Consider the following 57,671-nt stretch of genomic DNA (forward strand, 5'->3'; position numbering starts at 1 on the left):
ATCCTTACCTTCTGTGCTGCGCTAGGCGAACAAAATCGGCTACATCGAGTTTCTCTCCCCGCAGCGTCGGGTCAATACCGGCGCCTAGGAGAGCTGACTCTGCCGCTGCTCCGGATCCGTAGTATCCACTGAGTGCGGCACGAAGAGTCTTACGACGCTGAGCAAAGGCGGCGTCGATAAGCGGAAAAACCTGCGAGCGTAGTTCATCGCCTACTTCCCAGGGTTGGTTATCTTGAGTGAAAACGTCAATGCGAACCAGACCAGACTCGATTTTGGGAGCCGGCCAAAAAACATTTTTGCCAATCGAACCGGCCCGCCGCACAGATCCGTAGAACGATGCTTTCACGCTGGGAACCCCATATACTTTCGTGCCAGGTTGGGCTGCCAGACGATCAGCCACTTCAGCCTGAACCATCACCAGCACACGCTGAATCGAAGGAAAAATCTGCAAGAAATGCAGCAGGACGGGTACAGATACGTTATAGGGAAGGTTTGCTACCAAAGCTGTGGGTTGGCCAATCTCCTCTGCAGTTACCTGCAAAGCATCTTTGTGCACCAGGGTAAGACGGTCTGAGAACATCGGAGCGCGTTCAGCCACAGTCATCGGGAGTTGTTCAGCCAAGCGCGGGTCTATCTCCACCGCCGTGACAGAACGTGCCGTATCAAGCAACGCCAGGGTCAAAGAGCCCAGGCCAGGACCGATCTCCACAACGTGGTCATCAGCGGTAAGATCCGCCGCAGAAACGATCATCCGAACCGTATTAGGATCATGAACAAAGTTCTGCCCCAATTTTTTTGTCGGTGTGACATCAAGCTTCTCTGCCAAGTGCCTAATTTCAGCGGGGCCGAGAAGGCGCGCGCGATCGTGTTCTCCCATGGTCTTACAATTTACCTTCCAATGTTTGGTAGCAGGAAAAATTCCCTTGTATACAAGGCGTACGCTTGCTGCTAAAACGCACCAGTGAAAACACACCAACGCCGCCGGTTCGTGCTTCTTATAGTGAGAAGACTAAACCGACGACGTTGAGTCGCACAGTGGCGTGCATGTTTTGAAAATCTATTCTCCTACTTTAGCGCAGACCCAGCTTAGAAGTGCAGGCAGGCCATGCTCCCCAGCCCTGAGAGGCCTGTACTTTCTGAGCGATAGCAATCTGCTGTTCACGGGTAGCAAGGTGGGCCCGCGGTGCATAAGCCGTGCCACCAAAACCGGCCCATGTGGAGTCAGTGAACTGAAGCCCACCAGAAAATCCATTGCCGGTGTTGATAGCCCAATTGCCGGTGGATTCGCATTGCGCAAGTTGATCCCACACTGAGCCATCGGCTACCGCAGGAGCAGAGGCTGCCTTCTTAGTACCGCGCTTAACGGTTGCTGCAACAGCTGGAGTAATGACCTTTTCATCTATGACCTCGTTGGCAGTCTCTTCACCATTAACTTTGGTCACCTTACGGGTCACGGTGCGCTCACCTGGCGTTCCCGCAGAAACTTCAGCTTCCTCCCCTTCCGGAAGCTCCGCGTCTTCAACGTAATGTGCAGGCTCTCCAAAAGGTTCGTTGGCTACAACTTCTTGGACATCTACACGGTCGATTTTGACGTCCATATTCTTAGTCACGGGAGCATCCAGTGCCGGAGTCACGATGTCATCCTGATCAACCTTGATGCCGCGCTCTGCGAGAACGTCTTTTACAGTTGCAGCTGCGATCTGGGTAAAGACTGTCTTCCCCGCCTCTGTCACAGAGATGATCTTTGGTGTTACCACATCAAGAGACAAGCCCTCGCGCGGGATCTTGGAATCTTTATCCAGGTTCAAGGCTGCAGAAGAAAGCGTGGCGTTAAGCCCGTCCAACTGAGTAAAAAGCTCTTCAACGGTAGTTGCATTTGTGGTGAGATTTTTTTCTACACCATCAATAGCCACAGAGACTTGCTTGGACGTCCTAACCTTAATGGTGTCCTGATTGCTGATCTTCTCAGTTAATCCTGGGTAGACAATGTCTTTGTCCCCAACAGTTACGCCGGCTTTAGCTAGCGCCTCCTCTACCGTGCCAGACATGGTGGCAAGAGTAAGTTGTTCGCCATTGACGTCAACAGTGATGTCCTTCTTCACCTGAGTAACGGCAACGCCCCCCACGGCCAGGGAAGCCAGGACACCTCCCGTTGCTAGACGCAACGGAATGGACTTCGAAGAATTGACTCGATTAATTCTCGACTTTTGGCGGGTTCCCACGTGTTCACTTCTCTTTGCTTTTCGACGACATTTCGCACCAGCCAGAGCCGGCTCTACTTAGCGCTCCACACATATTTTGAAAGTATGGAAATTTTCCATCGGGGGCGGAGCGCCATCGATCGGGCGACGTTTCAGTCAGCATCGATCCAACACACAAAAAGTAACAATACGGTAACAAGCGCAGCTTGTCGAACTAAAGCAATAAAAAGGTGCAAACTAGTTGATTCAATTCACAGAAATCAAACCACATAGTTCACACCTCCCCCATTGTTCCCCCAGTCTCACCACGATAGGAGGGCTAGATCTTTTTCAACGCCCTCTATGATCTACATCCCACTAGGAAGAAATTCCATAGACACGGTGAAAGGTCTCCCGCACCCCGGCAGCAAAATCTTCCACGCTCATTTCTTTAGCCTGAGCGGCACACAACGCCGTATGCCCAATAAGCGAGGACTCATTCCGAGCACCCCGGAAGGGCTCAGGGGTCATATAAGGCGCGTCCGTCTCAATGAGCACCTGCGATATCGGCGCAAGCCTCACGGCTTCTCGTAGTTCTTCATTTCTCTTAAAGGTCAGGTTCCCCGCAAAACTTAAAACATAACCCCTATCCAATGCTTCCCGCGCCACGGAGATCGGTGAAGAAAAACAATGCAGAATTGTCTCTTTGGGAGTAGGAGCATCCGCAAGAATGCGTAATAGTTCTTCATCCCCCTCCCGATTATGAATCATCAATGCCTTGCCGCTAGACACCGCAAGGTCAATGTGCCAGCGCAAGGCTTCTTCCTGAACCTCCAAGTTCGCTGTGGTCTCAGGCGCATGAGCTATCCAATACGTATCAATCCCTGTTTCCCCGATGGCCACACACCGCGAATCCTGAGCCATCTGGGCAAGACGGTCACGCGCCACAGCATCCAGCTCGTTAGCACGGGTTGGATGAATCGCGCAGGCAGCAAACACTCGCTCATGCGAACGAGCAGCGCTCAGCGCCAGCTCTGCTTCAGCGAGTCCATCCCCCACAGTGCATAGCTTGTCGACGCCACCGGCAACCGCCCGAGCCACAATCGCATCGACTTCCTCAGGCGTGCGGGCTCCGCAAGAAGCAAGGTGCGTGTGGGCGTCGATAAGCCCCTGAAGGCCTGGCACCGGCACTGGTATTGGACGAGGTTTCTTTTTACCCATGCGCACCAGTCTACGACGAAGGCGCCCGCCTCCCGCCGTTCACAGCGAGGAGCGTGGCGCCTTTATTCAACTAGCGAGTAATCGGTGCCCATTCTGGACCTGTCTCCCCCAGCTCCGGATCCAACTTAGCAATCAGCGGCTTTGGCTTGGACAAAGAGGTCCCCGGGATGGCGTCTATACGTGCCCACCGTGCTTGTTGCGACGCATAATCGCCCATAATCACGGGGTATGTTTGCCCGCTAGCAGGAACTCCCACGCCGACAGGCTCCACATGCATATCATCGGCAACCTCTATGATCTGTGGTTTTGCCGCCCACACGCCGTCACGGCCCAACGTCTCATGTACCTGCTGGGAAATATGCGGCAGATAGGGAGTCAACAGCACATTGCAGTCTGAGACTACTTGCAGCGCCGTCCACAAAACCGTAGCTAGGCGCTCACGCTGAGTCTCGTCTTTAGCGAGCTTCCATGGTTCTTGTTCCGCAATATAAGCGTTCGCTTCACCCACCACATGCATTGCATGCGTAATCCCCTGTTTAAAACGTGAGTGTGCAAGAGCGTCCCCAACAACCTCAAAGGCTTCAGCAGAAAGCTTGAGAATCCGTTGGTCCGACTCGGTCAGCTCACCTGGAGTTGGCACCTCACCGAAATTCTTGTAAGCCATGGAAACAGTGCGGTTTACAAGGTTGCCCCAACCATTGGCCAGCTCGTTGTTTACGCGGCGGACGAACTCATCCCACGTAAAATCGGTGTCATTATTCTCTGGCCCCGCAACGGCAATGAAATATCGCAATGGGTCTGGACCAAATTCCCTAAGGAAGTCCTTGACATAAATAACAATGCCTTTAGAGGAAGAGAACTTAGAGCCGGACATAGTAAGGAACTCAGAAGACACCACTTCCGTAGGAAGGTTAAGCTCCCCAAAAGTATGCAGTTTGCCGGCCCTAGCGCCCTTTCCTTGATACCCCAAAAGCTCAGCCGGCCAGATCTGAGAATGGAAAGTGATGTTATCTTTACCCATGAAGTAATAACTTGAGGCAGCGGGATCAGTCCACCATTCTTTCCACGCATCCGGCTTTCCAATGCGATATGCCCACTCAATCGACGCAGATAAGTAACCGACGACCGCGTCGAACCAAACATAGAGTTTCTTAGCGCCGTTGTCTTCCCACCCTTCAACTGGGATAGGGATTCCCCAGTCAATATCACGGCTCATAGCCCGAGGGCGCAGGTCTTCCAAAAGATTCAAGGAGAATTTGAGAACGTTCGGGCGCCAGTCCTGACGCTCCTTGAGCCAATCAGCCAGAGCATCTGCCAGTGCAGAAAGATCAAGGAGGAAATGCTCAGTCTCAATGAACTGTGGCGTCTCGCCGTTGATCTTTGAAACCGGGTTAATCAAATCCGCTGGATCCAATTGATTTCCACAATTATCGCACTGATCTCCGCGTGCCCCGTCCGCGCCACAGATAGGGCACGTGCCCTCAATATAGCGATCAGGAAGCGTGCGCCCTGTGGAGGGAGAAACAGCGCCCATGGTGGTCTCTTTTATCATGTAGCCGTTTTCATAGAGCCCTTTAAAGAGCTCTTGAACAACCGAATAATGATTCCTTGTAGTTGTACGGGTAAAGAGATCATAGGACAGTCCCAAGCCTGCGAGATCTTCAACGATCTGTCGGTTATACCGATCAGCGAGTTCTTTGACAGACACTCCTTCTTTGTCTGCTTGAACCAAAAGCGGAGTACCGTGCTCATCCGTACCGGAGACCATAAGCACGTCTGCACCGGCCATTCGCTGATAGCGAGCGAAAACATCCGAGGGGACACCAAACCCTGCCACATGTCCAATGTGGCGAGGTCCATTGGCATAAGGCCAAGCAACAGAAACGAGCACACGGTTAGTCATGGTTACTTACCTTAATTTATCTATGCCCGTCCGCGTGATTCGAGGACCGCATCATAGAGTTCTTTCTTGCTCACACCATGCTCCTGCGCCACAACCGCGCTTGCTTCTTTTAGTCGTCTACCTGCACAAACAAGGTTTTCCACGGGATCTACAAGCTCACGAACATCCCTTACTTCTATATGGCGAGCTCCCTCAATAACAACGCTGATTTCCCCTTTCACGCCAGCGCTAGCCCACTGAGCCAGTTCTCTTAGCCCGCCTCTTTTTACTTCTTCATATGTTTTAGTCAATTCCCGTGTCACCGCTGCGCGACGATGATCGCCAAGAATTTCTGCCGCAGCAGCGAGGGTATCTGCAATCCGATGCGGGGACTCGAAGAAACATACAGAGCGTTTCTCATTTTTCAGTGATTCTAACCAGGCTCTTCTTTGACCTTGCTTACGCGGGGCAAAACCATCGAAGGCAAAGTGCCCCACGTGCAGACCAGATAGCGCGAGTGCTGTAGGAACAGCCGAAGGCCCAGGAAAGCATGTAACTGGAACTCCCGCCTCATGCGCAGCTTCCACGAGGGGAAACCCTGGGTCTGAAACGATGGGCATCCCTGCATCAGTGATCACTACTACTGATTGTGTCCGAGCTAGGTCTACTAGGTAGTGAGCTCGTTCCGACTCATTATGGTCAAAATTACTCACAACTTTGCCGCTGATCTCCACTCCAAGTGCCGCTGCTAAGGCACGGGTTCGTCGAGTATCTTCTGCTGCAATAACATCCCCCTGGGCTAACGCCTGAATAAGCCGAAATGAAGCGTCCCCGATGTTTCCCAGCGGAGTAGCCACTACGATAATCCCACGCGGTAACGGCGCTAGGGCGTCCCATATAGCTGATGCGCTCGACACGATCTGAGAGGTTGGTTCCTCAATACTCATGATTCTTAGTCTCCCATAAACCACAGGTTTCCTGCTTCTTCCTACTCAAGAAGACTCCTATACGCACAACACAGGCCCCATCCGATCCCGTATATAAGATCAGATGGGGCCCACACTTACCTTTTTGGTTTTCTACAGCGCTCTATGCGCTTTCTACACAGTAGGCAATTTTTTCGGGGTAGTAACTATGGGATCAACTTGTGGCACTTCTGCAACAGCAGATTCCATGGGCGCCTCTGCGACCTCTTCTTCTATACCTTTAACGGGTTCTGTTTGGGGCTCTTCATCTTTTTCTGACTCTGGATCATGGAAGGTACTTAGGTCTTCCAATTCACTCATGGGGCGAGCATGCGATGGTAATCCCAATGTGCTTTCTTCAACGCTAATGGTGGAATCCGTAAATTCCACGGGCTGATAAGAAAACTCGTTATTCTCTTCGAATAATTTTTCTGCAGAAATCTCCGCATCCGGTATGGATTCATCTACAAATTCATCGCGAAGGCTCTCTGTGAGTTCTTCTCGCTCCAGATTAGATTCAGTGGTGTAGCGATCAAGCAAACGAGCTTGTTTGGAGCTAAAACGCTGAGTCGGATCCAGCTTCCTACGGAACAGGTCATGAATTTTCTCGCGCCGCTCGCGCTCCTCACGAATCTTGGCAAAACCACGTATCCAAGCACCGGCGACAACAACCACAAGAAGAATTCCTAGGTATCCAAGCGTGGGATATACCAAACCAACCAATTTTTTAAAGCCTAGGAAGGACATCCCGAAGCCCACTAGGCAGGACAACACATAGAACAGATAGAAGCGCTTTTGATTGTTAGAGGTTAGTCGTTTGGCAAAAGCGTAGAACAAGCCCAGGGTGGTGTTAAAGATCATTCCGATGATGATTAAGGACATAATCGTGCCTAGTATCGGATGAATCTCATTAACGATAGTGAGCATAGGAACATCGTCGCCTGCAACTTTATCGGCAGAGCGGAACAACGCCAGCGCAGCAAACGTCAGCATAACTCCAAAGACCAGGCCTCCGAGCAAACCTCCCAGGCCTGCTGCATGAGTGTCAAAGCTGTTGCCACCAATGATTATGGCCATGGAGACACCCATCATAAGAGCCAGGCCAACGTAGTTCAGAGCGGACAAAGTCCAATGCGGTGTAGCTCCATTAATAGTGGAAGCAGCCGCATTGAGCGACTCTGTATCAGCATCGCTAGTAGCCAGCGCGTAAACGATGGCTATGCCCGCAAAAATAATAATCAGCGGGGTGATTGCACCAATAACGTTGGTGATCTTATCGACGTCGAGAAGCCCAGCTAGCAGCACTAGCACCAGCATCAATACTGTTCCTACCCAGAGGGGAAGGCCAAACTGCTGGTTGAGGTTTGAGCCCGAACCCGCAAACATCACCACGCCTGTAGCAAACAGCGTAATAAGCACCGAAATATCGAGGATACGGGCAATAATAGGGTGAGAAATACTGGTGAGGACCGAACCGTGGTCATTAGCAAGGAAGTAACTCCCTAGCTGGATAGAGGCCATGCCGGTCAACGCCATAATCAGGCCAGCGAGCGCCGCACCTATAATGCCCATCGTTCCAAAGGCCACAAAGTACTGGAGTACTTCCTGACCTGTGGCAAATCCAGCACCGATAACGATGCCAACAAAAGCCATAGCGATGGTGATTGATTTTTTGAGCATGGTGAAGTGCTCATTCCTTTCAACAATGATAAAAATTCCGCTCACATGCTATACGAGCATCGGAAATACATTCTTTGCGGGCACTTTGTGCGCGCAGCTATAGGAGGTGGCGAATCTTTGAGCCCTCGCCACCTCTTAACAATAGTTCTATGACGTTTTGGTGGCTTTGGCTGCTGGTGCGCGCTTTTTATCATGACGCACCTTGCGCTTTACCTGTGCGCGTCGCTTCTTCTCATGTTCGAGATGGATACGACGCTCGCGAGCAAGACGCGAAGCAAACCGCTGCTGTTCACGATAATCAAGATAGATTTCATCGTTTCGTAAATCCTTGAGGATCGCAAACATCAGAAGCACAATAACAATCAGGAATGGGCTAGCAGCGATGATCGTAATGTTTTGAAGATTACGCAAAACATCGTCGCCGCCGGTAACCAACATGGTCATTCCGATCAAGGCCACCAAGATGCCCCAGCACGCGGAAACATACTTATTGGCATCAGTCTGTCCGCTCTGGCTCATAGAGCCCATGACAGTAGAGGCAGAATCCGCAGAAGTAATAAAGAAAGTTGCTAGCAAGACCACTGCGATTATCCCAGCTATCTGCCCACCTGGAAGAGAATGCAACAAATCAAAAAGTTGGTATTCTGCGGAGCCATCCCCGTAGATAGATTTTCCCTGTTGTTCCAGATGGATGGCTGTACCACCAAAAATGGCAAACCATACGATGGACACTGCAGACGGGATGAGGGTAACGCCAAAAATAAACTCCCGGATTGTACGTCCTCGCGAAATACGAGCTAAGAACATTCCTACAAAGGGACTCCAGGAAATCCACCATGACCAGTAGAAGATGGTCCATGAGCCTAACCACTCGCCCGCTGTGCCGTCAGCCGATTCTGCGGTGCGCCCAATCATCTCAAAGAAGTTAGACAAATAAGCACCGATTGATCCAGGAATCAGATTGAGGATCGTTACAGTCGGACCAAGTACAAATACAAAGAGGGCTACTAAAGCGGCCAACACCATGTTTGCGTTGGAGATATATTGAATTCCCTTGCCCACACCAGACATAGCAGAAAGCAAATATGCCAAGGTGAGTACGGAAACAATAGCGATAATAGTGCTCATACCGGGATTGGTAATGATTCCCGCGGCATCTAATCCAGCGCTAATTTGTGTCGCACCAATTCCTAGGGAACAAGCAGTACCAAAGATAGTAGCGATAATCGCCAAGATATCTACGATTCTTCCAACCCAGCCCTTTGCGCCCTTTTCCCCAATCAACGGGGTGAAAGCAGAGCTCAGCAGTTGCCTACGCCCGAGTCGGAATGTGCTGTAAGCAATTGCCAGGCCAAAAATGCCATAGATAGCCCAGGGGTGCAAAGTCCAGTGCAACAGCGTGGTGCTCATGGCATGGCCTACATGGCGTGGCTCATGATTTGGAACACCGTTGAGATAATTCCCCAAAGGCTCCGAAGCCCCGTAGAACATCAGACCGATCCCCATGCCCGCAGCAAACATCATGGCTATCCATGAAACGGTTGAGAATTCTGGGGCTTCATCATTACGACCGAGCTTGATCGTGCCAAAGTTGCTAACTGCGATCACTATGGCAAAAACAAGGAAAACCGTAGTAAAGAAGATAAACGCCCAGCCAAAGTCGCTCACAACAAAGCTCAGTGCGTCGCTGGCAAAGGTGGAAAAGCTTGAGGTACCAAAGATTCCCCACAGCACCACGGCAAGAACGCCGACGAAGGCCGGGATTGTGACCTTCCAATCAATGCGAGCCTCGGAGTCCTCCCCCTCAAATGTAATTTTTTCTTCCGGCAAGTTTGAGACTGCACGGATTTTGTCTTCACCCGAGATCATTGCCGCCAATTGTGCGGTTGCGCTGGTTGCCCCTACGGAGCTGGGCGCGTTCTCTTTTCCGTTGCCACTTCCAACTATTTCTGTTGTTGAATCCGCGGCGTTGTGGTTCTTATCGGAAGAGTCAGCAGTGATGGATGAATCTGAAGGATCCACCGAAGCACCTGATGTCTCCTCTGGATCAGTGCCCTGCGCCAAAATACTCGCAGAACCCTGTGCGCTGCCAAGATCAGCCGCGCTATCCTTTGGATCAAAATGTTCGGAATCGGTCATATATCCATCATGTCTGTTAAATTTTTCGAATCAAATGCACAGCGCCGTAATACCCAGTCTTATCCGAACGATAGGCCTCAAAGGGCATCTCTTCATGGCACCGTAAATTCCCAGCAAGGCACCCAAAAATCAGCGGTTATGACATTTTCCCAAATTACAAAATGGTAACAATTCCTAGGAGTGCCAAGAAAAACCAGTTTTTGAGCAAATTCGGTCGTTTTTTGGGTGCCACCCAACACTTCTTTTTTATAGGTGCGCTGCACAACTTCAAAAAATATGCACCAATCTCTTCTTTATTTTCCCAAGAGAAATGTGACATGTCCCCAGAGCGGATTGAGCAGGCGACCTTTAGTTCTGTTACGCATACGCAATAGAATGTCCCCCGTGACCTCTCCTAAAAATTATGCAGACGATCGTAGCTCCACAGCACCGCATCTTCCGTTAGGAAAATCCTCCGACGATGCGGGCTACAGTCACGACGCTACTGCCACAGGAGTGCTGTGCGATGATCCAGCTATAACGCCTGGCTCGGCGCCCCCTAGGCGGCGTCGAAAAGCTACATTCTCCGGCAGGTTTACGCATCTGCCCACTCCTTCCCAGCCACGTAGTTATCGTTGGGGAAGGGTCGATACGATTTCGACTCTCATCATCGCCGCTTTAGCTTTATTAACGCGTTTTCTCGGGATCACTACCGCCACGGCTTCCAATACCCCGGTGTTCGATGAGAAGCACTACGTGCCACAAGCCTGGGACATAGTGGAATCATGGATTAATCCCGTTACGGGTGGCATCGAATCCAACCCTGGTTATGGACTAGTAGTGCACCCCCCTTTAGCAAAACAATTGATTGCTATAGGTGAATGGCTCTTTGGTTACTCTCCCTTGGGCTGGCGCCTTGTCCCGGCGCTCTGCGGCACCGCTGTGGTACTTCTCACTATGGCGATTGCGCGGCGACTGAGCGGCTCACCTTTTGTCGCTTTCTGCGCAGGTCTCCTTGCAGTTGTGGACGGCGTACTCGTTGTTACCTCTCGGTTTGGGATGCTTGACATCATCCAGGTCTTATTTATTGTGGCTGCCGCCTGGGCACTGATCCGCGATCATCAACAAATGGAGGATCGCATGTATCAAGCCTGGTCTGCAGGGTTGCTCACTGAACCCGGCATCCGGGCGGGGTTTCGCTGGTGGCGCTTCACCGCAGGCGTCTTCCTAGGCTGTGCGTTATCAGTAAAATGGTCCGGCCTGTACTACATGGCCTTTTTTGGAGTCATGATAGTCGTCCTCGATGCTTTGCGACGCCGCCGCTACGGCATCCGCCGCCCTTGGAGCGAAGCTACGCTTTTCGACGCCCTCCACTCTTTCCTATCGCTGGTCGTAGTGCCCATTGCACTCTATGTGTGGAGCTGGAGAGCATGGTTTGCCTCCGAAACTTCTGTGTACAGGCACGCCGCTACCGACGGAACCATAGAGACGTCTAGCTGGTTGCACCATCTCCCTGAAGCCATCGCCGGATGGTTGTATTACCATCAGAGTGTCCTGGCGTTCCATTCCTCGCTCACCACATCCAACGGGCACAGCCACCCTTGGGATTCCAAACCGTGGTCCTGGCTCGCGGCAACACGCCCAATTTTGTATTACTCCTCCACCAATATTCCGTGTGAAGAAGATACCTGCCGCCGCATGATCTATCTCTTTGGCACCCCTGCAATTTGGTGGCTGACAGTGCCAGTTTTATGTTGGGCGCTCTGGCGCATGGTGATCCACAAAGATCTGCGCTTCCTCATTCCTTTTGTGGCATTCCAAGCGGGGTTCCTCCCATGGGTGGCAAGCTACGACCGGCAAATGTATTTTTTCTATGCCACAGCGCTCGTGCCTTTTACCATCGTTATCATTTCTCTCATCCTGGGTACGCTCTATGGTCGTGGCGCCGTACTTCAGTGGAGAAAACTACAACGCATTGGCATTCCCCATCTGACGGTTGGGTCGCTCACAGTAATTCTTTACTTAGCGCTCGCCGTGGCTATGTTCGGCTATTTCTCTCCCATTATCTATGGAATCCGCATCACCGATAACTACTTTAACCAGCTCATGTGGCTAAACAGCTGGCAATAAGGCAATAAAAGGCCACCCGTACTCCGTAGCTTGTTCGGCGGTTGTGATTTTGTTCGAGGCTAAGGCCAGCACGTATATTGTTCGACCGGACTGCGTGACGGACAACGTGTTGGCATGGACAAGACAGCATTGAATACGACTGGTTGGCCAGCAATAATCTTTAAAAATGGACGCACTTTGATACTCAGCCCCCTACACAAGTACGGGTGGTCTTGTTTAGGAATGCGGCGAAGCCGTGAGCGATCGTATCCCCTGCGAGACTATCGCCCAACCTTTATGGGATAGCCATGACCACAACAAACACAGCACGGACAAGAAAAGAAGCCCCAGCTGCAATGCGGAAGAGCCAGAAAGCTCGCCAAATATTAGTTCTTTAGCTCCCAGGCCAAAACTGAAAGTCCACAAGGCACCGAATAACGGCAGCAGCCCTCCCGTAATGCGGGGTTGCCATGCGGCAAAGAAAAGACCGAAGGCTAAGGCACAACGTGTAGCGGCGGCCTCCGACAAGAGCCTTTCATGCATAGTGTCTACGTTTCCTAGCGCGTCGGCAGCCTGTGAGCCCGACTGGATGAGCAGAACTATGGCCCATGCTGCCCAACCTATGCCCAAGAGCACCATGATCACTCGCGCTAAAGCGAGGTTCCAGGCTCTTGTCGCGGCTTGTTGCCGCCACATAGGCTCTACGCCGGCCAGAATGGCCTCAGATAAGTCAGGAGCGTTTTCCCGTTCCGTGGCATCGCCAAAGGCAAGTGAACGGTTAAACCGGGCGGCTTCCTCATAAAACGCACGACATTCCAAGCATGTAGAGAGATGCGCATCAAGCACATCGTCATCGATTCCAGTGGGTTCGCCGTCGAGCCTAGCGGACAACGCCGCTTGCACGTGATCACAGGTCAGCACGGGTCAAAACCCCATCAAGACTTGCGCGTCCAGCGCCAAAAACAACGATCATGAGCAGCGCTACGATCATGACAAGTGGATACTCTATCCCGTTATTTGTCACGAAAAGCCCCTCAGTGAGATGCACAAAATAAATAGCGGCGCACACCAACAAAGCCAGAGCACCCGCCACAAAAGTGGTCAAGATGCCTACGACCAATAATGAGCCGCCCACCAACTCGCTAACCGCAGTGAGATAAGCGGACAGCTTAGGTTGCGGCACTCCCGCCGCGCTAAAACGGCCTGTGGTCTCCACAACTCCTGTACGGAAAAATTTGTCAAAGCCATGGGCTACAAAAACGAGTCCTAGCACAAGCCTTAACAATAAAAGAGCTATATCTCTAACTATCGGTTGATCCATTACCAGAGTGCCTTTAAGTGAAATTAGCCTGCACGGCGTGGTTGCTCATAATGATCAAATCCAGAAGGATCGGAATCATTGAGGGGTGAGCGGATGCTCTCAAGGAATTCAAAGTCTGGGCTATCGTCATCGATCTCTAGCACAACAGCTCCTGGTCGACGCAGACGGTTCGGTATGCCCAGTTCCTCGTCCGCCACGTTCCGAACCCCCAAACGAGCCCTGCGTAGCTGGCGGATACGTCGCTGCCGCAAGCGTTGCTCAGCCCTGACCTGCTGCCGCAATGCCCAAAGATAGAAGGAAGTTAAAACGATAACTACAGCGGTAGCGACCCAGGCCCATCCTCCTATTGAAACGGAAAGAATCAAAGCCAACATCAGGGCGATACCTAAGGCGCCTACGGTACGGCGACGCCTCCGGTAGAGATCAGCATGCTTAAGGGCATCAGCTTGTGGGTCCCATCCACCGCGGGCGCTCCTGCGTGCGGCAAACTGTATGTCTTCCTCAGTCAGCTCAGAGTCGCCGGTTCCTATGTACCCCTCGGGATCTGTAAAAGCATCCGCCGTGTTGTGTTCGGCAGGAACAGAGACAGACTCCGTTATCTCCGTCGGATACATAAGATCGTCAGGAGAGTAATAAGAATCATCGATCTCATAACGCTCGCTCTGGGATTCTAAAGCCTCAGCGTCCACCTCAGAGTTTTCTGGGTCTTTGTTATCTAAAGCATCGGCTGTATCAGCATCTTCTAGGACGTCTTCGCCCTCATCTGCCGACGCTACAACAGAGGAATCGCCTGCGGCTGGAATCTCTTTTACCAACTCGCCGTCCACGATCGCTGCATGAGTCTTGTTCTGCTTGGAAGAAAATTTTCCGGCGGCGTTAGTAAAGATAGAACCCAGCGTTTTATCGGAGGGTTCGTCGATCAAGACATCTTCAAACTCATCCGCTTGCACAAGTTCATACTTTTCTTCCTCCTCGTGGAAGTCAAAGTGATGCGCTCGCACGTCGCTGGACTTTACGCGGGGACGACGCTTCCCCTGCAGCTCTTTGCTTCCGCCCTCGTAAACAACTCGAGTGTCGTCGAAGGCCTCGCCGGCCTTTCTAATGGGCTTCTGGCTACGAAGCAGCCAGGGTGCCAGCACAAACAACCACACCAAGACGATGAGGACGATGACCACGGTTCCGGACACGGGGTTTGCCTTTCGATGAGTTGGACGATGTGCAGCGATAGGCCATGTTCTACCCTGCGCACAATGCTCAAAGGTAGAGTGAGCGACCAGTGGGATGATCGCAGATCAAAGTAAGCCCACGTTCAACTTGTAGTCCTCCAGAGTATCGCTTTATCTGGCGGCTAGGAGGAGGCACGCCGGTAACCGCGCGCGTGAATCAAGCGAGTAACCGCATCCTGGCTGAACTCATCATTGGTGAGCGCCACAAGGAAGTGATCACGCCACTCACCAAAAATATGCAAGTTACGCTGTAGATACCCTTCTTCCCTAAAACCGTTAGCCTCAAGAATTTTGCGGGAAGCCACGTTTTCCGGCAAAAAAGTGGCCGTTACTCTATGCACGCCTACTCGCTTAAAAGCGTGATCCACCCCCAAGCCACATGCAGCAGTGGCAATTCCTTGCCCTGCATAGGAGCTATGCACCCAGTACCCTATCCAGCATTCAGAAATAGCACCATGCTGAATCCCGCCTAGCGTAAGCTGCCCTACAAATTTTCCTTCGACCTCGATCACAAAAGGTACCGCACTGCCCATATCTGCAAGCTGCTTTATAGAGAAGAAGAAACTCCGCCACATGCGCGACGAATGCGCGGTTTCCCACGAGTCCACAACTGTGGGTTCCACCGACTCAAGGATCTCTCGGTCGGAAAGCCGCATCATACGCCAGGCGGCACCGTCGCTAAGCTGCAACGGTCGAAGCCGCACCGACTTTTCTTGAGTCGCAGAATCTCCAGGAAGCACAAGAGTCTCTGTGTATTCGCCCCAGCCGGGGTGTACGGGGTCGACGGGGCCGCGCGCAGGACGATGCGGGCGCCCAAAACGATTAAGCAAAAAGGACATGGGCGGGTTCTGCTATTTCCTAGCGGTTCTGAGACAGAAAGATAACTTCAACGATATCGCCAGGTCTAACATCCGCTGCGTTCTCTGGAATCTTGATCATGGCATTAGCCTCAGACAATCCCGCCAACAGATGCGCAGGAGTACCATCGGCTCCCCCTAGTGCCTCCACCAGATAGTCCTGTGTTTCCGCGTCACGCATAAGACGCGCTCTGATAAAGCCTCTGCGTCCGAGCTTTGAGCCTACATAGTTAAGAGCGCGTGCTTTCACCGTCCGGCGTTGCGCATTCCGTTTGCCCAGGCTCAATCGCACCACAGGGCGAATAAACATCTCAAAAATCACGAGTGCAGAGACGGTATTGCTGGGCAAGAGAAATACTGGAATTTGATGATCACCAAGCAATCCAAAGCCCTGAACAGAGCCAGGATGCATAGCAACTCGCGTTGTATCTATATCGCCTAAGTCGCTGAGGACACGGCGTATTTCCTCCGCCCCAGATCCTCCGACCGCGCCCGAAATCACAATAATCTCACTGCGCATCATGTGAGATTCCACGATCTCGCGCAGCCTTCGAGGCTCCCCCGCAGCAATGCCAACACGGTGCACATCTGCCCCTGCGTCGCGGCCTGCCGCAGCAAGTGCATAAGAGTTGACATCAAAAACCTGGCCGAGGCTGGGTTCCCTATCAATGTCCACGAGCTCATGCCCCACCGAAATAACCGACATACGAGGACGCGGATAGACCAGGACCTTAGAGCGTCCGACAGCGGCAAGAAGACCAATATGAGCCGGTCCTAGAATTGCGCCAGAGCTTACAGCCACATCTCCAGGACGGATATCGTCACCCACTTTGCGTACAAATTCTCCTGAGCGTACAGGCCTATTGGCAGTCACCCGCTTCCGCCCGCAATCAGTCCACTCTAAGGGGATCACGGCGTCTGAAAGGGTGGGAAGGGGTGCACCTGTATGCACTCGCACCGCCTGTTTGGGTTGTAGGCGTAGCGGGCGCTGCGATCCTGCGGCCACTTCTCCGACCACGGGCAGAGAAGTTTCCGTAGGTACCGGTCTGGGTTCAGGAGCCTTGCCAAGTCCGCGTTCGCCCCCGACGTCTACGGCTCGCACCGCGTAGCCGTCGATAGCTGCTTGGTTAAAGTTGGGTAGCGCTCGAGTCGCCTGCACTTCCTCGGCGCACATGAGCCCTAGGGCCTCAGCGATTGCAATTCGCACCGGCTCAGGCGCAACTGCTGCCTCCGTAACGAGGGCTAGCTGCTGCTCAACTGTGCGCACTTCTACTCCTTAGCACCGTGACTTGCAAATATTCCCCATACCTTTTTTGGCCGTCAAACTGCCTTTTGCGTTCTCTATCGCAGACGTAGCGTTTTACCACCATATCTGAGCGCGGAAGCCCAAAGCGAGCCGGAATATTCTTTTACATCCTTACAACTTTAGTTGACGTTGGTTTAAGAAGTCGCACCGATTGTCTCAATTTTCTGATTAGCTGAGGCAATCGGTTTTCATCAACACCGCAGATTTACCTGATAGGTTATGCGCCGTGTTCTTCCAAAATCTTTCGGAGGACCTTCTTTAAGTGCGGCCCATACGCTGGATCGCGCAACCCAAAATCAACAACAGCCGGTATGTATCCCCCGGGGTTGCCAAGATCATGACGCTTCCCGTCATGCACAAGAATATGCACAGGATGGCCTTCGTCGATAAGCAAATCAATGGCATCCGTGAGTTGCAGCTCACCGCCAGCACCCGGGGTAATTCTACGGAGTGCATCAAAAATAGCCCGATCGAGCAAATAGCGGCCGGTAGCCACAAAATTTGAAGGAGCCTCTTCTACAGAGGGTTTTTCTACCATTCCTTTGACTTTTTTGACGTGATGAGGGCCATCATATGCACTCTCATCGATCTCAAAGACACCGTAGTTATAGACTTCTTCCTCCGGCACTTCAAAGGCGCACAACACGGATCCGCCTAGTTGCTCGCGTACCTCGACCATCTTCTCCACAACGCCCCGCGGAAGCACTAGATCATCGGGAAGCATGACTGCTACGGCATCCTCATCAGGATCAAGGACTGATTCCGCCATGCCAACAGCATGCCCAAGGCCGAGCGGCTTTTCCTGCACTACGGAAACTGGCGCAATAAGCTCAGAGGCATGAACAACTTTTTCATATTGTTCGGTTTTGCCCCGGCTTTGTAGGGTCTCTTCCAACACTGGGAATCGCTTAAAGTGCTCCATGACTTCCTGCTTATTAGGAGCCGTAATTACTGCGAGTCGAGTTGCCCCCAACTGAGCTGCTTCTTCTGCAATCAGTTCAATGCCTGGGGTATCTACCACTGGTAACAGTTCTTTAGGAACCGTTTTTGTGGCAGGAAGGAATCTCGTTCCCATGCCAGCAGCAGGAACGATGACAGTCTTCACCGCGACGCGCGTACTGTCTTGAGCTTCTTGAGGCTGCTTCATGCAGATAAGAGTACATCCGGTATCCACCTCTCCCTAGTTCCGCCACCTGAGATAAAGAAGTTTCTTTGCACTTTCACTGTTTTATGGAAAACGGATAGCTTTTCCACGTCCCTGCGCTAGCATGTACTCCATGCCAGCTGGACAGTTCGATGCCGATAAAGCACAGGATCTTGCCTCCCAGAAGCAACAGAAACGCCGGGAACTCTCTCTCGCGCGCCAGCAACTTCGCCTCTCACAACGGGAAAGCTTTAACAACGCAATTAAGGAACACCTAGCTGTTTTGGTAAAGAATCTAGGCGCCACAAAGCTTGCAGCCTACTGCGCGGACCAGCAAGAACCAGGTGGGGAGGGACTAGTGACGGCACTTTTCAATCTCGGTATAACTCTATGGTTACCGGTCTCCCGCCCCCATGGAATCTTAGAATGGGGCCAATACACACATCCAGGTTCACTTAGACCTGGAGCTTTAGGAATTCTCGAACCTCAGGGGCCATATAAACATAGCCACGATATCTTGCCTACCTTGGACCTTATCGTCGTTCCAGCCCTCGGGGCTACGCCCGAAGGAATACGTATTGGCAAAGGCGCTGGATATTACGACCGAGCCTTGGAAGACTCCCGTACCCCTACCGTCGCGCTGCTCTTCGATTCCGAGATAGACCCCGCTATCCCCCACGAGTCCCACGACGCGCGCACTGACTTCATCATCACCCCCTCAGGAACCAGCACCCGCCAATAAACAGTCAAATAGGGCATGACTTCCTTTTTGGCGATATTGCGAACCCCAAGTTTTCGGCGAAGCATACTTTTACGCCGACTTTTCGCCTGCTTGCTCTGCGTGCTTGCCGCTGTAATAACCATGCGCCAACATCATGAACCCCATACAACGGTATTCCAATACCGTCGAGATATTCACCTCGGCGAGGTTATTACAGAGAAAGACCTACAGGCTTTTTCTATCCCCACCCATTTACTCCCTAACCACGCAATAACTCAGGAAGAGGACATACGGTTTTCCTATCAACGCGATAATGCCCATCCCCACGCCGCACCCAGCCCATCACAGAAGATTTTTCCCCTAGGAACTGACAAGACCACTCGCAGAATTGCCATTTCCGCACGTCCACGTGGTTCCATTGCAGTAAAAACCGACTTTTTACCCCCTCCCCAAGACATCACTAGTGTGATCAAAAACATATCAATGGATCGCGGGGAAGAACTTAACTTGGTCCCCGTCCGACTCGCTCAGCCGAATCTCAGTCAGCTACTACACCCTGGGGACCGCGTAGATTTAGTCGCTTCTGAATCCACTCCAGATTCCAGTTCCGTTGTCGCTGCAGGTGGACTAGTAATATTCGTTCCCGATCCGAGCTCGAATAAGCAAAACAACATTGATTACAGCGCCCTCATTGCTTTTCCTAAGCCTGAGGCCCAGCTAGTCGCCGCAGTAACATTAATAAAACCTATGTCAGTTATTATCACCGGAACACGGACTCAAAACCGCTAAAAGGATCGCCATCAAGCGCATACGGTAGAAGACTATCGGCATTTCCATTAGCCTGAGCAGAGTCGATTTTTGAAAAGAGGAATCATGCTCAAAGGTTTTAAAGACTTTATTCTCCGTGGAAACGTAGTCGAGTTGGCAGTCGCTGTTGTCATCGGCACTGCGTTCACCGCAATCGTTACTGCATTTACCAATCACTTGATCAACCCCTTGATCGCCTCCCTCGGTGGTGCAGATGTTTCGGGTCTCGGCTTCCACATCCGCTCCGGCAATGAGGCCACTTTCCTAGACTTCGGCGCTGTTATCACCGCAGCAATTAACTTCCTCATCATTGCAGCAGTTGTGTACTTCATACTTGTTGCTCCTATGAACAAGCTCAATGAGATGGCAGCTAGGCGCAAAGGCATCCAAGAAGAAAAAGAGGCTCCAGCTTCTATCGAGGCAGAGCTGCTTGAAGAGATCCGTGATCTATTGAAAACCCAAAGAAACGGTAATTTTCTAAGCGAGTAGACAAACTACAGAGAAGTGGGAGCCGACTTACTAGCCGGCTCCCACTTCTCTGTAGTTATTGTGTCCCGTAATGCGGCGGCTCTTGTTCTTTCCAAAAACTCATATCAGCATGGCTAAGCGGTAAGGGTTCTCCGTCTAATGACACAAACCGCTCATCATCAGTACTATCAATTGCCCCAAGATTGTGCGACGCCGAATCTGCGTGCCGATCATAATCTTTAGCCGGCGACGCTTTAAAAACCCGCCGACGTTTCCGCTCCAGCATTTTAGTTCTTCCGCTTAATCAACAGAGTAGCTGCGTAGTTGGTTAATCAGGTGGTGGACAAGAGGAGCCAGGGTGGCCATGCCGTCCCTAATCGCTGCCCGGGAAGGCGCGAGGTTCACAATTACCGTCGAGCCTGATACCCCGGAAATTCCACGAGATACGCAAGCATCTACCGCGCCGCAGGCTAAGCCAGAGGATCTCAAAGCCTGCGCGATACCCGGCACGTTTTGATCCAGCACATCCCGTGTAGCTTCAGGAGTTCTGTCACGAGGGCCGACACCCGTACCACCTACTGTGAGTACCAGATCTACTCCCCCGACCACGCCGGTCTCAATAGCTTTGCGGATTTGTGTCTCCTTTGATTTTACGGACACTATCCCGTCAACGCTAAAGCTAGCCTCAGTCAGCAACTCTGTAAGAAGTCGGCCAGTATCTTCACCTGAGCTAATAGTATGGTCGCTGACCAGTACTACTAAAGCGCGACGGGGTGCATCAAAAAATACTGTGTCTTCAGCCTCATGTGCACGAAAAAACTCCTCATCAGGCTCGCCGATATCTAAAATATCGCGATTAATGAGCTCTGGTGTGGGGATTCCATCAATAGTTGTGCTCATTATGGCCTTTCTTACAGAGAAAACGTTCAACGCAATCATGTAGCGATTGAGGGAAAGAGGCTAGGAGCCTGCTCATAACTCCTTGGTTTAAAACTACTCACTAGTCAGCGTCACGTCTACAGATCGTGAATTCTCGCCGTTTTCATCAACTACTGTCAGTTTAACCGTGGAACCAAAATCACTGCTACGCACTGCGGCAATAAGCGCGTCTGCGCTATCCACAACACGGCCGTTGATCTTGGTGATGATTTCACCAGGCTTTAAGCCTGCTTTACTTCCTGGAGCGCCTTCCGTTACGTCTGCGATAACGGCGCCCTTGACCCGTGCATTAGAGACTAACTGAATGCCAATCATCGGCTGTGTAGCCTTGCCTGTCTCAATCAACTGCGCAGCGACACGTCGTGCAAAATTAGAGGGGATAGCAAAGCCAAGCCCAATAGATCCTGCCTGAGCACCTGACTGCGACTGTCGCTGACTTAAAGACGCAATAACAGAATTTATGCCGATCTGCTTGCCCTCGGAATCTACAAGGGGGCCTCCGGAGTTACCTGGGTTAATTGCGGCATCGGTTTGGACTGCGTCGATAAGCGAAGACTGCCCAGTCTCAGATCCGCCAGCGCGCACAGGACGGTTAAGAGCCGAAACGATGCCGGAAGTCACCGTTGCGGATAATCCAAGAGGAGAACCAATTGCAACAACTTGTTGTCCCACTTGCAGTTTGCTCGAATCACCAAAATTCATCACCGGTAGCCCCGATGCGCCCTTAATCTTTATCACTGCCACATCAGTATTGGGATCGCCCGCGACAAATTCAGCGTCGTGAGTAGAGCCATCATTCATGGTCACAGAAACTTTAGCTCGGTTTGAGTTGGCCTGCGCCACCACATGGTTATTGGTCATAACATAACCGTCTTCCGAGATAATAGAGCCAGAGCCTTCGGAAACTCCTGCCTCCGAGGTCACCATGATAGACACCACAGAAGGCAGAACCTGAGAAGCTACCGACTGCACTGAGCCTGCAGGAGCAGTTTTATTTGTGGTATCGGCGACAGGCTGTTTTAGGGATTCCACAACGGTAGATTTAGTACTGCCAGTATTTACTTTTGAAGCATAAACGCCAGTAATAGACCCAGCTGCTACCGCTGCGACTAACGCAAGTGCCGTTGCAGCGCCCAATCCGATTGCCTTTTTCTCCTTAACAGGTTGTTCCATCACTGGCGGCTCATCGCCCAACATGTGTTGCGGTACTCCCTGTGAGAAGCCCTGAGAGTGGGCGGCTCCTCCGCCTGTGGCCCCCTCGGGTGCCGTGTTCGATACGGCAGGACCACCAGTAGTTGAAGAAGCATTGACAGCATAGGGGTTGTGAACTCGATCAAATTCCCGAGTCTCATGCGTAGGCATTGGCTTCTCTGAGTTGCCCCCAATATAAGGATTGGGTTGATAGCTATTATTTTGTCCAGTTTGTGGATTCTGCTCGCTGTTGTTCATTGCAGTGCGAGGGTCGCGGTCAGAGTTATTAGTGTTATCGGTGCCAAATTGATTAGTCATGATGACAACTATGCAACCACAAACTGCGCTGTATCTGGTACCCGTCTGGTGAATGAATCTAGAAAGACTGCAAGTTTCCTGTGAGAGAATATGCTGCCCATTCCTCAGAATAGTCGCGACAAAATACGCCAACAGGGCTTGACGTTCTCGGCCAAGCCCTGTGTGAGCAGATTCTATTTACGGGGAAATCTATCCGGTTTAGTTAACTCTTTCCTCGACGTTCTGGATGTTTTGCATGCCGTAACCGGCGCATTTCTTCCAGCGTCGAAGGCATTTTTCCCGAGCGTTGAATCAACTGTTTCCGGTATTCGGAAAGCTCATCATCGTCAGGGAATCCAGGGAGAAGAACAGTCATCAATGCTCCACCGTCTTCAGATTCCCCAGCAACGATAGACCCACCGTGGCGTTCAATCGTCGATTGAACAATTGCTAGACCAAGCCCCGAGCCCGGAGTTGATCGAGCCTGCACTGAACGATAAAAACGATCAAAGACCTTCTCACGGTCTTCAACGGGAATTCCCGGACCGGAATCGGCAACCATGATGCACACAGTATGAGCGTCATGCTGTTCCATATTCAGGCGAACGGTGCCGCCTTTAGGAGACCATTTAGCAGCGTTATCCAAGAGATTAAGAATAGCTCGCCCTAAAGCAAAGCTATCGCCATCGAGGTACCAAGGAATCGTAGACATCTCAAACTCAACATCCGAGCGACGACGACGGACTCGCGCCAATGAGGCATCGATAACATCAACCAAATCCACTTCTTCCAGGGCTTTTTCTGGTGTGTCCTGGCGTGCCAGATCTACCAGATCCCCGATGAGAGTAGAGAGCTCTTCCATCTGAGCAATCACATCTCCCTGAAGTGCCCGCTTATCTTCTAAGGAAACCCGGTGGCTATCCGAATTCTGCATCATCATCAGCAATTCAATGTTGGTGCGCATAGAAGTAAGAGGGGTCTTTAGTTCATGTCCGGCATCTGCAACCAATTCAGTTTGCCGTTGCCTCGACTTGCGCAAGGCCTCCAACATCTCGTTGAAATTATTAGCCAACTGCGCGATCTCATCGTTACCCGAGACCTCAATAGGACGTAGATCATCCGTTTCCGTAATGTATCGGACTGCATTGCGTAAACGAGAAATCGGACGAAACACAGTCGAAGACACCACTACTCCTGTACCAAAGGCAAGAAGCACACCAAGACCTGCCACTACGAGAAGAGCAATACCTAAAGTAGTAATCATCCGGTTAGTCTGCGTCATATCTCGCGCCAGCATTACCGTTGCACCGATATTAGAGCGCTTTACTAACACGCGCTCCCCGCTCACTGTGCTCACCCGATAGCCTTCAGTCTGAGCCTTTTCAGAAAGGACTGGAAGCTTATCGCCTACTGCATGAGTCCATCCTGGAGCGGAGATAGAAATGCGAGTATCCGGATTGTAATTCTTAAAACGCTCGACTTCAGATTCCAGGGAATTGAAGAAGGCAGGATCAGTAGAACGCTCCAACATCGCAGATGCTTTAGCGTCCAAGGAGTTATCTACTGATCCACGCAATGCCGCAGACACGCTCCAGTAGGCAGCGATCATCATCATTCCAACGGCAATCGCCACCATTGAAGCTGTGAGCAAAGTAATCCGCCACTTTAGCGGAGTATCACTTCCGGTGACAGTCTTAGGACGGTCATCTACGCCCAGAATGCTTGAGGAATCTGACCCCAAGCTAAATTCGGGGCGTCGAAGGATCACGGTGCAGTGTCCCTCAAAACATAACCAACGCCGCGTACAGTGTGAATCAGGCGGGGCTCGCCCTCAGATTCAGTCTTGCGACGCAGGTAACCGATATACACCTCAAGAGCATTACCTGAAGTTGGGAAATCGTAACCCCAGACTTCCTCAAGAATTGTTGAGCGGCTGAGAACTCGACGTGCATTAGCCATCAGCAGCTGTAGCAGCGCAAACTCTGTACGGGTTAAGCTAATATGCCGTCCCCCACGGGTTACATCGCGGGTGTCTGGGTTCAGCTTAAGATCATCAAAGGTGAGCTCTCCCTGGCTGGGTCCACCGACTGCGTCAGCAGCTGCACGGCGTAGCAAAGACCGAACCCGAGCAAGCAATTCCTCCAAAGCGAAAGGCTTAGGAAGATAATCATCTGCTCCGGCATCCAGACCAGCTACACGATCAGAGACCCCGTCACGGGCAGTGAGGACTAAGATAGGACGGTCGTCTCCAGCACTGCGCAGAGTGCGGCAGACCTCAAGGCCGTCCATCCGAGGCATCATGACATCAAGAATGACAAGTTCCGGTTGCTCTTTCTCGATTACTTCAAGAGCTTGAACACCATCTTCAGCGAGGAATACGTCGTATCCGTTGAAGGACAACGACCGACGCAGGGATTCACGAACCGCTTGTTCGTCATCCACCACAACAATTTTCATATGTCCTATTGTGCCTTTCCGTCTTAGGATGATGCTTAAGCCTCACCCAGAACCACCTGTGAATCTTTATATATACAAAAAGAGCCGACTTCCGGAACTTGGAGTCGGCCCTAAGCGGTCAAAGAGTGACCAACAGCTCTACTAGAACTGCTCAACCTCAACGAGACCAAGCTGAGCTGCTTTTACCAGACGGCGCGGGATACGCACGGTCTGGCCGTCGATCTTCACTTCCTGAAGAGCAACGTTATCAGCTTTCCACTGGGAACGACGAGAGTGCGTATTTGCGCGGGACATACGACGCTTTGGTACTGCCATTTTTCTCTAACCCTCCTCTTAAGCCTTCTTCTTACGGCGGGCCATGCCACCGAAACGACGCTGGAACTTCTCGACGCGGCCAGCCGTATCCATAACGCGCTGTGCACCGGTCCAGAATGGGTGAGACTCGCTGGTGACGTCCACGACGATCAGCGGGTACTCGTTGCCGTCTTCCCATGCAACCGTACGGTCGCTAGAAGCGGTCGAACGAGTCAGGAACTGGTGACCAGTACCTGCATCTTGAAAAACTACCGGGTGGTAGTCAGGATGAATGTCTTTCTTCATAGCTCTCGATTCCCTCAGGATTGAAACTTCAGGTCGGTTCTCCGCATCTTCACAGGCCAAAAGCGTCATTATCACTTAATAACAACGACAACTTACCTTGGCAGAGATCGTGCCTGAGTTGGGTTCGCGATATCGACCATCTCCACAAGGGAGTAGGACAACTTGAAACACTCTACTATGCACCCCCAAAAATAGGAAATTTTCCAATATTGGCCATTCCGTAGACCATTCCGGCAGGGTTTCCAGCACAACCCAGATCTAATGCCATTAAATAGGCGCATAGCAACAATGGCCATATAAAGAATAGCTATATAGCAGTATCTATAAACACACACCGACAATGAGAGTTATAGAGAAAATGTGACCCACATTGCTTACACCACAGAGAATTAGGTAATTCAGCCCCGGACCGGTATGGTTGTCTCTTGCTGTTGTCGAAATTGTTCGTTTATCGCCCCGTCAGCACTGGCAGCGCCCCATATCTTTATGGAGCGGCGCAGCTGCAGGTTGAACGTGGGCGGCTAGGAGAAAGAAACCTATGTCGGCTATTTGCCAGGTTACGGGACGCAAGCCGGGTTACGGCAAGTCGGTCTCGCACTCGCACCGACGCACGTCTCGCCGTTGGAACCCCAACGTGCAGCGTCGTAAGTTCTACCTGCCCTCTGAGGGCCGTACCATCACCCTGAATGTTTCCACCAAGGGCCTTAAGGTCATCGACCGCGATGGCATTGAGTCCGTGGTTGCAAAGATTCGCGCACGTGGGGAGAAGATCTAAAAGATGGCACGTAACGATATCCGTCCGATCATCAAGCTGAAGTCTACGGCTGGCACCGGTTACACCTATGTCACCCGTAAGAACAAGCGAAACAACCCCGATCGCATCTCTTTGATGAAGTACGATCCGGTGGTCCGCAAGCACGTCGAATTCCGCGAGGAGCGATAATCTATGGCTAAGAAGTCCAAGATCGCCAAGAACGAGCAGCGCAAGGAAATCGTCGCCCGCTACGCGGAGCGCCGTAACGAGCTCAAGGCAATCATCAAGAACCCGAATACCTCTGATGAGGACCGTATGGACGCACAGTTCGAGCTGAACCGTCAGCCTCGCGATGCTTCTCCAGCACGTGTCCGCAACCGCGACTCACGCGATGGACGCCCCCGCGGCTTTCTGCGTAAGTTCGGTGTATCCCGTGTCCGTATGCGCGAGATGGCTCACCGTGGTGAGCTTCCGGGCGTCCGTAAGTCCAGCTGGTAATCAGGGAGTTTTCAATGAAGCACAATAACATGAAGAAGGCGCGGATGGAGCAGTCCCGCCGCCCCAAGAAGAACCCTCTCAAGGCCGCAGGCATCGAGAAGGTGGACTACAAGGATATCAACACCCTTCGCCAGTTCATCTCCGATCGCCACAAGATCCGCTCACGTCGTGTGACCGGACTTACTCCGCAGCAGCAGCGTCAGGTTGCAACTGCGGTTAAGAACGCTCGCGAGATGGCTCTCCTGCCGTTCACCAGCCGCTAAATCGACTGGGAGAACAAACAACACGCTCTGGGGTTTTCTCCCCTAGTGCGATGACAGCCTAAGCGCCCATCCGTTTATTCGGGTGGGCGCTTTGCCGTATATCAGATATCGGCGTTGAGCACGGAAAAGGCCGTTTGTGTTGCAAGAAAGCCTTGCCCTAGAACGTTGAAAAGTTTGCGACTGGTATTTTAGTTGTGTAGTCCTTACACGTTGGGAGGCCCCTTAATGCACGAGTCCTTAACCGAGCTTTCCGAGCTAGCGCCACAATGCGCTGACGCACCTACAGCACGAGGCCTCTTAACTGAAGGCCAAGATCTGGTGCGTAATGCAATCGCGCACGGTGAACGCCCCCAAGCGCTTATCGAGTGGTTCTCTCGACTCGTCTCTGATGTACTGCACAGCGAAGGGATAGCAGAGATCACCGGGGGCGCCCAGATTGTTCTCACTGGCGCTATCGGCCGTGGCGATGCGTTACCCGCTTCCCCCATCAAGTGGCTCACTGTTGGCTCTGATGAAGTGACTACGGCAGAACTTGATTCCCTACTCACCAATGTCGGCCTGATCACCGAGCAAACCCGCTTTGGGCACCAACCTCGTTCCAAGAGCGAATGGTGCGGAATGATTGCCAACGCAGACGGACCGGAACTTGCTATCTTTGCAGACGCGGGTTCTTGGTGCTTACAGGAAGTCATTACTCACGCAGATCACAGGCTTTTGCTTATCGACGCCATCAATCAGCGTCCACCAGCGTTACGCCTTCATGAGGGGCTTCCCGACAAGGACGTTCCTGTTGATGTACGTCAAGACCTCTTATACCCGATCATTGCCATCGCGCGTTGGGCTAGTGTTGCAGCTGGTTCCACGGAGGTCTCCACGCGCCGTCGAATTAACGCTGGCGTAGAAGCCGGCCTCCTGTCACAAACTCAGGCGGATTTCCTCCGCCAAGCGTGGGAGAGCGGTCTTGATCTCCAGTTCAAGCGGTGGACGGACCGCGTTCATTCCCACAAAACAACTGTAGATACCCTCCCTGCGATTCAGCGCAGTATTTTTGGGGCTTCGTCTCGAATGGTGTCAGATGTAGCCCGCGTGCTCGCTGCCGAATATGATGTGCAACTAGTTTAGTTTTTCCTGCTAGAAAGGCATTAACGCTCTGCGAGCATCCCCTGCCAAAAATAAACTAGCCATAATTAGTTATCCCGCTAGGTTTCTTTTCGGCTTAGTGTATAAACTAACCTGTTGGTCCTGTGCCACAGAGACACAGCACCCAGGGAAAAGGAAGGAGAGTGCGCAATCACATGGCAGGAGCTGTTGGACGCCCTCGGAAAAATAGCCCGCGTCGCCGTGGCAGCACGGCACGCGAAGAGATTTTGGATGCCTCGTCGGAGCTTTTTACTGTCCAAGGATTTGCTACGACCTCCACTCACCAAATTGCAGACGCAGTCGGTATCCGACAAGCCTCTTTGTACTACCACTTTCCTTCTAAAACTGAAATATTTCTCACTCTGCTTAACTCCACAGTTGAGCCTTCCACTGTATTAGCTGCCGATTTAGGTGAGGCCGAGGTCCCCGCACCACTACGTTTGTGGGCCCTTACTGCCGCCGAATGCCGCCTGCTGTTATCCACTCGGTGGAATGTGGGCAGGCTTTACCAGCTCCCTGTTGCGGCATCACCCGAATTCTCTGAATACCACGCGCAGCGTACCCAACTGCGGCAAATATTCCACGATATCGCCGCAGAAATCGCTGGCTCCGATGACCCTCGGGTTGATCTCCCCTTCCATATCGCAGTGTCTGTCATTGAGATGCGGCCAAACAATGGCATTGTCCCAGAACCGCTTAAGAACGATAGCCTGCCGTCTTTGGCTATTATGCTTGCCGACGCCGCCCTCGCCGTCGTAGGCGCCGAGCTCCCCGTAGACCGGGTAGAACGTACGATGGAGCTCCTAGCCGCCGTAGACAAGAAGCATTCTGAAGCTTAATTTTCTTTCCCAGGCGCCAGTGGTTAATCCCTCTAGCGCCTTTTATTCTTTTATGCGATTAAGCAGGTTAAAAGCCAAGGTGATGAGAGGCGTATCCACCATTTCTCCATCAAGCTTAAATGCTCCAGAATGTCGCTGGGATTCCTCAGCGATCCGCCGCGCCCATGTAATTTGTTCTTCCCCCGGATAAAAGGCTCGTCTTACCACTTCCACTTGTCGAGGGTGAATGCAAGGGTAAAGCGCGAACCCCATCCGCGCCGAGTCTAAAGCCTCTAGGTAAAGCCCGTCTTGATCAGAGAAATCCTGATAGACGGCGTCCATCGCCCATTTTCCTGCTGCTGCAGCATGAATCAATGTCTGTGAACGCGCATACGCCATGGTCTCTCTGTAACGCCCGGGAGTGGGTTCGTCATTACGCTGCCGCGAGTACGCGCCCCCAAGCCCTATTGTTAAGTCGTCGGCACCCCAATATAGCCCGACTACAAGCGGATGCTCAGCAAAGTGCTGAATATTGATTAATGCCGCGGGAGTCTCAATGATAGGGACCACGTTAAAGCCATCTAGGTTCTTAGGCAACCGGGTCCCGACCTTAGGAACGATAACGTTACGGTATTCCGTTTCCCTTACAAAAGCGATGTCCTGATGATAATGCTCATCGGAAGGACCCACCACCCGAACAAAGGTGGTTGCTGGATCAAGATGTGCATTTTTAATATTTTGGTATGCAGATTCCCGGTTAACGTCTCCAGCACCGTCTTCTAGGTCCAGGATCACTAAATCAGCACGTTCTGCGGCCTTTGGGATGATTTCGGCACGATCAGCTGGAGCAAAGAGAATCGCAGGACCAGCAAGTTCGAGAGAATCAGTATGCATAATAACTGAGGCTACCGCTTTGAATACATGTTTGCCGAGCAAATGCTCATTGACATGCAGCACAATCTTTTAAATCTTATTCAGCTGGATTTTTGATCTCCTGATGCCCTGGGTCATGCCAATCGGCATAAGCATTGTCTTTAGTAGTGAGCCCCTGGTGCGGATGTTCCGGAACTTTGGCCAATATATTGCGGCGGGCTCTGCCTGCGCGGAGCTGGCGCTCAACGCGTTCCGCTAGCACTGTCAGGGAATAATTAATAAGAATCATGAGAATCGCGACAACTATCAACGACGGCAAATAATTCCTATTGGTCGCCGATGACTGGATTCCTTGGCGAACAATCTCCACATAACCAATCTGATAACCCAACGCGGAGTCTTTAAGCGCAATAACAGCCTGAGCGATAAGCGCTGGAAGCATCGCAGCTACCGCCTGAGGCAAAAGGATCTTCTGCATCGTTTGCCAGTGCCCCAGCCCTAGCGCTTGCGCAGCCTCTGTTTGACCCCTAGGAAGGGCGCGGATTCCGGCACGCAGAATTTCGGCAATAACGGCCCCGTTATACATGGTCAAACTAAACACCACTGCGGTGAATGCCAGCTCCCGCGGCGGCACTACTTTGTACATTGCAAGTGCTTGATAGCTAAAAATAATCAGCAGTAGCACCGGAACTGCCCGGAAAAATTCTGTTATCGCCGCGCATATCCAGCGGAGCGATCGGCGTCTGGAGAGCCTCCCCAGTCCGAGTAGCACCCCTAAAATGATTGCAAGAATCACAGAGGAAAACGCCGATTTAAGCGTCCCAACAAGGCCAGGAAGCAAATAAGTATTCCATGTCCTTGGGTCTATAAAAGGAGCCCACTTCACAGCATCGAGCTGTCCTTTAGAGTGCAGGGCAACCAACACCCAGCCGATAAGAGCAATAGCTACTATGACAGTAAGAACCGTATATAGTGCGTTTCTACGTAAAGCGTTGGGCCCGGGGGCGTCATAAAGCACTGTCGCACGCACACTCATTTTTTCACCGCCATACGGGTAGATAATGCACCAAGGAAGTACCTCATGGGCAAGGTAAGGGCCATAAAACCTAAAGCAAAACAACCAAAGATCACAAAGAGCTGACTTGCGTGGTTTTCAATGACCTCCTTCATCAGCAGTGACGCCTCCCCTACACCGATGACCGAAGCAATCGTGGTGTTTTTGGTTAACGCGATCAAGGTGTTTCCCAACGGAACAATGGCCGCTCGAATGGCCTGAGGGAAAATAATCTTATTAAAGGTCTGGGAAAAACTTAGTCCTAGGGACCGAGCGGCTTCTGCTTGTCCAAAATCAACAGTGTTTATTCCTGAACGCAAGCACTCAGAGACAAACGCAGAGGTGTAAAGAATGAAGCCCAAAGTGGCCAAACGGAAGTTATTATCAGCCAAAAAGGTTGCGCTTTCTCTACTGGCTAACGATAATCCGAGCGTTTGGTAGAGTCCGAAAGAGTAAAAGAGAACTACCAACGTCAGAGGAATATTGCGCACTGTATTTACGTACAGTGCTGCTAGCGTGCGAAGAATGCGCACAGGTGACACCCGCATGGCGGTGAGCAGAGTCCCACACGCCATCGCGCCCATAGCTGCCAACGCTGTGAGCTTAATGGTTGCCCAAAATGCGGGAAGGATAGCAGGCCCTAGTTGAGACCACATGGCGTCCATGAGATTATGCCTTCCTGGTTAAGGAAAAGAAATCATTATTTGATAAACGTGAGGTCACCAGGCTTAGCGGTTGCCACGCCAGCTGCGGCATCTCCAAGGTTCTTCTTGACTAGCTTTTCAAATTCACCAGACGAATTAAGTTGGTTCAGAGCCTCATTTACGGCTTTGGTAGCTTCTGCATCGTCTTTTTTCAGCCCAATACCATAGTATTCATCCGTATAGGGGGTTTGATCCTCCTTAAACATCTCTACGACCTTGAAGGAGCCTTCGTTTTGCTGGGCATATCCGTTAAGGATGGTTGCGTCAGTGGTCAACGCATCCACATTTCCTTGGCGTAAGGCCTCAACGCAGGAAGAGTAGGTGTCATATTCTTGAAGCTGCACACCAGGTAGAGATTCCTTCACTTTTTGAGCAGGTGTGGAGCCAGAGACCGAACATAGAATCTTGCCATGTTCTAGGTCTTTTACTTCTTTAATCCCAGCATCATCTTTTCGTGTCAATAGCGCCTGATGCGTGAGCAGATAGGGACCGCCAAAGTTCACTGTTTCAGCGCGGCTCTTATTGATAGAGTATGTGGCTGCAATAAGGTCAACTTCTCCGTTTTGAATGAGACTTTCACGTTGCGCAGAGGGAGTCTCGCGCCATTCCACGTCTGGGTGCTTCCATCCTTTGGTATCCGCGATGTGATTGACCACGTACTGTGCGATATCAACGTCAAGACCAGACATTCCCCCACTTGCTTCTTTCATCCCCAGGCCGGGCTGGTCAAACTTAGTTCCCAGAGTGACTTGGCCAGATTCAATATGGCCGAGGAGCCCGGCACCATCGTTATTGTTACCGCCGCATGCGGCGAGAGTGGTAGCTGACAGCAGGGCTATAGCTGAGGCTCCAAGAAAGCGGGTACTCGTGCGTATCATTGTTTCTTTCCTTAAAAATAGAAGAGGGAATAAGGCCTCAAGAGGCTTAATGGGAAAGGATCTTTCCTAGGAAATCTTTTGCTCGATCCGATTGCGGAGAAGTAAAGAAGGACTCCGGAACCGAATCCTCCACGATGAGACCATCTGCCATAAAAAGCACTCGATCTGCAGCTTTCCGGGCAAACCCCATCTCGTGGGTAACACAGATCATCGTCATGCCTTCGCGAGCTAGATCCGCCATAACATCAAGAACCTCATTAACCATTTCTGGATCTAACGCTGAGGTGGGTTCGTCGAAAAGCATTACTTTTGGTTTCATAGCAAGCGCTCTCGCTATGGCGACGCGTTGCTGTTGTCCGCCAGAAAGCTGAGCTGGAAATTTATCGGCTTGGCTGGCAATCCCCACGCGCTCCAGCAGCTGCATTGCCAGCAAACTTGCCTCTTTTTTGCCCAGTTTTTTCACGTTGACGGGACCGAGCGTGATATTCTCGCGGATCGTCTTATGCGGGAAAAGGTTGAATTGCTGAAACACCATTCCGACTTCGGAGCGCAACCTTGCGAGTTCTTTTCCTTCTTCCGGCAGTTTATGCCCATCGATAAAAATTTCTCCGCTATCGATAGTTTCGAGCCGGTTAATGGTGCGACAAAGCGTTGATTTTCCAGAGCCTGAGGGGCCTAGAACCACCACGACTTGCCCCCTGGGCACATTAAGATTGATGTCTCGCAAAGCATGAAAGTGATCAAAGTACTTATTCACTTTCTGCATGGATACCATCAACCCACACTCATCTGTGTTCTGGATCATAGCGAGAAGACTAAATGACCTAGATCAACTTTCCTAGAGGGAATTTTCTCAGGTTTCACAATTGCATGAACAAAACCCCCACGTGCTGCGACTGTGCGCGCGGAATCAAACTTTCTCACACCCTAAAAAGGGTGATACTAATCACGCATAGGTGAGCACGCCACTGCCCCTCCCCCGCTTTCCGGCAAAACAAAACCGGCCTTGCTTAAAACATCTTCCCCTCCCAAGAGATGTCTGCAAGACCGGCTTAGCCCCTATTTTTTAATGCGCAAAGTGGCGAGCACCCGTCAAGTACATTGTCACTCCGGCTTTCTCTGCCGCCTGGATAACCTCAGCATCGCGGATAGAACCGCCAGGCTGCACTACTGCTTTTACACCGGCATGAGCAAGAACTTCAAAACCATCCGCGAAGGGGAAGAAAGCATCCGATGCGGCAACGGCCCCCTTAGCACGCTGCTGTTCCCCGGCTAGGCTATTAGCGCGCTCGACCGCTAGTTTAGCTGCGTCGACACGGTTAACCTGTCCCATGCCCACGCCAACGGTCGCCCCATCCTGAGCCAAAAGGATAGCGTTCGATTTGACCGCACGCACGGTACGCCACGCAAATTCCAGATCCGCAAGTAGCTCAGGAGTAGCAGCCTCACCTGCAACAAGCGTCCAATTTTCTGGGGCATCGCCTTCAGCATCTACGAGGTCCCGACGTTGAACTAGCAAGCCGCCGGAGATCTGACGCTGTTCTTTCTGGTCCCGTACTGGTGCTGGTGCGACCAGGATCCGAATGTTCTTCTTCTGAGAAAGAAGCTCCACAGCACCTTCTTCATATGAAGGGGCAATAATAACCTCAGTGAAGATTTCTGAGACCTGCTGCGCCATTTCCACGGAGACTTCGCGGTTGGAAGCAATAACGCCGCCAAAGGCAGATACCGGATCACAAGCATGGGCTAGGCGATGAGCTTCTGCAATAGATGCATCCGATACTGCAATTCCACAGGGATTAGCGTGCTTGATAATCGCAACACAGGGACGCTCATGATCCCATGCAGCACGCCATGCAGCATCCGAGTCGGTGTAATTGTTGTAGCTCATCTCTTTGCCGTGCAGTTGTTCTGCCTGAGCCAGACCTGCAGGAGCATTCGGGTCCACGTAGAGGGCCGCCGACTGATGAGGATTCTCTCCGTATCGTAAAACGCTAGTCCGAGCGTAAGAAGCACCAATCCACGGCGCGTACTCCTCCGCGTCGCCCGCAATTTGCTCCCCCATCCACGTGGCAACCGCAACGTCATATGAAGCCGTGTGGCGGAATGCGTCAACAGCCAGCTCCGTGCGCTCCGCGCGAGTAAAGCCACCAGCCTGAATGGCTTCGGCTACCGCTGTGTAACGCTCAGGGGAGACGACAACGGCAACAGATGGATGGTTTTTGGCCGCTGCTCGCACCATGGAGGGGCCTCCGATATCGATCTGCTCCACGCAAGCATCAAAATCAGCGCCAGAAGCTACCGTCTGGGTAAACGGATATAGGTTCACTACCACCAATTGAAATAGAGAAACGCCCAGTTCATCGAGCTGGGCGAGATGGTCTGCTTTACGGGTATCTGCCAAGATACCTGCATGAACTTTAGGGTGGAGAGTCTTAACGCGTCCCTCTAGGCACTCAGGAAAACCGGTGAGGGCTTCCACAGGTGTGACGGGGATTCCCTGCTTCGCGATTGTGGCCGCGGTCGATCCTGTAGACACGATCTCTACGCCGGCTTGATTAAGCGCATGGGCGAGTTCTTCGAGTCCAGTCTTATCATAAACACTTATCAAAGCACGTTTGATCTGCTTGCGGTCATCACTCATATGTGAAGAAAACCTCTTCTGATTTTTTCTCCGTTGTGGCGGAGTTCAACACGGACACAATGAGTTTACGCTCCACATGCTTAATTCTTTCATGCAGGTGGGCTTCACTCTCCCCCGGCTCTATAGATACGGGGACCTGAGCAATAATCTTTCCAGTATCCACGCCTTCATCAATAAAATGCACGGTAGAACCGGTTACTTTCACACCATAAGCCAGCGCATCGCGCACTGCATGGGCGCCTGGAAAAGCCGGCAGCAACGCTGGATGAGTGTTAATGATCCGACCCGGAAATTTCTCCAAAAAAGTTTTCCCCAAAATACGCATGAACCCGGCAGAAACGACAATAGCCGGAGCATGCTTTTCGACGGCCACCGCAAGCGCCTTGTTCCATTTTTCACGGTCGTCCCCGGAAGCATAGGAAACTACTTCAGCAGGTATCCCCGCGGTCTCCGCGCGAGTAATCGCAGGGCATGATACGTCTGCCACGACCCCTACGACCTTATAGGCCCCCTGGTGGTCAATGATCGCTTGCAATAGCGTCCCAGAGCCAGAGGCCATAACAACTATCGGCAAAGCAGCTGACTCATGGTCAGTTTTTAAATGAATTTCATCAGTCACTGAAACAATGTTAGCTGGAAATAGCCACCACAGAAGCCACCAAAGTTTTAGGCTTCCCCTTTTTCTTCTTTTTCCGGCGCATCTTCAGTTTCAGTGCTTTCCTCATCCTCCGGTTCTCCAGCCTCCTCAGGCATGTTGTGCCCCTGAAGGCCAGCACTTTCCGCGCCCTGATCATTGTCCTGATCATTTCCGGCCGTTATCTCCCCGCTCTCAGGCAGGTTTTCCTGGGACTCATTTAGATCTATCGCCGCATCACGAATCTCGGCCTCCTCCAAGATTTCAGCCGAATCAAGACCATTCGCAGTGATCTCATAAGGCTCATCTGATTCCGCCTCCGGAGAGTCTTCCTCCTGATCATTTTCCGTCTCTAGAAGTTCTCCATCAGGTTCTTCGTCCGATTCTTCGCCTTCTCCGGCATCCTCGACTTCATCCTTTTGGCCAGGAATGCTAGTAGCTGCCACAGGAGTTACAAAAGCCGGATCCGCAACAGAATGCTCCCCGCCGAGAAGCTTTGTACTGTTACGCCCTTCTCTATATCGTGTCAGGGCCACTACCGCCACAGACACTACGCCAATCACCAGCATGACCATCAGCGGGGTCAGCCACATAAGCGGCCCCACATAGCCGTAAACGCCTAAGCTTCCACCAGCAAAAAATGAGAGAAGTAGAGTTCCTAGGCCCGCAGCAACCGTTATTACTGCTGCGCTCAAGAAATCGCTGACGCGCTTCCTTAGTGCCAGGGAAACCGCCACAACTGGCAGGATCAAAACTACCAGGACGGAGGGAACCATCGATGTTGGCAAAGCAGCAAATACTGGCACAGGCGGAGTAGGCACAAGGGTCGCTGCAAAGAGAGATACAGAGCCCTGCCCTAGCTCCAGCGAAGAACCAACGATAACAGCCAAAGAAGCAACAACGGCATTAGGCAGATATATCAGGGAAATAAGCATTACCCCTGCAACGCCTGCTGAAGAATACCCCTGAAGCGATTCTGCGAAAGCTCGATAATGCACGGCCAGCGAAATAAGGAAGACAATAAACGCAGCTAAAAGCAGGTAACCCACAGCACGCACTGCCAATAGCACCGAATCAACAACCCATGAGGGCACTCCGTAACGACGTGCCAGTGCCCGCCAGAGTCGCGTTCCCATACCAATCATGAATGCACAGGCGTGCAATAGGACAACCACCCCTACGGCTGCAAAAACGTTGGGAGAAGCCACATCAAACACCGAGGAGGCATCCCACAACATGGCACAAGCCATGACGGCAATAAGAGCAGGAACCCCCAAGGTGCCACACAGAAGAATTAATAGATCATGCAGACTGATCCGGTCTTTAACAGTCTTATAAACGCGTCGAGAGACCAGCGCTACCACTCCGATAGCTGGAAGCATAGGAAGCAAAGCTAAGGAAATTCCTCGCCCAGACACCGGAGCTAGATTAAGGGCCAGCCATGTCTCGGCTACCGTAGCTGGCATCGCTGCCATAGGAGCAGAAGTTGCTATGAGCACGATCAAAGAAAAAATAATGATCGCAATAAGCACTATCGCATTGGAAATAAGCACAGTCGGCAGTAACGAGCGAAGCCTCGCAATAAATGTCGTTCTCTCCGGCACAGCCTCCGGAGCACCGTCCGGGACTTTACGCTGAGTTCCACGCGATACCTGACCCCCGCGCTCGTCTCCTCTGTTACCTATAGAGACAGGGCGCGAACGGGGCCGCCGCGATGGCCCCGCGTTAGGACTTGTCTTCTTACTCATTCCATTAACTGTGCCACGTAACATCCGACTTTTGGTCTCGGCACGGCGCAATATTCCTCATCATCTCTTGTTAATTAGTGTTACTTAAGTCAATTGACGAGGCGCCTCAACAACCCCTTTTATATAATTTATCGCTAATATAAGCCAATCAGCTTGCTCGTACCGTTATAAACCGCTATCGTTACCCCTCGGAACATAACAAGTTGATCACAAAAGCGTTACCAGAGTAACGATCCAGCGGGATGAACTTCAGAAACATAGTCAAAGGGAGTTAAGCCTCATGCAGCAGACACAGCATGTTGTCAGTGGCAAGCATCGTAAGCAAACTTCTCAGGCAAAAGGTCGAGTTGCTTTCGTCGCATTGGCCACCGGTGCTGTTTCTACCGCCGGCGCTACGGGTGCAGCATTAGCTCACACCAACTCCCATAATGACACCGCCGATTTCAAGCTCACCGCAGATACGTCTGCAAAGCTCGGCGATTCCGCGCCTCAAATTCTAGCGATCCAAGAGTTCAAGCCAAACACAAATCTCTCCGATCAGCTAACAAAAGCTATCAACTACAACGAAGAGCGCGCGCTTGCAGATAAAGAGGCGCGCAAGCCTAAAATTGTCGTTCATACCCCTGCTATGGGAACGCTCACGTCTCCTTACGGCATGCGCTGGGGAACTCTCCACGCGGGCATCGATATTGCTAATGCAATGCACACCCCAATCTACTCAATCATGGACGGTGTGGTCATCGATGCAGGTCCAGCCTCCGGCTATGGGCAGTGGGTTCGAGTGCGTCATACCGACGGCACAGTCACCGTTTACGGTCACGTAGAGACTATTAACGTTGTCACTGGCCAGGCTGTCGCAGCCGGCGATCAGATCGCAGGTATGGGCAACCGTGGATTCTCCACTGGCGTGCATCTTCATTTTGAAGTTCACCCCGGCGGCGGCGCTGCTGTCGATCCAGTCCCCTGGCTCAGCGAAAAAGGCATAAGCGTATAAACAAACCGGATAGCTCCCCCTATCCGGTTTTATTTTTCTGAGAACACCCAACCCCAGCCCTTGGCACCCAAGCGCTGGGGTTTTCTAGATCTAAAGCTTTTCCATTGGAACTGGGCCGATCAGCATAAGCCGTACTGTTCCAGAGGAACCAAAATCAATAGTTACGGAATCCGCCGGACTGCCTTTGTCCACCTTGGTCACGGTACCAAGGCCATATTTATCATGATTAACCCGATCTCCGACTACCAAAGAAAGATCGCTGTTCTTTGCATAGCTTGGCATCGTTTTCTTGGGTTTCGGGCTGGCACCATAACGCGGTGATCCCCACGAATCGCCGCGCGCGGAGCTAAAGCCTGTGTTTCTGCCCCAGGAAGGCTGCCCCCACGCATCGAAAGAACTTTCTGGTTCCTCTCGCCGCCAATCAAGAAGCTCTTGAGGAATCTCTGTAAGAAACCTTGATGCCGGGTTAGTTACGGGATTTCCCCAGGAGGACCTCAACATAGCTCGGGTTATATAGAGGGCCTTGCGCGCGCGCGTTATTCCCACATACGCAAGCCGTCGTTCCTCCGCAAGTTCTTTGGGGTCTCCCAGCGCGCGCAGGTGAGGAAATTGTCCGTCTTCCCACCCCATTAGGAAGACAACCGGGAACTCTAGTCCTTTGGCTGTATGCAAAGTCATAAGAGTGACCAAGCCCTGCTCATTATCAGGGATTTGGTCGGCATCAGCGACAAGGGAGACCCTCTCCAGAAAAGCCTGCAAACTACCCGGTTCTGGTTCTCCCACAGCAGCTAAATCATCGAGTTCGCTGCCGTCCATCTTGGCATACGCCACCTGGTTGGCCGCCTCTGAGGAAAACTCTCGGGCAACCGAGACAAGCTCGTTAAGGTTGTCTAATCGTGCACCATCTTGTGGATCGTTACTCTTTTCCAGCTCTGCCTTATATCCCGTGATATCAAGTATTTGAGCAATAACATTGCCAATATCTGGCATACCGGTGATCTCGTTGACGGATTCGGCTGCGCTATCCCTCAGCCCAGACATCATGTTCACAAAGCCCGAAATCGCGTTGCGTCCGCGCGCCCCTAGAAGACTCACCTGCCCCTCGGAGGCGTCGATAAGCGCTTGTTGGAGACTCACTCCTTGGTTCTCTGAATGTAGGGTGAGAAACGCTACGGCTTTATCGCCGATCCCCCGGCGCGGCGTGTTAATAATCCTACGGAGAGAAACCGTATCTTCGGGGTTATCCAGTAAACGTAGATAAGCAATAACGTCCCGGATCTCTTTGCGCTCATAGAATCGGGTTCCTCCCACGACCTTATAGGGAATACCAGAACGCATGAACACGTCTTCCACGGCACGCGATGAGTTATTTGTGCGATACATAATGGCCATATCGCTGTAATCAATGCCTTTATCTGCGAGCGCATCTATTTCTTGGGCAATAAAACGGGCCTCATCATGCTCATTATCTGCGACATACCCTGTGATTGGATCCCCGCTACCTAGCGCCGTCCACAATTTCTTTTTTCGTCGGTTCTCGTTTTGGGAGATCACCGAGTTAGCCGCGTTAAGGATCGTTTGTGTCGACCGGTAGTTCTGCTCCAAGAGAACGGTCGTGGCGTTGGGATAGTCCCTCTCAAATTCCTCAATGTTGCGTATAGTTGCGCCCCGGAAGGCATAAATGGACTGATCTGAATCTCCGACAACGCATAATTCACTAGCGGTTTCCCCAGTCCCTACCAGTTCATGAATAAGGACATATTGTGCGTGGTTGGTGTCCTGGTATTCGTCGATAAGCACATGGCGGAATCTGCGCCTGTAATATTCGGTTACTTGGGGGTGCTCTTTGAATATACGTACTGTCTCTCCGATGAGGTCATCAAAATCGACCGCGTTAGCTTGTCTTAAGCGTCGCTGATACTCAACGTATACGGCAGCTACCGTCGTCTCATACGGATTCTTAGTACTTTCGGCTTCTGCGACTGCCGTGGCGGGAGAAATCAACTCATTTTTGAGGTTAGAGATTCCCGCCCCCAATAAGCGCGGCGTGAACTTTTTGATGTCTAAGTTCATATCTTTAGAGATCATCGCGAGTAATCGCTTTGAATCATCTGAGTCATAGATGGTGAAATTGCTGTTTAATCCAGCAACCAGCTGAGCCTGTTCTCGCAAGATGCGTACGCACGTGGAGTGGAAGGTAGACACCCACATTCTGCTGGCGATCGGCCCCACGAGATGAGCCACGCGCTCTCGCATTTCAGCCGCAGCCTTATTGGTAAATGTGATAGCTAAAATCTGTCCTGGCTGCACGCCTCGTATGCGCATGAGGTAGGCGATACGGCGCGTAAGTACTGCTGTCTTGCCTGAACCTGCGCCGGCCACAATAAGTAACGGGGAGCCACTGTGTTCTACTGCTTGCTGTTGTTGCGGATTAAGCCCCTGGACCAAGTCATCAGCCGGTGCAGACGTGCTAGCAGGCTGCTGATCCTTTGCTGTAGTCCAGGTCCTGTGCTCTTCTTGTCTGTAGGTATGAGAGCTAAACGGAGATGGTTCAGCTGGCGTCTTTTTGGCGGTAGCCCAATCGCCAAAGTCAAAACCTTGTTGGGTTGGAAAATCGTCAGAGTTATTCATCGCTATCAAACCTACAACGTTGCCGTGACATCGCCACTGCTATGACTAGTCTGAGGATTGAGAGCAGAGGAAAAGACCTTTTCTTGTTTTCCTATAGTTTTCTATCCCCCAGTACACGCATTCATGGCACAATATCTCCATGAATTCTGAGAAAAACTTTAAAGTACGAACCCCTACGGGAACCGATGATCCCCTTTCCGATGCGGAAATTCAGCAATACAGAAAGGAGATCGACCGCCTGGATAAAGAGATTCTTGCCGCAGTTAAGCGCCGTACCGAAATCTCTCGGGCCATAGGAAAAACCCGCATGGGCTCTGGTGGAACCAGACTTGTGCATACCAGAGAGGTAGCCATCATCAACCAATTCCGTGAGGAGATTGGAGAGGAAGGACCTGCTCTCGCAGCTATCTTGCTCAGGCTTGGCCGAGGCAGGCTCGGCTAGGGCTAACAAGACAGTGTTCGCCGAGAGCACCTACAGAGCACCTACAAGGTTAAAGAGGCAAAGCAATGAGCTTTGACTCTAGGAATTCGTGGATCCCTTCAAAACCGCCTTCTCGCCCTACACCTGACTCTTTGATTCCGCCAAAGGGGGCGGAGGGGTCTGAAATCCCGCCTTTATTAACGCCCACCATGCCGGCCTCAACGCGCTCAGCGACGCTCAAGGCATGCGTTATCTGTTCGCTGAATACATATGCGGCTAATCCGAAGGGAGTGTTATTAGCCATCGCTATGGCTTCCTCATCATCCCTGAAGGTGGAGATAGCAACCACGGGACCAAATATTTCTTCATGAACAATACGAGCGTCTAGAGGTACGTTGTCTAGTACCGTCGCCGGATAGTAAAAACCGCCCTCTGGAAGTCCTGCCGGCAGCGATTCTCCCAGAACCCGAGTAGCACCGTGAGCGAGGGCGTCGTTAACAAGCTCAGTAACCTTTTCTAGCTGATCTGCACCAGAAAGAGCAGCAAAATCCACGCCCTCTTGTGTTGCGGGTCCTTGAGTAAAGGATTTCATGGTGTCAATAACGCGGTCTAAAAACTCGTCTTTAATCGATTCATGAACCAAGAACCTGTTGGCAGCAATACATACCTGCCCGGCCCCGCGCATCTTGGCTGTGGCAACGGCCTGAGCTGCAACAGATATGTCCGCATCTTCCATCACCATATACGGCGCATTCCCGCCAAGCTCTAAGGATACTTTCATGGAATGTTGAGCAGCGCGTGCCGCAAGTTTTTGCCCGACTTCAGTCGAGCCTGTGAAGGTGAGCTTGCGTAACCGTGGATCATCCAGCAGATCAGAAATCACCGAAGAATCCGCTGTGGGTAAGACAGAAACCACACCCTCCGGAAGCCCTGATTCTTTGAGAATGCGCGCCAGATAAAGCATGGTCAAAGGGGTTTTAGATGCGGGTTTGAGGATCATTGTGCATCCGGCGGCCAACGCTGGTCCCAGCTTGCGGGTTCCCATAGCTAAGGGGAAATTCCATGGAGTGATGGCCAGAGACACTCCCACCGGTTGTTGATGAACAATCAATCGTGAGTTTCCCGTGGGACTATGCCGATAGTCTCCCCGTATTCTTACGGCCTCCTCCGCAAACCATCGAAAAAACTCCGCCGCATATGCAACCTCTGCGCGTGAATCAGGCAATGCACGACCCAATTCCAGTGATTGAATCACAGCTAACTTTTCCGAGTTCTCCAGAAGAGATTTGTAGGCATTCCAAAGAACGTCTGAGCGCTCGCGCGCCGAAGTAGCTGCCCACAATGGCTGCGCTTTCGCGGCCTTATTCAGTGCCTCCTCCGCATCATGTTTGCTTGCCGACGCCACCCGAGCCAGGATGCTGCCATCGGAAGGATTCAGGACTTCAAAGGTTTCTCCCTCATGTCCATCGGTGAACTCGCCGCCGAGAAAGAGCTGCGTAGGTGCGCCCTCGGGGAGCGTCGTCTGCATAATCTTGTTCTCTTTTGAACCGTCAGTCATATCTCCACTATGCGCCTGTTAAAAAATTCTCGCCATGATGTGACCAACGCGGCCCTAAGGCAGCAGGCATGTTCGGGGTAGTTTAGATACCGTTGAGTTGTGTAACTTTCCGAGCGGACACAAATTGTTGTCCGTCCGGTTACGGCCACGTATAAAGCCAAAAGAACGGAGCAAACCATGTCCTTCGATGTCACTGCTACCCCAGAGTGGACCGAGCTTTCCCGATGCTATGAAACAGCGGCTTCTACGTCGCTGCGAGAGCTTTTTGCTTCTGACGCCGACCGGGCGCGGAAATTCAGCTTCGACGCCGCCGGTTTACATGTTGATCTTTCCAAGAACTTCCTCGATGACACCACTGTCGAAGCATTTGTGAAAACTGCCAAAGCCGCACACTTGCACGAGCGGATTAAATCCATGTTCGCAGGAGAGCATATAAACAATACGGAAGATCGTGCAGTCCTCCATACCGCGCTGAGGATCCCTGTCGAGGCCGATTTAGTTGTCGACGGCCAAGACGTAGCAGCCGACGTGCACGAAGTTCTGGGACGTATGCGCGACCTTGCGACGGCACTACGCAGTGGCGCATGGCGCGGGTATAGCAACCACACGATCAAGACGGTAGTTAATATCGGCATTGGTGGCTCGGACCTGGGACCTGCCATGGCGACCAAGGCCCTGCGCACGTACGCAACCGCGGGAATTTCCGCAAAGTTTGTATCCAATGTAGACCCCGCAGATATGCATTCAGTTCTTGATGAATGCGACCCCGAATCCACTCTGTTTATCGTCGCATCCAAGACCTTTACCACCCAAGAGACCCTAGCCAACGCTCACGCGGCAAAGCGCTGGCTGCTTGACGCTGCCAATGGCGATGAATCTGCAGTGGCCAAGCACTTTGTTGCGGTATCCACGAATGCGGAAAAGGTTGCCGAGTTTGGTATTGATACCAAGAATATGTTCGGTTTCTGGAACTGGGTGGGCGGTCGTTACTCCGTCGACTCAGCCATTGGATTATCGCTCATGGCCGTGATCGGCCCTATGGACTTCATGCGTTTCCTCGAAGGCTTCCACGCTATGGACGAGCACTTCCGCACCGCAGAGTTCCACGAGAACATTCCGGTCCTTATGGGGCTACTCGGAGTTTTCTACAATGACTTCTTTGGGGCAGAAACCCACGCCGTGCTCCCCTACTCTCAGGACCTTGGCAGGTTCCCGGCGTATCTGCAACAGCTCACGATGGAATCTAATGGTAAGTCTGTCCGCCGCGATGGTTCTCCAGTTTCTACTGGAACTGGAGAGATCTACTGGGGAGAACCAGGCACTAACGGCCAGCATGCGTTCTTCCAACTTATCCATCAAGGAACCAAACTAATCCCTGCCGATTTCATCGGTTTTGCGCGTCCAAAACAGGATCTTCCTACCGCAACCGGCGAAGGCTCTATGCATGATTTGCTGATGAGCAACTTCTTTGCCCAAACCAAGGTTCTTGCTTTTGGCAAGACTGCTGAAGAGATTGCGGCTGAGGGCGTTCCGTCCGAACTCGTTGCTCACAAAGTCATGCCAGGTAATCGCCCGACAACAACGATCTTGGCAGAAGAGCTCACCCCCGCAGTTCTCGGTGCGCTTATCGCTCTGTACGAGCACATCGTCTTTGTCCAAGGCGTGATCTGGGATATCAATTCCTTTGACCAGTGGGGAGTGGAACTTGGCAAACAACAGGCCAATGATCTCGCTCCCGCAGTGGCCGGCGCTAGCGCCATCCAATCGGGAGATTCTTCTACCGACGAGCTGATCAACTGGTACCGCGCTCACCGCGGTTAATCGCAATTAATACAGCGAACAAGGCCCTATGCACTGCTTTATTAGTAAAGAGAGTGCATAGGGCCTTGTAAATTAATTACATTTTTACCATCGGCTCGTAGCCAAAAGGAATCGCATCGCTATCAACGATCCTCTTACCAAAGGGGAAGCAGGTAACAGGGATCATCTTGATATTTGCGATAGCAAGCGGAATGCCAATGATGGTAAGTGCTTGTCCCGCTGCAGTGGTCAAGTGGCCCAAAGCTAGCCAGAGTCCCGCAACAAGGAACCAAATCACGTTACTTACTCCGGCAAGCACACTGGAGCTCCCTGTGGACCGCACAACAGTTCTACCAAATGGCCACAGCGCGTACTCAGCCATCCGGAAACTCGCAACCCCTGCGGGGATAGTAACGATAAAAATGCATGCAAGAGCACCAAAGATAATGTAGCTGAGAGCTAACCAGATTCCACCAGTAACGAGCCAGAGAAGATTAAGAATAAGCCGCATGCTTCCTACCTTAATCGCTTCTGAGCCAAGACGCTTGGGCATTAAGGTTCAGAATAAAATGGCTGGCAGTGCGGACACCACCAAATAATTCGCTCTAATTCTGAGGAGGGGTCGTCGACAAGCGTGCTCTGGAGGATTCGAGTACCGCACCTTCGGCAGGGCTTATGGTTACGCCCGAACACATAAGTGGTTTCGCCTAGTCGTTTGATTCCTGTTGTAACCCGAACTGTGGAAAGGCGATTTGCCCACATCAGCCGGCGTGTTATGAGAAGTATGCGGTCCACATCGACGTCACGTACCCGGGTTGCAGGGTGCACTCCACAAAGAAAACAGATCTCCGCCCGATACTCGTTACCCACTCCTGCCAGGTTCCTTTGATCAAGTATGGCTAACCCTATGGCGCGGTCAGGATCCAAGAGTATACGTCGCCGGGCTTCACTATGACCGGTATTCTCCCAAGACTGTCCCAGCACGTCAGGCCCTAGATGGGCTATAGCGCCAGGGTAATCACAAGCAGGAAAGATACGGACAAATCCTAAAGAAAATCCCACCACCTCAATAGAGCGCTTCTGTGGCGTTCCATCCAGCAGTAACTGTACGCGGGCTGTGTGAGCAGGCTTGGACCATCGATCGCCTTTCCTATACACGGCCCATGCGCCCTCCATTTTCAGATGGGTATGCAGTATGTCCTCCCCTATCTGCATAAACAGGTTCTTCCCATAGGGCCATACTCGTTTCACAGTGCGCCCGGTAAAAGTGGCAAGGGCCAACTGCGGCACTCGAATGCTGGTTCCAAGGACCTTTCGGCCTTCCATAAAACGCAACCTATGGGATAGCTGGTAAATGGAGTCTCCTTCGGGCATAGCAGCATTGTAGACGTGATCCACATGCTCTTGCGTTCAACCGTATGAGTAACTATCAGGTACAACGGAAAGCATGAGTACTGCACACCCTTCTCCCCTCGGGGGTCGTCGACCTACGCGCGCGGAGCTCGTCAATTTTAAAAACAAAACGGTATCGGACAGGTTTCCTCCTCCCGGCAGCGCTCTCCGATTGCTGATCGTGGGAGTCAATCCGGGCCTGTGGACTGCAGCGGTCAACGCCCCTTTTGCCTATCCGGGTAATAGATTCTGGCCTTCCCTAGACAGAGCCGGCATTGTATCTCCGGTATTCGAAGTATCCGAGGGGATGAGCGATGCCCAGGAGCTCATCCTCTATGAGCAAGGTATCGCTATGACCAATTTGGTCTCCCGTGCCACTGCTCGAGCAGATGAATTAGAAAAAGACGAGTTGATGGCCGGCGCCCACCGAGTCGTAGGCTTGGCGAGTGAGCTACGACCACAGGCTGTGGCAGTAGCCGGTATCACGGCCTTTCGTATAGCTTTTGAAATGAAAAAGGCAGTGTTAGGTCTGCAAGACACTAACTCGATTAAGGGGTGGCCCGAAGACGTCTCTTTGTGGGTTGTCCCTCAACCGAGCGGGCTTAACGCCCATGAAACAATCGACTCACTTGCCGCTAAATGGCGAGCGGTGTGGGATTCCACTATTCCCCCGCAACAATCGCACTGTTAGCGGTATCCACCAGACCTAAAACCACGATGCGGAGGCTTTTTGTGCTGTCCACTCCCAGGCTCTGATTCTAAGGAAGACAACGAGTCCAATGCGGATGAAAGGCTGCGTCCCCTACGTGCTTGGCCTTGGTTACTCAAGTCTCCTGATATCCGTGCCCCACGGGGTGTTATCCCAACGCCTAAGATTCTTAACATCTCTAATTCGGGCGAACGCAATACCGCCACTCCGTTTATTTTTTCTACAATCAACGGCTGAATCTTTCCTGTTAGCACGGATTCTGCAAGCGCGCCAAGAACGATACCTAAGAATTCTTGTTGTTCAACTCCCGTAGGCGGTGAAAACAACGTGAGGTTTCTTCCGCCTCGTGTAAGGTGCGCGGCGAGGAGGCCGTCGATAAGCACAACAACAGCACCAGCTGCCCGCGTTGGCCCTGGTTCCGGCCACGGTAGCGCCGCCCCATAGGGGTTAGCGGGATCCGCAGCAGCCAGCACGTATACGCGTGGTGAACTCGCCCCAGAAGGCCAACCAGCAATATCGGGAGTATCTGCTAGCCCCCGAAGTCTGTCGATTACCGCTGATGTGGAAAACTGAGCGGCCCCCAACCCCTCAATAAGGTAGCCGCGTAGGGCTTTACCGGATTCCTCAAAACCAGAAAGCACCTTGTAGGCGAGGGCAAAACCGCCAACAACGTCCTCTGATACAACGGCGCCTCGGGTAACCACACCATATCTGTCTAACCACGCCTCCCCATGCGCGACTGACCTAGCGGTAGCGTTGTCCTCTGCTGCCGCTGTTGTTGCCCAGCGTCCTATTACGTCCGGTGGTTGTGCCAATCTGTGACTATGCGCAAAACTCGTGCGTCCCATCCGTATTCTGCTGCGGTTGGGACGCCGTGAGGTTCTATGTGCGGTCTTGGTCCCCGAATGCGCCGCGAGCCGCGCACGAATCGGCGCGAACCCATCCGGGCTGACTAGCCCTGCCTCAAAAAGATCCCACAACGCAGAACCAAGCTCTGGCACAAACGATTGTTCCGGGGAAGTTTCATGTTCTGACACAGTTTCTCGGTAAATATCGCTAAAAAGAAAGCCGCCACCGCGAGAAAGCACAGCCATAATTTTTTGCTGGGTTTCGGATAATGTCTCTATATCCACGTGAGGAATCAACTCTGCCGCGTAATCGGTCGGGAGAAGCATCACCCACGGGTCATGCGCGCCGGCGCGTCCTGCCCCGACAACAATCACCTCGCCATTATTTGTGAGCTCGTCAAGGTCTAGCGGCGAATAATTCCGGACCCGTTGAGGCAACACCAATGTTTCCCACGCAGAAGCCGGCAAACGCACGCCTGCTAGTTGCTCTACAACGTTAAATACTCCATCAGGACCGGCGAGCTCGGGCGTCTCTCCTACTGACGCAACGTGCTGCCATTCAGGCAGGAAGCGCCCGAATGCGGCATGACTCACCGGCTGAGTTTGCTCTCTCACCGCAGCCAGGGATCGGGCCCTTATGATTTTTAAGACCTCAGTAGCCACATATTCTTGTACGTCGCTATCTTGTCTAAAACGCCCCGCTACGAGCTTGGATTGTGCGCATAGCTTCTCGACGACCCCATGGGCGATCCCCGCAGCCAATCCAAAGGAATGCTGCACATCCATGAGGGTAAAAGGACCTCGCACCCGCACCCACCGTGAGACGAGTTGCTCCAGGGCATCAGTGATCGTCTCCACCTGAGCAGCAACTCCCGGAGGAATGGGTATGCCTAACGCGTCTCTCAGTAGTGGCGCATCCAACGTTTGCGCGAGATGCGAGACTCCCGCTATCCGCACTTCCATCACTCGCCCGCGCAGCTGAGCCATAACCTGCTCCCGATTCATCGGAGGTTCCGTAATCGCCGGGAGATCGCTCAACGGCACAGGGCCTAAAACGCGAAGAGCGTCAACGAGTTCTTCTGTGGTCTTCGCCCTGCGGTGAGGGGCTTTGCGTTGCATGGTGTCATGTACTTCCGCGATGATTTCTGGATCTAAAAGATCACGTAATTCCACGGTCCCTAGAAGACTTGCGAGCAGCGCGGGGTCTAGGGATAAAGCAGCAGCACGCTTTTCTGCGAGAGGACTGTCTCCCTCATACATAAAGGCACCCGTGTAGCTAAAAAGTATGGAGGCAGCGAATGGGCTGGGTTGAGATGTAACAACCTCCGCGATTCGTATCCGCCGTTGCTTGATTTCTTGCAAGAGCTCGACCAAAGCTGGCAGGTCATACACGTCCTGGAGGCATTCTCGGACGGTCTCCAAAATTATGGGGAAGGATGGGTATTTACGGGCGACGTCGAGAAGCTGCGCAGCGCGCTGGCGTTGTTGCCATAAAGGGGCGCGCTTGCCGGGGTCACGTCGCGGCAGTAACAAAGCGCGAGCAGCGCATTCACGGAACCTGGAAGCAAACAGCGCGGAGTTTCCCACTTGTTCGGCCACTAGTGCCTCAATATCATCCGGGTCGATCATAAACAGATCAGCTCCCGGCTCCTCGTCGGATTCTGGAAGACGCAATACGATACCGTCATCGGAGGCCACCGCCTGAGCGTCTATGCCCGTGCGTTCAGATATTCTTGCTCCCACTGCAAGTGCCCATGCAGCGTTAACTCCCCTGCCATAAGGAGTGTGCAAGACTATTCTCCAATCGCCGAGCTCATCATGAAACCGCTCTAAAACCAATGTTTTTTCATCGGGGACTATCCCCGTAGCTTCCTGTTGGTCGTGTAAAAACTGCACGAGATTCTGGCGAGCGAATGCATCGAGACCGAGTTCTTCCAGTTCTAAGAGATCACCACCATGATTCTCCTTCGCGTTGTCTTCTAAAGATTGACAACGCGCCAAAGTCCTACGGCGGAACTCTCCTAGAGCTTTACCTAATTCTGCGAGGCGCCCGACCTGATCACCCGTCCAAAAAGGAAGCCTTCCCGTGTGCCCCGGCGCGGGAATCACCAGCACCTGGTCTCGAGTAATCTCTTCGATCCTCCAGCTAGAGGCACCAAGCGTAAACACGTCGCCTACGCGTGACTCATATACCATCTCCTCGTCGAGTTCCCCCACTCGCCTGGGGACCGAGCCTGTACCCGTCTGAACTGCTAAAAAGACACCAAACATGCCGCGATCGGGAATAGTTCCGCCGCTTGTTACTGCTACCCGCTGGGCTCCAGGTCGAGCAGTCAGCCTGCCGGTGATCCGGTCAAACACCACGCGTGGCCTCAGCTCAGCAAAATCTGTCGAGGGATACACCCCACTTGCTAAATCAATGACTGCATCAAATACCGATCGTGATAAATCCCGATAGGGATACGCGCGCACAACAGTGGCATACCACTCTTCTACGTCAAGGTCTTCCACGGATACCGCTGCTACGGTTTGCTGCAATAACACATCGAGTGCGTTCCTGGGTACCTTCAATTCCTCGATCGCGCCTTCATCCATGCGCCCCACAACCACGGCAGTTTGGATTAAGTCAGCACGATGCTTCGGATAAAAGACGCCTTTAGAAAGCGCACCCACCATGTGGCCGGCACGCCCCACCCGCTGTAGCCCTGAGGCAACTGAAGGCGGGGACTCCACCTGAACAACGAGTTCTACGGCACCCATATCGATACCAAGTTCAAGGGAACTGGTGGCTACTACGGCCCGGAGACTCCCCTCTTTGAGCATCCTTTCTGTCTCTGCTCGCTCATCTTTAGAGACGGAACCGTGGTGTGCTCTCGCAATAACCGTGGGAGCTAATCCTGCCACGTCACTAGCCTTCATCAGCTGCGCGGGTGTTCTGCGTAGCTGCGGGGAGAGCGATTCTGGGTCGTGTTCTTCTGCGTAAATCTCATTGAGACGGCTAGTGAGCCGTTCCGCAGTCCTCCTAGAATTCACAAAGATTAACGTAGAGCGATGCGTCATCACGTCGTGATAAACGCGTTCCTCAATAAACGGCCATATCGACCCCTGCGTAGGAAGGGCAGATTCTGATAAAAGCTCCGTATCAGGTAGATCAGATAGCACTGATCCGAGGTTGTGTGCGCCGTTGTACGTAGCTTCCCCGGCGGTGGAATCAGACCGCGTGGTGGTCCCATCGCTCATGTCTGCAACAGGCACCCTAACGCTAAGCTCCCACTGCTTGTCTATGCGTGGATTTACAATGTCTACGGGGCGGTCCCCCGCTAAAAAGTGCGCTACGGCGTCGATCGGGCGCGCTGTTGCCGATAACCCCACCCGTTGAATAGTACGACCTGCCAGCCGTTCCAGTCGTTCTAATGTTAGGGAAAGATGGGCTCCCCGTTTTGTTCCAGCCACCGCATGAATCTCATCCACGATGACGGTCTCAACATTTTTAAGAATCGCTCCCGCTTTAGACGTCAGCATGAGATACGCGGACTCGGGTGTGGTGATCAAAATGTCTGGAGGTTTTCTCACCTGTCTAGCCCGTTCTGCCGCCGGGGTATCCCCGGAACGGACTGCCACACTGATGTCGGAATATTCCAGTCCTAAACGAGCAGCTACGTGGTTGATGCCCGTCAATGGTGCACGAAGATTGTTTTCTACGTCCACACCCAGCGCCTTCAGTGGTGATATATACAGCACCTTGACGCCTTGGTTTGTCTCTTTACCAGCTAAAGGCTTGTTTTTAGGAGCTGGAAAAGCCACGGTTTGACCACTTGCTACGCTCAAACCATTGATTGCCCACAAGAAAGCGGCGAGTGTTTTACCAGATCCAGTCGGGGCAACGATGAGGGTGTTTCCGCCCAATGAAATCTTTTCCCACGCAGCCTTTTGCACAGGTGTAGGTTCTGCAAAAACCTCCGCAAACCATGTTGCTATCTGAGGGTTAAAACGCGACAGCACCGACGCTTGTTCCGCAGATCCGCCGCGGGCAAAGCCACAGGCGGAGTCCTGATGGGCTGAGCTTGGGCGGGCTGAGCCCGGATAAGCGGCGGCATAAGACGTCTGTAGCTGATAAGACCGTGGTTGCTCGTGGTGTTCATCCGACGACATGCCCCCTATTTAACACCGCATGGGAGAAATACGACGGCATTATGGTGTGGTGGTTTGATGTGGTTGTTTCCCAATGGATTTTCTTGTCGCTGTAAACAAAACACAATGAAAAACTCACAAAATCGATACGCTGACGGTCTAGTAGTGCGAAACGCCCGTGCTCCATTAAACTTTAGAGTCATGACTGCTCACTTTGACGACGCGACCCTAACCAAGCGACTTGCCCAGGGAACGGGCGAAATCCTCAAAGGGGTAAGAAACGTAGGTCTTTTACGCGGGCGTGAACTAGGCGACGCCGGAGATGATCTGGCACAGAACTGGATTGCACGTGTGCTGGAACAACACCGACCCGATGATGGATTCCTTTCTGAAGAAGCCGCAGATAACCCAGAACGCCTAGGAAAAGATCGTGTCTGGATTATTGATCCGCTTGACGGCACCAAAGAGTTTGCCACAGGGCGCCAAGACTGGGCTGTACACATCGCTTTGGTGGAAGACGGAACGCCGACCCACGCCGCAGTTAACCTTCCCGACTTGGGGGTTGTGTTCCATACCTCTGAAGTTCGTGCAGTACGCGGCCCTTATGCCAAGAAGATCGCGGTCTCTCACAACCGTCCTCCCGCTGTAGCCAACCACGTCGCTGAAAAACTAAGTTTTACTGCTGAGCCTCTCGGTTCTGCCGGAGCGAAAGCCATGCACGTGCTTCTCGGCGACTATGATGCCTACATCCATGCTGGCGGCCAATATGAGTGGGACTCCGCAGCTCCCGTTGGTGTCAGCCTAGCGGCTGGACTGCACTGCTCGCGTCTCGATGGCTCCCCGCTGACTTATAACAACAAAGACACCTATCTTCCGGATCTTCTTGTCTGCCGTCCCGAGCTTGCCGACGATATCCTTTCCATGGTGGCCGCCTTCCGCGAGGAAAACGGCTCGTACTAATTCTCTTTAGTTCCCGTTTTAGCTCCCCACTCGGATTATTTTCGAGTGGGTTTTCCTATGCTTGCTCCTGGGAGGTCCCATAATAACTGTAAGTGGACTAGGATCAGGCATCATGATCTCCACACCCTACGAGGACCTCCTGCGCAAAATTCTTTCCGAAGGATCTCACAAGGACGACCGCACCGGCACCGGAACCACGAGCCTTTTTGCGCAGCAAATGCGCTTTGATTTGAGTGAGTCTTTCCCTCTGATCACTACAAAGAAGGTTTATTGGAGGGGCGTTGTGGGTGAACTCTTGTGGTTCCTGCAGGGCTCATCAAACATCACATGGTTGCAGGACAATAACATCCATATTTGGGATGAATGGGCATCCGAAGACGGTGAGCTAGGACCGATCTATGGCGTGCAGTGGCGCAGCTGGCCTACGCCCCATGGCGCCCACGTCGATCAGATTAGCGGCGCTTTAGACATGCTTAAAAACAATCCAGACTCTCGTCGCAACATTGTTTCAGCATGGAACGTTGCCGAGTTAGACAATATGGCGCTTCCTCCCTGCCATCTCTTGTTCCAGCTCTACGTTGCAGATGGAAAACTTAGTTGCCAGCTGTATCAGCGCAGCGCTGACATGTTCCTAGGGGTACCATTCAACATCGCCTCCTACTCAGCGCTCACGCATATGTTTGCTCAGCAGGCAGGCCTGGAGGTCGGTGAGTTCATCTGGACCGGTGGGGATTGCCATATCTACGATAACCACCGCGAACAAGTGGAAATTCAGCTCTCCCGGGAGCCTCGCCCCTACCCACAGTTAGAGCTAGCCAAGGCAAAGGACCTATTCTCCTATGACTTTGCAGACTTCCAGGTCATCGGCTATGACCCGCATCCAGCAATTCGCGCTGAGGTCGCGGTCTAATGTTGCGGGCAATTTGGGCACAATCCCGCGACGGGGTCATTGGCAATGGAAGCGATATGCCCTGGCATCTGCCCGAGGATCTCGCCCACTTTAAAAAGACCACTCTGGGCTGCCCAGTGATCATGGGACGCAAGACGTGGGAATCGCTGCCCCCAACTTTTCGGCCTCTTCCTGGGCGCCAAAACTATGTGCTGTCCCGCTCAGCAGCCGGCCCGTGGAGTACCGGTGCTTGCGTGGTGAGCACGTTACCCGATGTAACAGGCGCGTGGATCATGGGAGGCGGACAAATTTATGATGCGACGCTACCAAAGGTTAAGGAGGTAGTGCGCACTATCGTGGACGTTGAGCTTCTCGACGTCCTCGGCGAATCCGCGGTTTCCGCTCCTGCGCTTGGCTCCGAGTTTGAGATCGTATCGGAAACTGAGTGGATGGCGTCGATAAGCGGAAAACTGCACCGAGAATACCAGGACTCGGCCTCCTCACAACCACTGCGCTACAAATTCCAAAGTTTGCGACGCACTGCCTAAACCAGCCATGATGGTGGAATGAAAGAACAACACGTAACTGTCTACGCTGCCGACTGGTGCCCCTTCTGCCAGCGGCTCATCAGTGCCCTTAATCGCACCAATACTCCGTTCGTGCTTGTGGATGTAGAGGCCGATGATCAGGCCTCTGAGTGGGTCAAATCCGTTAATAACGGCAACCGCATCGTCCCCACCGTCAAGTACTCAGATGGAAGCACCGCGACCAATCCTCCAGCTTCCGATGTTCGTCGCAAGCTAGAGGAACTCACCGCTTAATCCGTCATTTCACGGAGCAGATAGGTATCCATAATCCACCCGTGTTCGGCGCGCAGCGTTTGCTTCAACTCGGCAACCTGCGCGCCGATCTCTTTGACATATCCTTCCCGAATGATCTGCTGCGGAGTACCCAGGAAGGCTCCCCACCACATGTAGGTGTGCTCAGTGGCAACGTCCATCCATGCGGAGTTTCCGTCAAGCATGACCACGCAATTACGACGATCCTTTTCCGACGTAGAGGCAAGATTACGTCCCGTGGTTATATGAATGGCCTCACCGATGCGATTAAGTAAAATTCCATGCGCCGCAGTGAGAACCTGCACCGCCGTGATCCCCGGGATCACTTCTACAGCGCACTCAAGCCCCTCTAACTCCCTCATATGATCGATGATCCGCAGCGTAGAGTCGTAGAGTGAGGGGTCTCCCCATACAAGAAAGGCCACGGTTCCGTCTTCTGAGGAGGCCCCCCGGATCGCTTCTGCAAGCAGGTTCGCGCGTTCTTTGTGCCAACGCAGCACTTCTGCGTCATAGTCCTTGGGAGCTCTGTCCCGTTCCGGGTCAGTCACTGCCACAATTGGTGTCCCTGGCGCGTGTGTATCCACGATCCCCTGGCGCAGAGCCAGTAGGTCCGATTTGGTCTCCCCTTTGTCCAGCGCCACCACTGCTTGAGCACGACGCAGCCCCGAGATTGCTTGTAGGGTCAAGAACTCGGGGCTACCTGCACCTATTCCTATAACAAGTATCGTGCGCACAGTTGTTTATTCGTCATCCTCATCATCGTACAAAGCAGCGCGATCAACCTCTGTGAGAAGAGTGTTCACGTTGGCATAATCTATGGAATTCTGCTGGTGCAGATAGCGATCGCACACTGCAGAAAGCTGCTTAGCATCAAATTTATTAAGCGTTAAAATCCGGCGGCTGCTTCCGTCCTCTGCGGCCTCATCTAGAGCAAGAACAGCAGTTCCGTTCTCCTCAACCACAGTCGCGATAACGGGACGACGCTCAACGTCGTGAAAAATAGGGTGTTTGTCAGCCATGTTTTCCTCCACACTTTGATTCTCTCAACGAGCAACTGTTTCCAGCATAGAGGGCAAAGTGCGATTACGGGAAGCTTTTCGCTTCCCCGCACCAGCCAATTCTTAACTTCCCAGTCATGTGCGGTATCCTTTTCCCGGAGGCTCTTAGCTCATAAGTGAGCGGATGCCTTGCGCCCTAGTAGCTCAGTGGATAGAGCACGGCTCTCCTAAAGCCGGTGTCGGAGGTTCGATTCCTCTCTGGGGCACTTTTCTCTCCCCGTTAACTAGCGTTTTTGCAGGTTATCGGGGTTTTTCTTATTTTTCCTGTGGTTGTCTCTCGTTTCCTGTGGGTTTGCATGGCTCTCCGTCAAAGATAAGCCACAAAACCCAGGTCGCCAGCACCGAATTCGGACTACTTTTCTGCAGCCTAAATCATTGTATTTACACACCGCGTAAGCATGGAATGAAGTCCTCCTAGCCTAAAATCAGCCTCTACTAGTATCAATGTGGACTGTTCTTTGGTGAGGGATACTGAAATGAAAGTCATATGAGCCGGTGAAACTAGATTCTGGAAATTGAAATCGTCCCGTTGAGCAAGGTGGGTCACAATGGTGGTTATACCCGGCTGTTATTACATGTTTTTCGCGTTGGCCTCAATTTATGTGCTTGATTGCCGCCTTGCGCATAAGACAAAGAACTATAACTACTGCATCACTATCAGTGCCTAAACCGGCGAATACGAAACTGCAAAGCTTACACTTGACTACAAGCTCAAGAAACAATAGATAAAAGAGAGGCCAAGGTTGGGGGGCCTCTCGTGTCATTGCATACAGCCTTGCGGCACTCCCCTTCGCAGTACTCACAACAAAAACACGGCCGCTTTCTCTCCCTCAAGCCTGCTTTTCCATAGACAAAGTCCTCACATCATGCCTCAAAATCCCCTTTTGTCTATGGAAATGCAGGCTGCGGCGCCCCACCCCGCCCCCCCTTAAATTAAAAACGCTAGAAATCCCCACCCATTTTTTGGGCCGCTGCTCTCTAGCAGTTCTCAAAAACGACAATAAAGCAACCATCAGAGGAAAACTCTGCTGTTTTCTTCACAATGTTCTTCTACGAGTTCTTGATCGTGGGTAACAAAAATGACTCCGATCCCGCTGCGACACAAGTCATGGAGCACCGCCATCACACGCGCCGCAGATTCTGGATCAAGAGCAGAGGTTATCTCGTCACATAGGAGAACTATCGGTTGCGTGGCTAGGGCGCGGGCAATCGCAACCCGTTGTCGTTGCCCGCCAGAAAGCCCCGAAGGCAACCGGTAAGCAAGTTCCTTGGATATACCTACGCGTTCCAGTAGCTCTAATGCCTGTCGCACAGCCTCTTGGCGTCCGATCGTCCGCCGTTTCCCGATCTTCTTTAGCCTTCTCTTCTGCGTATGTGCGTCACGCACAGCACGGGCGACAGCGTCAATGACTCGCATTTTGGGATTAAGAGTGGATGCCGGGTCTTGAGGAATTATTTGTAATTTTTTCGCATGCGTTCGCGGCCATGGCATAGAAGCCTCACGACGTGCACCATGGCATTCCACTACCCCTACGCCTTGAAGGTTACTTCCTGCCAGACATCTCAACAGCGTAGATTTTCCGCTGCCAGAGGCCCCCATAATCGCCAGGATGCGCCCAGGAACAACGGCAAAGGATAGATCTGAAAAAAGAGGAGTCCCCTCGTCCGTTGCGTAACTCAGGCCAGATGCCTGCATGCATAACGCCGTTTCCTCCCCTAACGGCTCATTATCTGCCGCAGCGCCTTGGGTTCCCAAAGTCGCCTGCGGTTTCCGTCCCTGATCCGCCGCCAGTTCAGCATTGTCGGCGTCCGTGTCACCGACACAAACATGGGCATCCAACAGATCTGGGAAAACCCCAAGTCTGTGACCTGTAATAATGATGGCAACCCCTGAGTCTGCCACGCTGCGTAGGAGGGACGCGATGGTCTTGGCTGTCACCGGAT

The 57,671-nt window shown here is 52.3% G+C and carries 54 protein-coding genes and 1 tRNA gene (1 of these 55 cut by a window edge); 19 read left to right on the forward strand and 36 right to left on the reverse strand.

Annotated features, from left to right (window positions below):
• Window positions 1-4: 4 nt before the first annotated feature.
• The 7 genes from rsmA to CpATCC19410_RS09835 form a co-directional block, all read right to left on the reverse strand.
• A complete protein-coding gene (gene rsmA, locus CpATCC19410_RS09805; RefSeq protein WP_013241536.1) occupies window positions 5-877 on the reverse strand; it encodes a 16S rRNA (adenine(1518)-N(6)/adenine(1519)-N(6))-dimethyltransferase RsmA in 873 nt (290 codons plus the stop codon).
• A gap of 193 nt (window positions 878-1,070) precedes the next feature.
• Window positions 1,071-2,222 (reverse strand): resuscitation-promoting factor, encoded by a 1,152-nt coding sequence (locus CpATCC19410_RS09810; RefSeq protein ID WP_013241535.1) that lies wholly within the window; start codon window positions 2,220-2,222, stop codon window positions 1,071-1,073.
• A gap of 336 nt (window positions 2,223-2,558) precedes the next feature.
• Window positions 2,559-3,401: a TatD family hydrolase gene (locus CpATCC19410_RS09815; RefSeq protein WP_013241534.1), complete on the reverse strand. Its 843-nt coding sequence runs from the start codon at window positions 3,399-3,401 to the stop codon at window positions 2,559-2,561.
• A gap of 70 nt (window positions 3,402-3,471) precedes the next feature.
• Window positions 3,472-5,304 carry a methionine--tRNA ligase gene (gene metG / locus CpATCC19410_RS09820; RefSeq protein WP_086591961.1) on the reverse strand — a complete coding sequence of 611 codons (1,833 nt, stop codon included), beginning with the start codon at window positions 5,302-5,304 and terminating at the stop codon, window positions 3,472-3,474.
• Window positions 5,305-5,324: 20 nt separating this feature from the next.
• Window positions 5,325-6,230: a 16S rRNA (cytidine(1402)-2'-O)-methyltransferase gene (gene rsmI, locus CpATCC19410_RS09825; protein WP_013241532.1), complete on the reverse strand. Its 906-nt coding sequence runs from the start codon at window positions 6,228-6,230 to the stop codon at window positions 5,325-5,327.
• A 153-nt stretch (window positions 6,231-6,383) separates the two neighbouring features.
• Window positions 6,384-7,928, reverse strand: a complete 1,545-nt coding sequence (locus CpATCC19410_RS09830) for a YkvI family membrane protein (RefSeq protein ID WP_013241531.1) — start codon at window positions 7,926-7,928, stop codon at window positions 6,384-6,386.
• Window positions 7,929-8,075: 147 nt separating this feature from the next.
• A complete protein-coding gene (locus CpATCC19410_RS09835) occupies window positions 8,076-10,067 on the reverse strand; it encodes a BCCT family transporter (RefSeq protein WP_013241530.1) in 1,992 nt (663 codons plus the stop codon).
• Window positions 10,068-10,442: 375 nt separating this feature from the next.
• Here CpATCC19410_RS09835 and pmt point away from each other — a divergent pair, with 375 nt between their 5' ends.
• Window positions 10,443-12,176, forward strand: coding sequence for a protein O-mannosyltransferase (pmt, locus tag CpATCC19410_RS09845; protein WP_014300573.1), 1,734 nt, complete (start codon window positions 10,443-10,445; stop codon window positions 12,174-12,176).
• A 216-nt stretch (window positions 12,177-12,392) separates the two neighbouring features.
• Here pmt and CpATCC19410_RS09850 read toward each other — a convergent pair whose 3' ends face one another.
• The 6 genes from CpATCC19410_RS09850 to CpATCC19410_RS09875 all read right to left on the reverse strand — a co-directional run bounded on the left by CpATCC19410_RS09850 (window position 12,393) and on the right by CpATCC19410_RS09875 (window position 18,012).
• Complete coding sequence (locus CpATCC19410_RS09850) at window positions 12,393-13,076, reverse strand: zf-HC2 domain-containing protein (protein WP_032802062.1); 684 nt, start codon at window positions 13,074-13,076, stop codon at window positions 12,393-12,395.
• The gene (locus CpATCC19410_RS09855) at window positions 13,063-13,476 is read right to left on the reverse strand and encodes a DoxX family protein (RefSeq protein WP_013241527.1); all 414 of its coding nucleotides are present in this window, start codon (window positions 13,474-13,476) and stop codon (window positions 13,063-13,065) included. The genes CpATCC19410_RS09850 and CpATCC19410_RS09855 overlap by 14 nt, the downstream gene beginning before the upstream one ends.
• Window positions 13,477-13,499: 23 nt before the next feature.
• Window positions 13,500-14,663, reverse strand: a complete 1,164-nt coding sequence (gene sepX, locus CpATCC19410_RS09860; RefSeq protein WP_013241526.1) for a divisome protein SepX/GlpR — start codon at window positions 14,661-14,663, stop codon at window positions 13,500-13,502.
• Between the two features lie 161 nt (window positions 14,664-14,824).
• Entirely contained in the window at window positions 14,825-15,541 is a 717-nt protein-coding gene (locus CpATCC19410_RS09865) for a GNAT family N-acetyltransferase (RefSeq protein WP_013241525.1), read from the reverse strand.
• Between the two features lie 19 nt (window positions 15,542-15,560).
• Complete coding sequence (gene glp / locus CpATCC19410_RS09870) at window positions 15,561-16,826, reverse strand: molybdotransferase-like divisome protein Glp (protein WP_013241524.1); 1,266 nt, start codon at window positions 16,824-16,826, stop codon at window positions 15,561-15,563.
• 256 nt (window positions 16,827-17,082) lie between these two features.
• Entirely contained in the window at window positions 17,083-18,012 is a 930-nt protein-coding gene (locus CpATCC19410_RS09875; RefSeq protein ID WP_014401072.1) for a UTP--glucose-1-phosphate uridylyltransferase, read from the reverse strand.
• 130 nt (window positions 18,013-18,142) lie between these two features.
• On the opposite strand from CpATCC19410_RS09875, the gene CpATCC19410_RS09880 reads away from it, so the two are divergent.
• The 3 genes from CpATCC19410_RS09880 (at window position 18,143) to mscL (ending at window position 20,026) form a co-directional block, all read left to right on the forward strand.
• Entirely contained in the window at window positions 18,143-18,751 is a 609-nt protein-coding gene (locus CpATCC19410_RS09880) for a 5-formyltetrahydrofolate cyclo-ligase (protein WP_014300572.1), read from the forward strand.
• A 15-nt stretch (window positions 18,752-18,766) separates the two neighbouring features.
• On the forward strand, window positions 18,767-19,519 hold the full coding sequence (locus tag CpATCC19410_RS09885; RefSeq protein WP_013241521.1) for a CpaB family protein: 753 nt from the start codon (window positions 18,767-18,769) through the stop codon (window positions 19,517-19,519).
• 84 nt (window positions 19,520-19,603) lie between these two features.
• Window positions 19,604-20,026, forward strand: a complete 423-nt coding sequence (gene mscL / locus CpATCC19410_RS09890) for a large conductance mechanosensitive channel protein MscL (protein WP_013241520.1) — start codon at window positions 19,604-19,606, stop codon at window positions 20,024-20,026.
• Between the two features lie 55 nt (window positions 20,027-20,081).
• Here the strand turns inward: mscL and CpATCC19410_RS11100 are convergent, their stop codons facing one another.
• From CpATCC19410_RS11100 to CpATCC19410_RS09925, 7 genes are all read right to left on the reverse strand, one after another.
• Window positions 20,082-20,291, reverse strand: coding sequence for a hypothetical protein (locus CpATCC19410_RS11100; RefSeq protein ID WP_014300570.1), 210 nt, complete (start codon window positions 20,289-20,291; stop codon window positions 20,082-20,084).
• 14 nt (window positions 20,292-20,305) lie between these two features.
• The gene (locus tag CpATCC19410_RS09900; protein WP_014300569.1) at window positions 20,306-20,905 is read right to left on the reverse strand and encodes a MogA/MoaB family molybdenum cofactor biosynthesis protein; all 600 of its coding nucleotides are present in this window, start codon (window positions 20,903-20,905) and stop codon (window positions 20,306-20,308) included.
• Window positions 20,906-20,998: 93 nt separating this feature from the next.
• On the reverse strand, window positions 20,999-22,453 hold the full coding sequence (locus tag CpATCC19410_RS09905) for a S1C family serine protease (RefSeq protein WP_013241518.1): 1,455 nt from the start codon (window positions 22,451-22,453) through the stop codon (window positions 20,999-21,001).
• A gap of 202 nt (window positions 22,454-22,655) precedes the next feature.
• On the reverse strand, window positions 22,656-24,200 hold the full coding sequence (locus CpATCC19410_RS09910; protein WP_013241517.1) for a HAMP domain-containing sensor histidine kinase: 1,545 nt from the start codon (window positions 24,198-24,200) through the stop codon (window positions 22,656-22,658).
• Window positions 24,197-24,889 (reverse strand): response regulator transcription factor, encoded by a 693-nt coding sequence (locus CpATCC19410_RS09915; RefSeq protein WP_013241516.1) that lies wholly within the window; start codon window positions 24,887-24,889, stop codon window positions 24,197-24,199. The genes CpATCC19410_RS09910 and CpATCC19410_RS09915 overlap by 4 nt, the downstream gene beginning before the upstream one ends.
• A gap of 141 nt (window positions 24,890-25,030) precedes the next feature.
• Window positions 25,031-25,204 (reverse strand): 50S ribosomal protein L32, encoded by a 174-nt coding sequence (gene rpmF / locus CpATCC19410_RS09920; RefSeq protein ID WP_013241515.1) that lies wholly within the window; start codon window positions 25,202-25,204, stop codon window positions 25,031-25,033.
• 18 nt (window positions 25,205-25,222) lie between these two features.
• Entirely contained in the window at window positions 25,223-25,489 is a 267-nt protein-coding gene (locus CpATCC19410_RS09925) for a type B 50S ribosomal protein L31 (RefSeq protein ID WP_013241514.1), read from the reverse strand.
• Window positions 25,490-26,027: 538 nt separating this feature from the next.
• Between CpATCC19410_RS09925 and rpmB the strand changes: the two genes are divergently transcribed.
• From rpmB to CpATCC19410_RS09955, 6 genes are all read left to right on the forward strand, one after another.
• On the forward strand, window positions 26,028-26,264 hold the full coding sequence (gene rpmB, locus CpATCC19410_RS09930) for a 50S ribosomal protein L28 (protein WP_013241513.1): 237 nt from the start codon (window positions 26,028-26,030) through the stop codon (window positions 26,262-26,264).
• A 3-nt stretch (window positions 26,265-26,267) separates the two neighbouring features.
• Window positions 26,268-26,432 (forward strand): 50S ribosomal protein L33, encoded by a 165-nt coding sequence (gene rpmG / locus CpATCC19410_RS09935; protein ID WP_003858439.1) that lies wholly within the window; start codon window positions 26,268-26,270, stop codon window positions 26,430-26,432.
• 3 nt (window positions 26,433-26,435) lie between these two features.
• Window positions 26,436-26,741, forward strand: coding sequence for a 30S ribosomal protein S14 (rpsN, locus tag CpATCC19410_RS09940; RefSeq protein WP_013241512.1), 306 nt, complete (start codon window positions 26,436-26,438; stop codon window positions 26,739-26,741).
• A gap of 14 nt (window positions 26,742-26,755) precedes the next feature.
• Entirely contained in the window at window positions 26,756-27,004 is a 249-nt protein-coding gene (gene rpsR, locus CpATCC19410_RS09945; protein WP_013241511.1) for a 30S ribosomal protein S18, read from the forward strand.
• 225 nt (window positions 27,005-27,229) lie between these two features.
• Entirely contained in the window at window positions 27,230-28,126 is an 897-nt protein-coding gene (locus CpATCC19410_RS09950; RefSeq protein ID WP_013241510.1) for a putative nucleotidyltransferase substrate binding domain-containing protein, read from the forward strand.
• A 173-nt stretch (window positions 28,127-28,299) separates the two neighbouring features.
• Window positions 28,300-28,983 carry a TetR/AcrR family transcriptional regulator gene (locus CpATCC19410_RS09955; protein ID WP_014300567.1) on the forward strand — a complete coding sequence of 228 codons (684 nt, stop codon included), beginning with the start codon at window positions 28,300-28,302 and terminating at the stop codon, window positions 28,981-28,983.
• Between the two features lie 42 nt (window positions 28,984-29,025).
• On the opposite strand, the gene CpATCC19410_RS09960 is transcribed toward CpATCC19410_RS09955, so the two are convergent.
• The 8 genes from CpATCC19410_RS09960 to CpATCC19410_RS09995 all read right to left on the reverse strand — a co-directional run bounded on the left by CpATCC19410_RS09960 (window position 29,026) and on the right by CpATCC19410_RS09995 (window position 37,521).
• Entirely contained in the window at window positions 29,026-29,856 is an 831-nt protein-coding gene (locus tag CpATCC19410_RS09960; protein WP_014300566.1) for an HpcH/HpaI aldolase/citrate lyase family protein, read from the reverse strand.
• Window positions 29,857-29,932: 76 nt separating this feature from the next.
• Window positions 29,933-30,871, reverse strand: coding sequence for an amino acid ABC transporter permease (locus CpATCC19410_RS09965; RefSeq protein WP_014401069.1), 939 nt, complete (start codon window positions 30,869-30,871; stop codon window positions 29,933-29,935).
• A complete protein-coding gene (locus CpATCC19410_RS09970; RefSeq protein ID WP_013241506.1) occupies window positions 30,868-31,554 on the reverse strand; it encodes an amino acid ABC transporter permease in 687 nt (228 codons plus the stop codon). The genes CpATCC19410_RS09965 and CpATCC19410_RS09970 overlap by 4 nt, the downstream gene beginning before the upstream one ends.
• A 35-nt stretch (window positions 31,555-31,589) precedes the next feature.
• Window positions 31,590-32,471, reverse strand: a complete 882-nt coding sequence (locus CpATCC19410_RS09975) for a glutamate ABC transporter substrate-binding protein (RefSeq protein ID WP_013241505.1) — start codon at window positions 32,469-32,471, stop codon at window positions 31,590-31,592.
• A 46-nt stretch (window positions 32,472-32,517) separates the two neighbouring features.
• Window positions 32,518-33,276 carry an amino acid ABC transporter ATP-binding protein gene (locus CpATCC19410_RS09980; protein ID WP_014401068.1) on the reverse strand — a complete coding sequence of 253 codons (759 nt, stop codon included), beginning with the start codon at window positions 33,274-33,276 and terminating at the stop codon, window positions 32,518-32,520.
• Between the two features lie 261 nt (window positions 33,277-33,537).
• Window positions 33,538-35,115, reverse strand: a complete 1,578-nt coding sequence (purH, locus tag CpATCC19410_RS09985; RefSeq protein WP_014401067.1) for a bifunctional phosphoribosylaminoimidazolecarboxamide formyltransferase/IMP cyclohydrolase — start codon at window positions 35,113-35,115, stop codon at window positions 33,538-33,540.
• Entirely contained in the window at window positions 35,108-35,734 is a 627-nt protein-coding gene (gene purN / locus CpATCC19410_RS09990) for a phosphoribosylglycinamide formyltransferase (protein WP_013241502.1), read from the reverse strand. Before purN ends, purH begins: the two co-directional genes overlap by 8 nt.
• 47 nt (window positions 35,735-35,781) lie before the next feature.
• Window positions 35,782-37,521 carry a cell division protein PerM gene (locus tag CpATCC19410_RS09995; protein ID WP_014522375.1) on the reverse strand — a complete coding sequence of 580 codons (1,740 nt, stop codon included), beginning with the start codon at window positions 37,519-37,521 and terminating at the stop codon, window positions 35,782-35,784.
• Window positions 37,522-37,777: 256 nt separating this feature from the next.
• Between CpATCC19410_RS09995 and CpATCC19410_RS10000 the strand changes: the two genes are divergently transcribed.
• Window positions 37,778-38,491 (forward strand): M23 family metallopeptidase, encoded by a 714-nt coding sequence (locus CpATCC19410_RS10000; protein WP_013241500.1) that lies wholly within the window; start codon window positions 37,778-37,780, stop codon window positions 38,489-38,491.
• Window positions 38,492-38,581: 90 nt separating this feature from the next.
• On the opposite strand, the gene pcrA is transcribed toward CpATCC19410_RS10000, so the two are convergent.
• A complete protein-coding gene (gene pcrA, locus CpATCC19410_RS10005) occupies window positions 38,582-41,122 on the reverse strand; it encodes a DNA helicase PcrA (RefSeq protein WP_014300563.1) in 2,541 nt (846 codons plus the stop codon).
• Window positions 41,123-41,261: 139 nt separating this feature from the next.
• On the opposite strand from pcrA, the gene CpATCC19410_RS10010 reads away from it, so the two are divergent.
• Complete coding sequence (locus tag CpATCC19410_RS10010) at window positions 41,262-41,564, forward strand: chorismate mutase (RefSeq protein WP_013241498.1); 303 nt, start codon at window positions 41,262-41,264, stop codon at window positions 41,562-41,564.
• 49 nt (window positions 41,565-41,613) lie between these two features.
• Here CpATCC19410_RS10010 and CpATCC19410_RS10015 read toward each other — a convergent pair whose 3' ends face one another.
• Entirely contained in the window at window positions 41,614-43,101 is a 1,488-nt protein-coding gene (locus CpATCC19410_RS10015) for an NAD-dependent succinate-semialdehyde dehydrogenase (protein ID WP_013241497.1), read from the reverse strand.
• 177 nt (window positions 43,102-43,278) lie between these two features.
• Here CpATCC19410_RS10015 and pgi point away from each other — a divergent pair, with 177 nt between their 5' ends.
• Window positions 43,279-44,922, forward strand: coding sequence for a glucose-6-phosphate isomerase (gene pgi, locus CpATCC19410_RS10020; protein WP_014366709.1), 1,644 nt, complete (start codon window positions 43,279-43,281; stop codon window positions 44,920-44,922).
• A 76-nt stretch (window positions 44,923-44,998) separates the two neighbouring features.
• Here the strand turns inward: pgi and CpATCC19410_RS10025 are convergent, their stop codons facing one another.
• Together CpATCC19410_RS10025 and CpATCC19410_RS10030 are read right to left on the reverse strand one after the other, a co-directional pair.
• Entirely contained in the window at window positions 44,999-45,412 is a 414-nt protein-coding gene (locus tag CpATCC19410_RS10025) for a YccF domain-containing protein (RefSeq protein ID WP_013241495.1), read from the reverse strand.
• Between the two features lie 41 nt (window positions 45,413-45,453).
• Window positions 45,454-46,275, reverse strand: coding sequence for a DNA-formamidopyrimidine glycosylase family protein (locus CpATCC19410_RS10030; protein ID WP_014522155.1), 822 nt, complete (start codon window positions 46,273-46,275; stop codon window positions 45,454-45,456).
• A 73-nt stretch (window positions 46,276-46,348) separates the two neighbouring features.
• Here CpATCC19410_RS10030 and CpATCC19410_RS10035 point away from each other — a divergent pair, with 73 nt between their 5' ends.
• Complete coding sequence (locus CpATCC19410_RS10035; protein WP_013241493.1) at window positions 46,349-46,984, forward strand: mismatch-specific DNA-glycosylase; 636 nt, start codon at window positions 46,349-46,351, stop codon at window positions 46,982-46,984.
• On the opposite strand, the gene CpATCC19410_RS10040 is transcribed toward CpATCC19410_RS10035, so the two are convergent.
• Window positions 46,981-52,002, reverse strand: a complete 5,022-nt coding sequence (locus tag CpATCC19410_RS10040; protein ID WP_014522373.1) for an ATP-dependent helicase — start codon at window positions 52,000-52,002, stop codon at window positions 46,981-46,983. The two genes, CpATCC19410_RS10035 and CpATCC19410_RS10040, sit on opposite strands and share 4 nt — an antisense overlap.
• A gap of 180 nt (window positions 52,003-52,182) precedes the next feature.
• Between CpATCC19410_RS10040 and CpATCC19410_RS10050 the strand changes: the two genes are divergently transcribed.
• From CpATCC19410_RS10050 to CpATCC19410_RS10065, 4 genes are all read left to right on the forward strand, one after another.
• Window positions 52,183-52,941: a 3'(2'),5'-bisphosphate nucleotidase CysQ gene (locus CpATCC19410_RS10050; RefSeq protein ID WP_014300561.1), complete on the forward strand. Its 759-nt coding sequence runs from the start codon at window positions 52,183-52,185 to the stop codon at window positions 52,939-52,941.
• Window positions 52,942-53,050: 109 nt separating this feature from the next.
• The gene (locus CpATCC19410_RS10055) at window positions 53,051-53,851 is read left to right on the forward strand and encodes a thymidylate synthase (protein ID WP_086591968.1); all 801 of its coding nucleotides are present in this window, start codon (window positions 53,051-53,053) and stop codon (window positions 53,849-53,851) included.
• Window positions 53,851-54,378, forward strand: a complete 528-nt coding sequence (locus CpATCC19410_RS10060; RefSeq protein ID WP_013241489.1) for a dihydrofolate reductase — start codon at window positions 53,851-53,853, stop codon at window positions 54,376-54,378. The genes CpATCC19410_RS10055 and CpATCC19410_RS10060 overlap by 1 nt, the downstream gene beginning before the upstream one ends.
• Window positions 54,379-54,396: 18 nt before the next feature.
• Window positions 54,397-54,651 carry a mycoredoxin gene (locus tag CpATCC19410_RS10065; protein ID WP_013241488.1) on the forward strand — a complete coding sequence of 85 codons (255 nt, stop codon included), beginning with the start codon at window positions 54,397-54,399 and terminating at the stop codon, window positions 54,649-54,651.
• Here CpATCC19410_RS10065 and cobF read toward each other — a convergent pair.
• Together cobF and CpATCC19410_RS10075 are read right to left on the reverse strand one after the other, a co-directional pair.
• Entirely contained in the window at window positions 54,648-55,403 is a 756-nt protein-coding gene (gene cobF, locus CpATCC19410_RS10070; protein WP_013241487.1) for a precorrin-6A synthase (deacetylating), read from the reverse strand. The genes CpATCC19410_RS10065 and cobF overlap by 4 nt on opposite strands.
• Window positions 55,404-55,409: 6 nt before the next feature.
• A complete protein-coding gene (locus CpATCC19410_RS10075) occupies window positions 55,410-55,688 on the reverse strand; it encodes a cg0963 family protein (protein ID WP_013241486.1) in 279 nt (92 codons plus the stop codon).
• A 172-nt stretch (window positions 55,689-55,860) separates the two neighbouring features.
• On the opposite strand from CpATCC19410_RS10075, the gene CpATCC19410_RS10080 reads away from it, so the two are divergent.
• A tRNA-Arg gene (locus CpATCC19410_RS10080) sits at window positions 55,861-55,933 on the forward strand.
• 806 nt (window positions 55,934-56,739) lie between these two features.
• On the opposite strand, the gene CpATCC19410_RS10090 is transcribed toward CpATCC19410_RS10080, so the two are convergent.
• Window positions 56,740-57,671, reverse strand: partial view of an ABC transporter ATP-binding protein gene (locus CpATCC19410_RS10090; RefSeq protein WP_013241485.1) — the 3' portion only. It continues 511 nt past the right edge of the window; 932 of the gene's 1,443 nt are visible here — the last part of the coding sequence; the start codon falls outside the window, past its right edge — the gene reads right to left on this strand; it ends in the stop codon at window positions 56,740-56,742.

Source organism: Corynebacterium pseudotuberculosis, from assembly GCF_002155265.1.
Lineage (GTDB): Bacteria > Actinomycetota > Actinomycetes > Mycobacteriales > Mycobacteriaceae > Corynebacterium > Corynebacterium pseudotuberculosis.

Coding starts and splice junctions, on each gene's coding strand:
- rsmA (WP_013241536.1), bottom strand. CDS start 877: ATGGGAGAACACGATCGCGCGCGCCTTCTCGGCCCCGCTGAAATTAGG.
- CpATCC19410_RS09815 (WP_013241534.1), bottom strand. CDS start 3,401: ATGGGTAAAAAGAAACCTCGTCCAATACCAGTGCCGGTGCCAGGCCTT.
- metG (WP_086591961.1), bottom strand. CDS start 5,304: ATGACTAACCGTGTGCTCGTTTCTGTTGCTTGGCCTTATGCCAATGGA.
- rsmI (WP_013241532.1), bottom strand. CDS start 6,230: ATGAGTATTGAGGAACCAACCTCTCAGATCGTGTCGAGCGCATCAGCT.
- CpATCC19410_RS09830 (WP_013241531.1), bottom strand. CDS start 7,928: ATGCTCAAAAAATCAATCACCATCGCTATGGCTTTTGTTGGCATCGTT.
- CpATCC19410_RS09835 (WP_013241530.1), bottom strand. CDS start 10,067: ATGACCGATTCCGAACATTTTGATCCAAAGGATAGCGCGGCTGATCTT.
- pmt (WP_014300573.1), top strand. CDS start 10,443: ATGTCCCCCGTGACCTCTCCTAAAAATTATGCAGACGATCGTAGCTCC.
- CpATCC19410_RS09855 (WP_013241527.1), bottom strand. CDS start 13,476: ATGGATCAACCGATAGTTAGAGATATAGCTCTTTTATTGTTAAGGCTT.
- CpATCC19410_RS09865 (WP_013241525.1), bottom strand. CDS start 15,541: ATGTCCTTTTTGCTTAATCGTTTTGGGCGCCCGCATCGTCCTGCGCGC.
- CpATCC19410_RS09875 (WP_014401072.1), bottom strand. CDS start 18,012: ATGAAGCAGCCTCAAGAAGCTCAAGACAGTACGCGCGTCGCGGTGAAG.
- CpATCC19410_RS09880 (WP_014300572.1), top strand. CDS start 18,143: ATGCCAGCTGGACAGTTCGATGCCGATAAAGCACAGGATCTTGCCTCC.
- CpATCC19410_RS09885 (WP_013241521.1), top strand. CDS start 18,767: ATGACTTCCTTTTTGGCGATATTGCGAACCCCAAGTTTTCGGCGAAGC.
- mscL (WP_013241520.1), top strand. CDS start 19,604: ATGCTCAAAGGTTTTAAAGACTTTATTCTCCGTGGAAACGTAGTCGAG.
- CpATCC19410_RS11100 (WP_014300570.1), bottom strand. CDS start 20,291: ATGCTGGAGCGGAAACGTCGGCGGGTTTTTAAAGCGTCGCCGGCTAAA.
- CpATCC19410_RS09900 (WP_014300569.1), bottom strand. CDS start 20,905: ATGAGCACAACTATTGATGGAATCCCCACACCAGAGCTCATTAATCGC.
- CpATCC19410_RS09905 (WP_013241518.1), bottom strand. CDS start 22,453: ATGACTAATCAATTTGGCACCGATAACACTAATAACTCTGACCGCGAC.
- CpATCC19410_RS09915 (WP_013241516.1), bottom strand. CDS start 24,889: ATGAAAATTGTTGTGGTGGATGACGAACAAGCGGTTCGTGAATCCCTG.
- rpmF (WP_013241515.1), bottom strand. CDS start 25,204: ATGGCAGTACCAAAGCGTCGTATGTCCCGCGCAAATACGCACTCTCGT.
- CpATCC19410_RS09925 (WP_013241514.1), bottom strand. CDS start 25,489: ATGAAGAAAGACATTCATCCTGACTACCACCCGGTAGTTTTTCAAGAT.
- rpmB (WP_013241513.1), top strand. CDS start 26,028: ATGTCGGCTATTTGCCAGGTTACGGGACGCAAGCCGGGTTACGGCAAG.
- rpmG (WP_003858439.1), top strand. CDS start 26,268: ATGGCACGTAACGATATCCGTCCGATCATCAAGCTGAAGTCTACGGCT.
- rpsN (WP_013241512.1), top strand. CDS start 26,436: ATGGCTAAGAAGTCCAAGATCGCCAAGAACGAGCAGCGCAAGGAAATC.
- rpsR (WP_013241511.1), top strand. CDS start 26,756: ATGAAGCACAATAACATGAAGAAGGCGCGGATGGAGCAGTCCCGCCGC.
- CpATCC19410_RS09950 (WP_013241510.1), top strand. CDS start 27,230: ATGCACGAGTCCTTAACCGAGCTTTCCGAGCTAGCGCCACAATGCGCT.
- CpATCC19410_RS09955 (WP_014300567.1), top strand. CDS start 28,300: ATGGCAGGAGCTGTTGGACGCCCTCGGAAAAATAGCCCGCGTCGCCGT.
- CpATCC19410_RS09960 (WP_014300566.1), bottom strand. CDS start 29,856: ATGCATACTGATTCTCTCGAACTTGCTGGTCCTGCGATTCTCTTTGCT.
- CpATCC19410_RS09965 (WP_014401069.1), bottom strand. CDS start 30,871: ATGAGTGTGCGTGCGACAGTGCTTTATGACGCCCCCGGGCCCAACGCT.
- CpATCC19410_RS09970 (WP_013241506.1), bottom strand. CDS start 31,554: ATGGACGCCATGTGGTCTCAACTAGGGCCTGCTATCCTTCCCGCATTT.
- CpATCC19410_RS09975 (WP_013241505.1), bottom strand. CDS start 32,471: ATGATACGCACGAGTACCCGCTTTCTTGGAGCCTCAGCTATAGCCCTG.
- CpATCC19410_RS09980 (WP_014401068.1), bottom strand. CDS start 33,276: ATGATCCAGAACACAGATGAGTGTGGGTTGATGGTATCCATGCAGAAA.
- purH (WP_014401067.1), bottom strand. CDS start 35,115: ATGAGTGATGACCGCAAGCAGATCAAACGTGCTTTGATAAGTGTTTAT.
- CpATCC19410_RS09995 (WP_014522375.1), bottom strand. CDS start 37,521: ATGTTACGTGGCACAGTTAATGGAATGAGTAAGAAGACAAGTCCTAAC.
- CpATCC19410_RS10000 (WP_013241500.1), top strand. CDS start 37,778: ATGCAGCAGACACAGCATGTTGTCAGTGGCAAGCATCGTAAGCAAACT.
- pcrA (WP_014300563.1), bottom strand. CDS start 41,122: ATGAATAACTCTGACGATTTTCCAACCCAACAAGGTTTTGACTTTGGC.
- CpATCC19410_RS10010 (WP_013241498.1), top strand. CDS start 41,262: ATGAATTCTGAGAAAAACTTTAAAGTACGAACCCCTACGGGAACCGAT.
- CpATCC19410_RS10015 (WP_013241497.1), bottom strand. CDS start 43,101: ATGACTGACGGTTCAAAAGAGAACAAGATTATGCAGACGACGCTCCCC.
- pgi (WP_014366709.1), top strand. CDS start 43,279: ATGTCCTTCGATGTCACTGCTACCCCAGAGTGGACCGAGCTTTCCCGA.
- CpATCC19410_RS10025 (WP_013241495.1), bottom strand. CDS start 45,412: ATGCGGCTTATTCTTAATCTTCTCTGGCTCGTTACTGGTGGAATCTGG.
- CpATCC19410_RS10030 (WP_014522155.1), bottom strand. CDS start 46,275: ATGCCCGAAGGAGACTCCATTTACCAGCTATCCCATAGGTTGCGTTTT.
- CpATCC19410_RS10035 (WP_013241493.1), top strand. CDS start 46,349: ATGAGTACTGCACACCCTTCTCCCCTCGGGGGTCGTCGACCTACGCGC.
- CpATCC19410_RS10040 (WP_014522373.1), bottom strand. CDS start 52,002: ATGTCGTCGGATGAACACCACGAGCAACCACGGTCTTATCAGCTACAG.
- CpATCC19410_RS10050 (WP_014300561.1), top strand. CDS start 52,183: ATGACTGCTCACTTTGACGACGCGACCCTAACCAAGCGACTTGCCCAG.
- CpATCC19410_RS10060 (WP_013241489.1), top strand. CDS start 53,851: ATGTTGCGGGCAATTTGGGCACAATCCCGCGACGGGGTCATTGGCAAT.
- CpATCC19410_RS10065 (WP_013241488.1), top strand. CDS start 54,397: ATGAAAGAACAACACGTAACTGTCTACGCTGCCGACTGGTGCCCCTTC.
- CpATCC19410_RS10075 (WP_013241486.1), bottom strand. CDS start 55,688: ATGGCTGACAAACACCCTATTTTTCACGACGTTGAGCGTCGTCCCGTT.